Raw genomic sequence first — 57,671 nt, forward strand, 5'->3', positions numbered from 1 at the left:
GCTATCACCGTCAGATACGCAAGGTTACGAAGAACAAGGGCGTATTCCCGTCTGATACAGCCTTGGAGAAACTCGTCTACCTGGCTTACCGTAACATTAGCGAGAAGTGGACTATGCCCCTGGCGAACTGGGCACTTATTTCACAACAAATAGCGATAAAATTTGGAGATAGGTATGAAATTATGTAACTTTGCAGCTAGAAAGGCTCCTCATCTGGAAAACACGATTAAAAATCGTGTCCCCCATCTGAGGTTAATATAATAAGGGAAATGGCCTTGACACAGTTCAACTTACACTACCTCAATAAAGCTGTTACTCCCAAAACAAATTGAACCAAAATCCACAGGACATTCTTAATATTCTCCAACATATAATATACTTTTATTTAGGACTCCACTCATGCACCAGATCTTTTAGGTTCTTTACTTTTTCTTCTTTAAGTCCAGGCGAATAGAATAATCCAAGTACGTAGATATAATCTTTATCTACGACGTATTGCTCGTAGAACTTATAATAGTAATCCACACCTTCCAAGTAAAAATAACCTGTGTGCTTATCTACCAAAGTTATCGAACCCTCATTGAGTTTCCTGAAGCCCACAAAAAACTCTACAGCTGCACTATCATCCATTTGAACATCATTCGGTAGAGAAAAACATTTCAGAAACACATCATTACCATCAATCGAATAATCAAATCTCATATTTCGATTATCCAAAAGCGAACTATCAGGTATAAAATTATTAGGATACTCCACCTTGAAAGTCGGATTGGTAAACACGAATGTATCCAACTTCTGCCAGGTTATCACCTCTTTCTTATAAGGCTTCCACGTACTTACCTTCCTCTCCCCTTTTGAGCAAAACATCACCAACAATATAATGCCCGCCCCAGCTATAGCACCAAATATAAACTTCTTCATCCGAACCATGCTTTTTTATGTTTGCAAAGACACAAAAAAACTTCATAATTTGCTCATTTCCACAACAACACACTATCTTTACTTAGGTAATATGTAAAAGGTCTATATTTACCCCATTTATAACCACAATCAGAACATAGAAATCGTTTAGCATTTTCGCCAGGAATATTTGTACCAATTCTCTCTTCAGGCAGCCTGTATATCCTAATATGATTTCTATACAATTTCCAAACACAAGAATCCAAATAAGGATTTTTAGGAGGGAAACACCCCCAACAAGTCATTATTGCAATACTACTATCATTACCACATGCGGGACAAACATCACCACTACGATTATCGTTTCTCAAACCTTTCAACTGAAGTATCAAAGCTTCCTTATAATCTTTGTTTTCATCCCTTTCACGCTTCAATTTATCGATATAGAAAATTTGATGCCTTATTGTGTCTTTAAGATAACCAACACTCTCATATTCCCTATGCTCATAATACCAAACGCTGCCAATATTGCTGATACATAGTACAATAATCAAACCAAAAAGAAATTTCTTCATATTCATTTCTCCACTTTACATTTTTCCAATTCCGTCAAAACCAGCCTCTGAGCTTTAAAGAAATCATTCAGTACACTGATTAGATACTTATCTAACTCAGGAATCTCTTTCCTGAACAATATCGTTCGTCTGCTGTGCACACCTATTTCCTCGATCTCGTTGTTGGTGGTATAGAGCAAAGTACAATTGACGTGCTGATTAGCCAAATTGATAGTTCTATGAAGGTTGGCGATATCATCAACATCGCTATAAATGGATATACTATGCCACCATGTATCATAGATAGTAATGAAATAACATTGATCATTACTTTCTATGGTAAACTTTTCACCCTGAAAAGTAAAGTAAGCATAATTCAAACCGCCTTTCTCCTCCGTCTCAGGCTCACATCCTATAGAGCGCAATGTAGTCAGCACCAAACCTGTAATAGTCCTTTCATCCAAACATTTCCCCACGTTTTCATCCTCCTCTTTATCTTTATCGTTATCACTATTCATCAGCCTCTCGAAATAGGCATCCTCCTCCCTTTCTTTCTCTTCAGCACTTGCCTTATAGACATGATAGAAGTACCATATGGCGAAAATAAGCACCCAAATTATAACGTGTATCATATCCTATTAAAGTTTTTACCTATTTGATTCCAGAATATCCTCGAGAACGAATGTCCATCAATCTTCATGATCCTACTCACTTTAAAAGTGCGCTCCTCATTAATGTTCAAGCGTATTGCCTGAATATAGTCACCACCATAGTATCGTGAGTATTCGATATGCGATATCATGCAAGAAAACACACGGCCAGCTCTGGTGCAATACTCTATCTCAATGGTTTGCCCCAACAACACAGCTCTATTTATAACTTCCTCGATACTCATTATTCCGAATGTCGCTCTTGCGATTTAACCCACTGCTGATCCTTTTCGTTAGAGGCATTAAAGGCCTCAGCTATTATCTCACAGTCCCGTCCCTCCTTATATCTACTTTGCATTTCGTTACGAATCAGAGACACGTTACCACTCTTCTTGTCTTTGAATTCTTCGATAAGAGCTGCAGTTTCTAGATTCTTTATGCGCTCCTCTCGCAATCCTATTTTTTCCGCAAACAAAATGTTAAAGATAGCCTCCCTAAAGACGCGATAATCCTTAGTCCATTTACTTAAGGAGAGTGCAGCTAACTCCTGGCGGGATAAGTTTGGTAATCTGTCAACACAATCCCTTAACACCTCGTCATTCCATCCTGTAAAATGACACTTTCTTAACTGTTGAATAATGTAATCGTAATCTGTCATAACTATTATAATCGATTCAGTGGCAAAGATACGAACTTGTACCTTTGCCACCAAACAATTTTGCCCCACAAGGCTTGTGAAAATGTGATTTTATTCCCAGACTACCAGATTTCGAGGAAGGGAAATTTTCTTTGCCTCGCCACGTCTGCCATCTATATAATAATGTCTTGCCATATGATCATCGAACTGACCAACAAAAGCCCCGCGGATTCTGGCACACTTCTCATTGATAGAGTTCAAAAGCGGATTCGTTACATCCTCGATACTTTGTAGTGCCCTATCAGACAACCCAAGAGGTCTAAGTTTTACATAAATCTCTGCCAATTCCTTTCTATAGTCAGGTAAGCATTTGAATACAATACCTTCTGAATGCTTCAAGAATAGCAGATAAACAGCCTTTGCCAGCGGTTCCATCTTTATTTCCATATTATTGTAATCTGGCAATAATATACGGAAATCCTTGGTAATAACAAGTCTACTTAATCTATCATCCGGATGTATTAGCTGTTCCAGAATAAACTGCGAAACGCCCCTTTGTCTTAATTTGATAATACGTTCTTTAATCTCATCAAGAAGATCGTCTATACTTTCACTGCCAAGTTGAGAGTTGAATCGATTATCTGCATCCTTTGGAGGAATCTCAAAGTTTCGTTGCTCATCATCTAATTTTTGCTTATTAACGAGCCATTTTCCACTTTTGCTCGTTTCATTATGAATTAGCTTGCTGATGTTGTGTAACTGATCTGCAATTGGCTCATTGCTTCTTGAAGAGATAGGGTAAAAGCGATTTATGGCTTTATCGGTACCATCACTACCTCTATGAATATCCTCAGTTCGTATAAAGCCTTGCTTAATCTTGTTTCTATCATCAGGATTATCCAAGAACCTAAGCATGAAATCATTACCAATATTTATCTTATTGATTTCAGCCTCGCTCATGTATGGCGCACGATATTGCAGCACTTCAGCCTTCTGGAGTTGCTTTAAGAGTAATGGCAGATAGATTACATGATATCCTATCATCTTACCCCACCCTTCCAGCATCTCAGGATTGTTTTCAAACAGGTCTGTCAGTTCCTTATCTTCTTCGCTTGCAATATAGATTAATTCCTTCGGAGCAAGTTTCCCATCGAGCTTAAACTCAATTCTGTTGTCTGATTTAGGAGAGACAGGTTCTACTGGCAAATTGGGGATGTTGCTTGCATGCACTTTTGTTCCACCCTTCCTTTCCATAATGAATAGGATAACCAGGCCAATAGCCACCACCACATCTACAACATTCCACACCATGCGACCTAGGCCCACTTTAGCAAATGGCTGGAACAACAACGCCAAAGTCACGAAAGTCCATGTCAAAACCTCTTTCTTTTGCTTGAAATACTGAAAGGCCATATAACCAAACCCAACCATAGCAAGGAACCTTACCAAGGTAAAATAGCCATACGGCATTGGTGCTAGACAGAGTAGCAATATGACTGCGAGAATTATAGGCACATTTTTCATCTTTCTTGTATTAAAAGTTATTTCCAATCATTTATATCAGAATATGCTTCTACCACATTTTCTATATCATCAGGTAACGCAGGAAAAAAATCTATTCCTGTAATTCTTTCCACATCATCAACGGTATTAATAAACTGATCTCGTTTCTTATATCCTTCATTATTTCTAACAACAAATCCGATGGCCGCGGGCTGTGGTTTCATACGTAGGATTACCTTAAAGAATGCCTCTGGTACAACGATCCTATTTTCACCGATTGTTTCATGTTCTCTTTTCAGCAAGACAGGGCCGCATACGATATATACACAACCATACTTCTTTGCCCATTTTCTGCAATCCTGTTCTATTTTATTCCAAAGGCCACTATTTAAGCTTCTATCTTGCGGACAAATGTTTGTTAACAAATTAGACTCTCGCATAGCAATTTCATCCCATTTATTATCTCCTGCTGGACACATATGCCCATGTGACCATTTGGTATTCTTATAATCCTCCTTTTTTGCCCTTGGTATTGGTACGTCTTTATCTTCTTGATAGCCACCAATTCTTTTCAAATTACCATCCACATGTTCTGCTGTTAGACACCATGCTACCCAATTTGGTATTTTCGTTTCTGAATTATACGATACAATGTAACTTATTCTCTTTAATACTATTTCATTACATTCTCTTAGTGGTGCAGGTTTTTCAATATGTTTTTCTTGATCACACGAATACTGGGCACACAAAATGAGTGTAATAAACAAATACTTTGAAAAAGAGGACAACCATTCCATATACTACAATTATAAAACCAATTATGGCGCGAGTTCCTCTTCACATTCTTTACATTCCTCGCACAACTTAAAACTCTTATTTATTTGAAAGCCATTCATTTCCTCCAAACTCTCTGCAGTTTCAGCGGTTTCGCAGTCAGAATTCCAATCATAATGATAAATCCCAGCACTTTTATCGACCAAAAATGTATCACATTCAAATGAATATTGCCTTCTGTATTTATTACTATAGTATATAGCCACTATCCCCAAAAGCAATAATAAAACGCTCCATACTACTGTTAATTTATATTTAAATGGTTTAGCTATCTCTTTTTTCTCTTCCCAATACTTTCGTTCAGGCGCTTCAACTTTCACCTCAAAATCAAGCAGAACCATCAGTACAACAATATATCCAATAAACAATAATGAATAACCATTCGTTATGTTTAACAAAAAACTAATTATACTAGAATGAAAGTAATATGACAAAAGATATAATAGAGCTAAAATGGCAGCACCTATCCAAGCCACTGTTTTAGCAAATTCCTTTGCATCGTCATATGTTTGACGACCAATAAGGTTCGAAATAAAAGACTGTTTCTCAACCATTGCTTATCCCTCATGCATTTAAAAAACCTCACTAGCATTGCTTCCCTTTGTTTGGAAGTTGCCATTTCTTTGCAACTGAAGCACATATGTTAGTATACCACTTATAATTTCTTGAGGATTATCTTTCGAAAATAGCTCTTCTTTAACAAAACCGCCCTTTACGCCCCCTTTCATTATTTTATTCGGATTCCATCCTTCTCCATAATAGAAGAACGTTTGGTAGATTCCATCTGGAATATCAAACTGATAAGTAGCTCCAGCCTTAATATAGCCATGAGCTATTACAGTACCATTCTGGTTATTGCGTTTAATAATTACAACTATATCACTTTCCCCAGGAGCAGTTACTCTTATCCCAGAACATTGGTCGTAAGGACATCGATAGTTACTTCCATACACATCACTATACGGAGTTGCCCCCGTATACAATGAATTATTAAGGTATTGCTTATCCTCCTCAGATAAGACTTCCTGTGCAGGAACTGCCTGTTGTTGAGAATATGATTGGTACGTTTCTGTTTTATATTCTGTTTCATGTGTACCTTTATTGGAATCAGAACTATTGCACTGATTAACTATAAAAGCAATCACAACAATTAGGACGAAGAAACATCCACAACCATTATTGTCTGAGGTTCCTTTCATCATATATAGTTTCTTCTAGTTTATACTTCTGAAATTGAACATATGTGATCTTTTGAGTAGATGTATCATTTGTGAGTTTAGGTACTGCCGTATAATTTGACTGAATCAATTTATCCCATAAATTAGAATCTTCAGCTACAACATTACAAAACAGTATCTTATCAGTTCTTGGAGGAATACCATTCGCTTGCGTAAATGGAATACTCATATTCAATATTGTTCTTAAAATCTCGTCCGCTTTATAATTTGGAAGATACTCACATTCTATCAAATTAAGAAGATAACGTGACATTGTAAAGTCATTGCAAACCATCTCAAGCCTATGTTCGATTTCGTGAATAAGCAGAGTTTTAAAATCAACAATGGCTTTATCAGTAACCTCGAAACCATCAAACAATTTATAAAGCCATATATCTGATATGAAGAAATTATAGTTTTCACTAATATAATGATCTGCCTGAACGTCAGAAAACAAAGAATAGAATGGTTTACGCATGTGTTCGTCCATACCATCAAGTACTATCTTCTCTTCATTTAGCCATGTCTCTAAATTACTGATATATGATTGCAAATATTTTCGCTTGTTGGATAAAACATTCCTCAATTCATTAAACCTGTCAATAATCCTTCCTGCATACAGATATTGTATCTCCTGATTATGCAAATCTGGAGACTCCATGGTCTTTGCTACTTCCTTCTTAATCACAATTATCTTGGTTGACGGGTATTTCCACCATATAAGAGCAGTAGCAACTATTGTAACAGCAACTCCAATCAATCTATCGTTCGATGGCAACAAGAAGAAGCATAATAACGTTAAGACCAATCCTAATGCAATATAATGTGATTTATAGGTGGGGGCCTCCTTTTCTTCTTCAATCAGCTCAGTTTGTGTTGAAGGTTTTATTTGGCGTAAGGCATAGTTCATAATTGAATCACGCTTACCTTTATTAGACAATTCGCCTAAGAGTCTCATATAACCCTTATATGTTTCATTATATCCATCTACATAACTCTGTTGTTGGACCTTTTCTTCTTCTATGAGAATCCTAAGAACTGCATATTCTATATCTTTATCTTCAATATCAAACGCTAATGATTTCTTTGTGGTTTCACCAATCTCCTTGCAACTAACTCCTGTTATTATGCAGGCTTGACGACAAAGCTGTTTATCCTCGATGTATGAGAAAGGAACATAACAATATCCTTTGTCACCAAAACCTTCGCCCCATGAATTCCTTACTATATATACTTTGTCTATCTCAGAATAGCCACAAATCACCATTGCATGATATCCAAAGTCAGAGCTCTTCAATTCTTTATCTGTTGGGCGAAAAATAAAGCCCTTGTGCCCTTTGGCGAATGAATCAAACACTTTTAATGATATCCCTATTGGATATCCCTCAGACAAAGCTGAGGTCAATGCGTCATGTGTAACATCAACATTAAGTGCCTTTGTTACCAGCCTTGTTATGGCATCCCTTGTCGCCTCCTCTGTTGGAGATGTTTTGAAATCATCATCGTAAGGACACAAATTCTCCTCACATATACCTCTTTCACCTAAAGAATGAATGTTGTCATAAAAAGAACTACCTTTATCAATAGGAGTATTATCACTATTTTTATCACAGACATTATAATACAGGAAACGTGGACTCAAGCATGATTTCTTTCCTACACTCCCCTCATTTAATATGTATTCAAAAATCGATGCGACAGAAAAGGATGTGCAGGAACCAAGTTTTCCTTGATTACGAATAACAGAAAAACTCTGTCTCAGATCAACAGATGGTAAATGATCACGTTGAGGATTATATGTTTCTTCTAAAGGTTTCTCAACAATATTGTGTATAAGTTTATATGTAACATCGCCATAAACGAACCCCTCTTCTGTTAATCTCTTTTTGCTCTCTTCCGCTATTTTGATTCCTTTTTCTATTTCTATTAGTCTTTCTTCGCCCTTCCTAATAAAACTCTGCGATTGACGAATCCTCGTTCTCTGTTTTCTCAGTTCTTCTAAAGGAAGATAAATCTTGCCACCCCTAATAGGGCCAGCAAGTACACCATCAACTCCCTCTTCAACCATTGTATTATTCTCATTAATAAACAGGTTGAAAGCTTCAGTCATACAATCATCAATTGTAGGAAGATCTTTCAGTAAGACACTATCGTCAAAAAGTTCGTCATCCTCCCCCATTAAAAGCGCTAACATGGCGCGTTTTTCCGGCAAAGACAAATCTGTTCTTTCTATAACTCCATGAAAATCGTTAGTTGCTTCATTAAGAAGTTTGTCGAATTCTTCTAATGCAACAATTTTATCAGAAGAGTCAATTTCTCCTCTATTATTACTTAATAATGAATAATAACGATTTATATATTCCTGCGCTTTTGCTAATAGTTCATTAGGTGAGAGCATAGCATGCTGATTCACACGTTCTCTTTCGAGTACACGAATAAAGCAACAACTAAAGATATAACGATGAAAGAATTTGTGGCTAAACCAATAGGCTGATATGCCTAATGCCAAAACATCAGGCTTGTCAATGTCCGCAACAGGATATAAATCCGAGTAATTTGTTGTTACAAGTCTTGCATACTCTCCGAATATCCTTATTAATGTGGTTTTATCTAAATCCAATCCCAAACCATTCAGATTGCATCCTTGAATCAGGAGAAAATGACGTATTGAATCATCCTTCTCTTTCTCTATTATGTGTTTACATGCTTCTGCTGCTTTTTGTTTCATCTCTGAAGCCTTATACACTAAATCGTGTTTTTCGGCTTCAGAAACACAAAACAAATACGCTAAATCTTCAGAGATGCCATATACGTCAACAAGGTAGTGCTTGCCTGAAATTTTAATCCATTCCAGTATTTTACATAGTTCTTTTAATGCTGTCTCTTCGTACAATAATAAATATACACATACATACAAATTGGAACTGACTTCACCCGTTCCTTCTGCCACGACTATATGAGGATGCTTATTTTCAAAATAGGCAACACCCTCAATTCTATTTGAAATAATAGTTTTTGATTCTCGTACATCTATTTGCCTAACTATACTATTTTCACCTTCGAACACCCATGTTGCAACGTGAGAGAATTGTCTTCCCTCACAGTCGCAATGTTGTGTCAGATGATTATCAATAGCCTCTGCTATAGGAGCCAAGTCTTCTCCAATAAAAATATGAAGTGAATGCTGCATTATTAGTGTATATCAAGCTGCTTTTTTACAAATTCTATCTCTTCTCTTATAAGGTCTACAGTCCCTTTATATTCTTTTATATGTTCACGCAGATACTCTTTCGAGAACCCCAATTGTGAAATATTCTCAATATAATCTTCTTTCGCACGAGTATAGATATCTTGGACATACGGCAGTCCATTAACAGAAATAATATTATATATTTTTTTCTTAAATTGGTCTTCGATAGAAGATTTACGTTCTATAAACATTTTATATGCCTCATCTCTGTACTTGCCCAAATCAATCCAATAATCCCAAAGACTGTCACCATTTTCTTCATCAATATACTTATATGTCCCATCATCATTTTTGATAAGGCCAAAGATAAACCCTTTTACCCAAAGTTCTAAGGCGTTATCACCATTCCCTGGTTCAAGTCTATAGCCAGTCTTCTTCATTTCATTTAGTATCGTTGTGGAAATGTGGAAACATATATCGTTTTCAGGGTCTTCATACTCCCTCTTGCATTTGTTGCTAACTGAGTCAATAGCAAATGGTGGTATCGGATTCATTTGGCTAAAAACAATAATACGGTCTTTCATACCAATATTTGAGAAATTCACATCGCCAACTTCTTCGATATTATTCTTAAAGTAATCATCCTTCTTTAATAACGAATCTTCAAATCTGTTTACGCCGATATAATAATTAATTGCAGGTTTCTTGTCAATGTATCCAAGGAAATTGTGCAATAATAGTGGAGAGGCTTTTGCTGCCATGTTGCGCACGAGTTCTTCAAACAATCCATTTTTCTTAAGTAGAACAAGGACATCATTAATGTCCATATTACCAATTTCTTTTGCTCTGTCAAGATTATAGGTATGCTGAAGAAGTCGGACACCAATAGTTGACGTTTCTAATTCACTAAAATCAAAGATCTTGTTTCCTTCTTTCAGGGAAGTAATAAAATCAGAGATGAGAATATTATGGCTATCTAATGAAATAGTCGGCTCAACCCGTGAAGTGATATTAATTTGGAAGGTCTCTGTGTTTCGTGCAATATTTTGACGGAGTTTGGAGATTTCTGAACGACTATTAGTGGCTACAATCTCTAATCGCTGTCTTATTTCGCGTACTCTATTTTGGTATGCGCCAATTTTAGTCAGTAAGTCATTATAGAAAGTAATGGCTTTAACTCTTCTTGCAATCTCCCTTTTTGTTTTAGCTAAATATGTGGCAAAATTACAGACTTCCTCTTTTGCATCATCAACGCCAATCTTAAATATGCCTTTCGCTTTTTCTTTTAAATCTTTACATGCTGTCCGAACAGTTTCATCGTACTGTGCCTCTAAAGTCTTTTGTTCTTCAAGTTCATTAGTCATTTCCTTCAAATAGACACGAACTTCGCTTTCTATGCCTTGCAGTAAATCTTCTGTAGCTCCAACACCCATTCCTTCTGAGCGTTTCAGACTATTAATAACCAATGTACGTAATTCGTCAGAAACACGCGAAATAAGGTTTTGCAATCTCGTCTCAACCTCTTCATCATCAATTTGTCTTGCATTAACAAAAGATGTTACAACATTCATTGCATCCGAATAGTCACTCTTATCTATACCCGATAGGGGCGTGAATTTAGTATCAATTAAATAATCTATTACATCATCTGCATCGTGTTCTCTTATCTTGACAGTATCAATCCACTGCATGACTTCTGTATTAACATCAGCAGGTTTATTCAGTAATTGGTTGACTAAATGAATTGCAGCCATGTGTGCGTATATTTTGCGAAGTTCGTCGCTTCTAATAATAACTTCACATACACCCATACCACTAACCCAAGCTTTTTTCCCTTTAACATTAAAACTACCACTAGTTGTATCAACGGCAAGATTATCTAACACGGAAACATTGGCTGTTGAGAGTTCTCCGACTGATGTAATTAACGTTAATGCTAACATCTCTTCTATTTGCCTTGTTTCATCATAGACATCAAGATTTCTGTTTTTATTATCAACTAAAATGCAAGCATCAAAAGGAGTATAACTTGTGCTCCACGTTCTGCCACCTTCCAAAGGTAATTTAACAGGATTGTCATCTAAATTACGCCCCATTAGCCAATCCAGATCCATTAATGCTCCATATGCATTTGGACGCACTCTGTCAACACCATTTGTAAGATTGGCCCTAAACACTTCTGGCAACATTCCAAATCCTGCTAATTTGCAATTATCACCAGCTATTCTTCTAACTAAATAGCCCATGTCAATAAAAACGCCGCAACCGGTACCTCCACATAAAGAAAAAATAATATAGACGTCTGTCTTGTTATCAATAAGTTCGTACTTCTCTCCAACTGCGCTTGCCCTTGCTACTTTGGTTAAAGCCATGCTTACTCTTTCTTCTACAGACTCACTATTTGCTATAAAAGCAAATCTTCCATTAGTCCTTACCTGACCAGCGCCATGGGTTAAACTACGTAAGGCATTATTATTATTTGATGGCATCCATGCATAGTTGTCTTGGTTCCTTTTAAATAGAGACTGAGGATGCTCCACTGTGATTTGTACCTGTTCATTTCTTTCAAGCCTCACTTTGTTCCCTTTATTTTGTCCTTCAACATATATTTCACTGTCATCAATGAAACCCATTGAAGCTATATTCTTTAATTCCTCATCTTTGGAATATTCACCTCTATCTGTATCTACTCCTAAGAAACCTATCATTCCGGGAACCTCACCATAAGTTTCAATAAAGAGTTTCTTCAATTTAAGAATTGTTCTCATACCTGTGCCGCCAAGACCAATGAAGAGACTTCGGCGAATTTTCGTTTTTGTAGCCATAATTATAAGATTTTTATTGTTATTGTTTCTTTTGTTGTCATATTATCGAGTTGATAAACACCATAATTAGATAATTCTGATGTTACTGGTGTTATCATATAATTACCATGCAAACTAATCTTTGCCGCTTTCTTTCGGCCTTTTGGTGTGATCTCCCAAGGAGAAGTCCAAATATCATCCTTAATAAACAAGACCTTTCCACAGAATAATTTGTTTAGCCAATTTTGAGGCTTGTATTTATTTGTTACAACGACTTTTACCGCACCATTTATCTTTTTGTTTGTATAATAACCTTTCCTTGAAGATAATTCAATTCGAGATAATCGAATCCTAGGATACAATAATGGTTTAAGGAAGACAAACCATACAAATAAGATAGTCACTATAATAATACTTAACCACATAAAAAGCACTTTCATGGGGTGCCAGCAAACATCGTGTTCAAAATAAATGCTGCTGACATAAGAAAGGTTCTCTTCAGCATTTATCGTTTCCAACCCACTTGCTTTCCCCTCCATACCTATAACATATTCCTTTTGAGCAATTGAATGTGGGACTTCTAAAGTTATTATGCTATTAGTATCGGATGACTTGATTTCAAAAGTTGTTCCAATGCTTTCGCCATTGTAGTACAACTTACACTTGTTTTTTAATTCAGTTGGGATATCAAGAGAAACGTTTAAACAACTTTTCACCTTTTTTGCTTGGTCGTTAAAGATTGTGCCTAAATCAACTTGTATGTTTTCAACTTCCTTACCTTCCCAAAATAAGAATTTTGAATAAGTTTCTGCCTTACCAGCACAGTACTGCCCTTCAGTTTCACCAGAGGGCTGTCCTAAATCAAGATTTGCCAAATCACGTGTGTCAATATTAATAAAAAGGTCTGGATTACAGATATGAAGTTCTTTATTATTTGCCTTAACCACAAAATGAACTTGATGATTGCTTGTTGGATGCTTCTTTTGCTCAATTAGGAAGATCGCTTTTCCCTCCTTGATCTTATTATCCCTCAGAGAAACCTTGTAATATTCATCATTACATACCACAGAAGCATTGAAAGTTCCATAATCAGAAAAAACAGATTGGATATTTTTAATAGAATGACTATTCAAATTAAATATTGTTTTATCAAAAGCGCCAAAAGGACCAAGATGGTCTTCTATGTAGAACGCTCTATCACAAGCCTCTGTAGCTGCAATAAGTTTTTTAACATCTGGTTTATCTTTAATTTCTTTACCAAGGGCAACAAAGAATGCATAGTTGTTGGGAGCCTGCAGACACCACTTCTTGATGCGTTCACATACAGCATCTGTACGCCTTTTGTCAACATTTTCAGTCCCATCTGTAAAAAGATACAAATAGTTGTTCCTGTTCTTGTCAATATACTTTAATCCCAAATCCCATGCATTGCATATACCAGTTCGCTGTGAGGCATTAATCATGTTCTCACACTGAGTCTCTATATTTTCCCATACAAAATCTTTTGCTTTAAAACGAATTGGTTCTGCTGTATTTTGATGAAATAGGACGATGGTAACATTTACATTATTATCCAACTGTTGTATGTCATCTTTCATAAATAGCTTTGCTTTTTCCCAAATATCATTTGGCTTTTTCATACTCCACGTGCAATCAAAAAGATACACGTAGTTGCGCTGACGTTGAGCTAACGACGATAATGAAGGAATAAGCGCTATAAGGAAAACAATAATTCCAAATTGTTTCATAACTAATATAATTTACATATTATTTGTATAGTTATTGGCACGTTTACTTGTTAGAGCTAATTATGTCAAATGCAAAAGTAAGAATTATATCTGAACTTTGCAAGTTTTTAAGAAGTTATTTTCAAAAAAGTGTGTTTCACAAGGCTTGTGGAACTTGTGAAGAGTGGCAGAGCCGAGCGGTGGAAGTTGGAATATACAATTGATCAGACCACCCCTAGCCCCTCCCGCTCGGCTATGCCGCTTGGCTTGCCCAAGAACTCAGGTGGGGAATACTGTGGGGTATGAGTTCCTACTCAGGAAGGGGAAATAAAAAAACGCCATTACTCGGGTTGGGGAGTAATGGCGAATAAGGGGATGGGGAGTTCTATTTGGCTTTTTTCCAAGTCTGTGTCTCGTAGAACATACCGAGATAGCCACGCACTTTCAGTTTGTCGCCATCAAGCCAGATAGAGCATTTGTAGGTCTTGCCGTTCTTGGGGTTGTAGATACGACCACCTTCCCACTTTTCTGACTTCTTGGTAAGACCTGAGAGGATATTCACGCCCATCAGTTTGCGACTGCGCATCTTCTCGTCGGTGTTGTGCGTATCTTTGGTGTCGGGGCCTTTCTCCAGCCACACAATTTTACCATTCACCTTTCCGTTAGCCTCGTAGATTTCCACTTTGGCATCACCAGCTTCTGTTAGCCATTTTCCCAAAATGGTCTGTGAATAGCCTGCCAACGAAAAGAGGGCAAGGGCCATTGCAAGAATCATCTTTTTCATATACATTATCTTTAAAAATAGATTTTTACGGTGCAAAGATACAACTTTTTCTGGACATTTGTAAAGTACCTAAGAAATTATTGCATTCTAACTGGTTTGCAATTGAAAAGTACCTAGAAAAAAAATAGATAATAAAAAGGCCCGCCAACTAAAACTGTTGGCGGGTATTTTCTATTGTATCTATGACTTTGTCGCACCAGATATCGAACTCAGGGTCTTCGATCTGGAACTCGGGGTGAGACTTGATATAGGCTACGGCGTGGCGGACGCCTTGGTCGAAGCGCGTTGTAGCGCAGAAACCGGGAACGGCTCGCTTGAGTTTGCTACAATCGAAGACAACAGTACAGGCTTTATCGCCCAGCAGGTTTCCTTCGAAATCCCATTCTCGAGGTGACACTTGAGCCAGATAGCTCGATGACACATAATAGGGTTTGAACTCAACGCCAAGTGCATCGGCAACAGTCTGATAGATCTGATTCCACGTCAACGACTCATCGCTCATAATCTGGAATGCCTCGCCAATGGCCGTGGGATTGCCAAGAAGACCGATGAAGCCACGGGCAAAATCCTCGTTCCACGTCAGCGTCCACAGTGAACTGCCATCGCCATGAACAATCACCTGCTTACCTTCAATCATACGTTTCAGCACCGACCAACTACCCTTAGGGCCATGAACGCTTACAGGCACAGCACGTTCGCAATAGGTGTGGCTGGGGCGCACAATGGTAGCAGGGAAGCCATTTTCGCGATAGGCTTTCATTAGCAGCTCTTCGCAGGCTATCTTGTTACGCGAGTATTCCCAATATGGATTGGCCAACGAAGTGCCTTCGGTTATGACATGATTGCGCACTGGTTTGTTATAAGCCGATGCGGAACTGACAAAGACATACTGCTTGGTGCGACCTGTAAAGAGACGGATGTCGCGCTCAACCTGCGAGGGCAAGAAACCAATAAATTCGCAAACGGCATCAAACTGCTCATTACCCAGTTTAGCTACCACCTCGTCTTCGCGATTGTTGATATCACCCGTAATCAGCTTGATGCCATCTGGCAATTCAGCAGTACGGTTACCGCGATTAATCAACCATAGCTCGTGACCAGCAGCCACCAACTGACGTGTGATAGCACTACTGATAGTACCTGTTCCTCCAATAATTAATATCTTCATAATTTAATCTTTTTAGTCCATCGGATAGCAAACGCCCCACTTCTGGCGCAGGGTATCCATCAGTTGCATGATATATAAGGTTTCCACGTGAGGCATTTCATTGGGTTCTGTCAAACCTTCAATCAAGGCTTTTCGGCAGGCCAGAAACTCGTACTCGTAACCTGTTATCTGTTGCGGAACATGAATGGTTTCAACATAAGTTCGATCGGGCCCATTAACAGTTATCTTCTGCGGATTGTTAATGTTGTCAATAATCAAATTACCTTCAGTGCCCGCAATCACACCAATATTGTCGCCCACACAGGCAGCACTCGACTGCAAATTACAAAGCATACCATCTTCAAGCACTAGAGTGATGGCATTAGTGATATCCATGCCCGATTGACTTTTTACGCACTGGCTCTCCATGCTGACAATGTCGGCAGGGAAGAACATACGGGCAAAGTTAAGTGCATAGACACCCAGATCTAATAAGGCGCCACCACACAGGTCGGCACGCATAATGCGCGGCTTGTCGCCCATGCTGTAGCCCAGTGTAGCAGTAAGCAGTCGCGGGGTGCCAACACGACCACTACTGATAAGACCACGAATGATGTCAACAGCAGGTTGATAACGCGTCCAGATCGCTTCAGCTACAAACACCTTGCGTTCGTGAGCAAGCTGTAGTACCTCAGCAGCCTCGCGATGATTGGCCATGAAGGCCTTTTCTACCAAACAAGGTTTACCGGCCAAGATTGCCTGACAAGTTACATCGTAATGGTGAGAATGGGGCGTGCCCACATACACTAGGTCTACATCAGCATCGGCTATCAGCTCAGCATAAGAGCCGTAGGCTTTAGAAATGTCCCACTTAGTGGCAAAAGCCTCAGCCTTCTCGATAGAACGTGAGCCAACAGCATAAGCCTTGCACTCACTAAGTCCGTTAAGGGTAATTGCCGCTTTCTCAGCAATCCATCCGGTACCAATAATGCCTACTCGTAAGATTCCGTCCTCCGTCATAGTCTTATCCTCTTGCCAATTTGTAGATAGCTTCCATATCCTCGGCCTTAAGCACTTTCAAGCATCCACACGTATGCTGATAATCACGGCTGCACTTACGAGTCATCTCACGAATCTCATCATCGGTAATATCTCGTCCTATAAGTTCCTTGATATTGATAGGCATGCCGATAGCATGATAGAAACGCTCCATGGCCTCGATGCCTTTAATGGCTGTGGCCTCAGGATTGGCAAAGTCGTTGGGCACATTCATCACATTAACTGCAAAACGCACAAAACGACTCAGATTCTGATGCATCACATAGCGCGCCCAACTAGGCCAGATAGCTGCCAGACCTGCACCATGAGTAACATCGAACATGCCGCTGAGTTCGTGCTCCAACTGGTGAGTAGCCCAGTCGTCGCTCACACCACAACCAGTAAGTCCGTTGTGAGCCAGACTGCCACCCCACATAATCTGGGCACGCTGGCGATAATCCTCAGGATTCTTCAGCACATCGAACACGGCGGTCATCATACGACGCATCACGGCTTCAGCCAAATCAGTAGTCAGATCCATATCGTCATCTATAGTAAAGTAACGCTCCATGGTGTGCATAATCATATCGGTAACACCAGCCGCAGTCTGATAAGGAGGAAGCGTAAAAGTGCGACAAGGATTCATGATGGCGAATTTAGGGCGAGACATGTTGTTACTGTATCCCAACTTAACATCGCCATCTTCGTTGGTTATTACACTTGCCTCGCTCATCTCACTACCAGCAGCAGGGATAGTGAGAACTGAAGCCACTGGCAACATGCACTTTGGTTCGGCCTTGCCTAAGTAAATATCCCAAACATCACCCTTGAAGCAAACGCCGTAGGCGATGCACTTTGACGAGTCGATAACACTACCGCCACCAACAGCAAGAATAAAGTCGACGCCCTCTTTACGACAAAGATCAATGCCCTCTTTGGCCAGTGAGAGACGCGGATTTGGCACCACACCACCAAGTGTCACAAACTCGATTCCACCATCACGTAACAAGCCACATATCTTATCAAGCAGGCCAGAACGTACGGCACTCTTTCCGCCATAGTGTACCAGCACCTTTGTACCACCATACTTCTTAACTAATTGAGCAACCTGCTCTTCCGACTCCTTGCCAAATACGACTTCAGTCGGTGCATAATAATTGAAATCTTTCATACCGTAAAAGTTAGAATTTGTTTATTCTTTGTTTTGTGTTAAAAATCTGTGCAAATATAAACAAATAATTTGATAAACACATAACATATAACAAAAAAATTAATCCCCAGCCATACGACGGGGGATTAACTTTTGAAAAATCAACTATCTATGTGCTATTCTATGGTAATTTTCTTCAATGTATAGCCATATCCAACAATCAACATACCTCCGCGCTCATCAACGATGGCTTTGTTGGCTTCGGTATAAGTAAAATCATATGGATTGGGAGTATCACTAGTCAGGTCAAACTGAGCTACGACCTGATCTTCGGGATTATCGCCCCACCAAGGAGTGGTGATACGCATAGAATGGTAGCCCTCTGGCATGTCAACCAGCTCATAATAGACATGTATTGTAGCACCTACTGGAACTGCAGCCAAATCGTCGGCAGAAACAGACACATTGCTAGCGCCCCAGTTGATATCTACGCCACCTTCCCAAATAACATTCTCAGCTGGAGCGACTTCCTCGACAGCAACAACCTTAGTTAACTTATAACCATAGCCTACAATCAACATACCTCCACGCTCATCTACAAGAGCTTTGATAGCTTCGGTATAAATAAACTCATAGGGTTTAGGAGTATCGTCGGTAAGATCGAACTGAGCAACTACCTGATCTTCGGGATTATCGCCCCACCATGGAGTGGTAATACGCATAGCATGGTATCCCTCTGGCATGTCAGCCATTTCGTAGACCAAACGGATAGTTGCACCAACAGGAACATCAGCCAGATCATCGGCAGTAACAGTTGCATTGCTAGCGCCCCAATTGATATCGACATCACCTTCCCAAAGCACCGTTTCTTTCACACCAGGATCAACGTAGGTATCGTTGCTGACAGTGAACAAGCCACATCCATAGCGCATGCCATCAGCCTCGATACTAACCATATACTGTCCCTCGGCCATTGCTGGAACATCGAAGGTTACCTTACCATCTGCAAAAGACACGTTAGAAGCCTCCTGCTTACCAATAAACACTTTAGATACAGAAGTTACATTGGCTATATCCACAGTCTTAGTGGTACCAATAGTCAACCAACGCGACTTGGCATCGCTGGCAAATGCGGGATCGCCCTCGGCAGGACGTACAACCAGCATACATGTGCGAGAAGTTGAAAGTCCCTGAGTGGTGGTAGCAACAATCTTCAGGACATGATCGCCTGCTATTACAGGTACATCAATTTTCAAACCTTCGGCAACCTGCTCATCGTCGATGAACCACGTTACTGTGGTGTAGTCGGCAGGTGTAACAATAGCCTCATAAGTGAAATTGGTGGTACGTTCAATGTTCGCGAGGGTAGCAGGCTCTCCATTTTTACCTTCGGGGATATCAGTGTTCAAGATGCGGGGAGCATCAAATTCGCTAGCTGTGAAGAACGGATTCTCATCAGACGAGCAAGCCGTTGTTGCAGCCAAACTGCAACCCACAAAGAACAGAGCGATATACTTTGATATATTCTTGTTAATCATAATTCTTAATACTTTAGTTTATTCATAACTATTACTTCACGTTAATGTCGGCTACATCCCACCAGAGACGTTTGTGCCAGTCGTCAGAACCACCTAAGCGGTCGATAGCTGCCTTATAGTTGGCACTATTATACTGGTTCTCCAGGATAGGATAGCGCAGACGTGTGGGAGTCTGAAGATTGTTGTCGTCATAAGTAAAGTCTGACTCATACTTGGGCAACTTTGTACGATCCAGCAATACAGGATAGTCTGAACGACGCAGGTTAGCCCATGCCTCAGAGGGGTTCATCATGTGCAGAATCCAAGCCTGTGTATTGATAGCTTCCTTGGCATTGGCAGTCAATACGCCAGTATCAATAAGGCCATTAATATAGGTATCGATCTCGGTAGCCGAAATTCTATCTGCAACCTGCAGATAGTGGGTATTCATCCACTGTATAGAGGCCTTGACACCCGCCTTGAAGTGATCTTCAACAGAACCATCGACATTCCATCCCTTCAGTTTTGCCTCAGCCAGCAAGAACTCAACTTCACCAGAATTAATAAGCGCACCTGGACGGTCGGGCATCTCAAAATCAATGCTGAGGAACGGGCGCATCATACGGGCCGGGAAGTTACTACCATCGAAACCTGCTTCAGGATAGAGATTAATAATGCGCTGTAGAGTTGGAATCTCTTCGATAGCAGGTGCATTAACCCAATCATTCCACCATGCAGCACCAGGGTTGCAGGGCTTCTCTACTTCGCCAGCACGGTTCAGATAGTCTACAACCTCATCGGTTACGTCAACATTCCACTCACGATCGGGTTTAGTTTCACTACGCTTAGTGTTAATGTAATGACGACATATGCGATAAAGACGCGGGTCGTTGTTATCCTTTAAAATATTGAAGAATGTGGAGCATACAAATGTTGGTGATGTGGGGTCCTGACCATAAAGGATCTCACCAAGGGCATTAACACGGAAGTCGAGATCGCGTGAGCCATCATACAAGGTGAAAGGACCGTCTGTATAAATAATATAGGCATCATCGGCTGCACTGGTAATATAGCCACCAGCTGCATTAAGAGCTTTCTCGAACTCTTCCTGAGCCTTAGTAGGATTAACCTCACTAATACGCATGGCATAGCGCATACGCAAGGTATTGGCATACTTACGCCAAGCATTAGCATCACCCTTCATGCTAGTCACGTCGCCACCAATGCGGTCGGAACCAGTACCCAACTGGTCGACACAAGCAGCCAGCTCAGTGAAGATAAAGTTATAGATATCTTCCTGAGAGTCGTACTTTGGAGTAGAAATACCAGAGATAAAACCAAGTCCAGCCTCAGTACAAGGCAGGTCGCCATAGATGTCAGTAAGCATGGCCATCAGGTACACACGATGAATGCGAAGGGCTGCGTTCGTATTAGGCTTATCCTCAGAATTAGCAATCGCATCAACGATGTTCTTGATAGATACTGCATACAACTTGTCCCAAACAAGGCTCATTTGGTCATCCTGGGCGTGAACACTACCTGCATAGTTCGATACGTTCCAACCACCGGCAAAGTGCTGAGTAAATCCTGAAATATAGCTGCGGTAGGTGTCCATCATTCCGAAGTCACCATAGGTCTGCAGCAGGGCTGTAGTCAGCTGGGCACTGGATTCTATCGACTCTGCTTTCGAATCGTCGGTATTCAGCTTCTCCATATAACTGTCGCTACAAGCGGTAGTTGACATCAATCCGCAACCAACGATACATGCAGCGAAGGTTTTCTTTATCATATTTGAAATCATATTATATCCCTCCTAATTAGAATTTGACGTTAACATTGAAACCATAGCTGCGACGTGAAGGCAGCGAACCATACTCAAGACCAAGACCAGAAGTATTGTAACCTGAGTCTGGATCAATATTCGGAATATTCTTCCATACGATGAATGGGTTACGTGCAACAAACGATACACTGAGGCTCTTCACAGCCTTGCCCAACCACTTCTCTGGGAAGGTATAACCAAATGTTATCTCACGACACTTTACATACGAGTTGTCGTAAATAAACATTGAAGGTGCATTATCGGCAGCACTCTTCCAGTATGACTCTGGATTAACTGCGATATTATTTTCACGATAAGTACCATCAGCGTTCTGAATGACACCAGGCACAACGAGTCCCTCGCACTTGCCTGCAGCTCGCCACTCTTCGATTGTCATATTGGCAGCCTTACGGTTCTCTTCAGAACGATACCATTCCTCACGACCAGCAAGAGTCTCGCTTGCTTTTCCTGTAGAATAGGCAGAACGCATTGACATTGAGAACAGGTCAGCGCCAACTTTTACGTCGAAACCGGCAGAGAGTCGGAAATTCTTGTAAGTGAACGTAGAGTAGAAACCACCTGTCCAATCCCACGATGCATTGCCGAGGGTATGTGTCTTATCGTCAACATATGGCAGACCACTCTCAGGATTAATGATGAGCTGTCCATCATCGGTACGCTTGAAGTCTTTTCCGATAATACTACCATAGTTCTTACCAACCTCGGCACCTACACTAACACCACACCAGGTTGCCTTCTCCAGTTCAAAGTAGTCCATACCATCAATAAGAGATTTAACCTTATTAGTGTTCTTTGAGAAGTTTACACCTGCATCCCATGCAAAGTCGCCTAACTGAAGTACACGACCATTGAGAGCAAGTTCAATACCCTTATTCTCAATTTCTCCAGCATTGACAAGCTGATAATTATAACCTGAGGTCGACGACGAAGCCAGAGCGATGATCTGGTCTTTAGACAACTGATTGTAGTATGTAAAGTCAAGTCCTAAACGTCCCTTAAAGAACTTCATCTCCAAACCGAGTTCAAAAGAGTTGGTACGTGTAGGCTTCAAGTCCTTGTTGGGCTGTGTATTGTTATTGATCATACCGATAACAAAACCGCCATACGAATATTTAGCCGTAGAGTAGTTAAGTGCAAGCTGATAAGGATCGGTATCGCTACCTACCTGTGCCCACGAAGCACGAATCTTACCATAGTTAATCAGATTCTTGTTCTTAATAAACTCTGAGAACACAATGCTACCAGAGAATGAGGGATATACATATACATTATTAGTAACAGGCAGGGTTGACGACTTATCACCGCGAACAGTTGCCTCCAGATAATAAGTATGCTGGTATCCTACACTGGCAGATCCAAATATTGAATTGATTTGTTTCTTATATGTATTCTGCTGTATGCTCTGCTCTGCGTAGTTCATGATAGCAACAACATCCTTCATCTGCTGGTCCATTCCAGTAAAGATGTCAGTCTTATTGTTTACTTTAAAGATATTACCACCCAACGTAGCGTTTACATCAAAATTACCAAATGTATTATTATAGAGAGCAAGGAGTTCTGCATTCAATGTACGGTTGGTGTACTTCTGGTTTTGCAGCTGTCCGGCCATCTTTCCCGGAGTAGTCATACAGATGAAGTCTTCGAAATCCATATAGTTCATATCTGTACCAATGGTTCCCTGCAACTTCAAGTGATCGGTGATATTCCATATTGCTTTACCTGTCAGACGGAACACATCCTTAGCTGTGGTATTCTCATTCTTATAAAGATCCCAATATGGATTCTTGTTATACTGGTCATTACCATTCCAGTTAGCATATTCACCTTCAGACGTCTGATAATTCTTCAGCCACTCTTGATTATAGGTATTGGCCAATGTCATCAGATTCTTACCTACGTTGCTCTGCGAGTCGCCGAGGGCTGGGCGGTTCTTAACGTCCTCACGAGTGTAGTTGGCAGTAAAGTCAAGATCAACAGGACCTGCAGAGGTTGTTACACGCAGGTTAAAGTTGTCACGACTCATGTGCGTATTAGGCAAGATATCTTTATTACGCATATCAGTAACAGAGAAACGAACACCGGTTTTGCCAGAGTTAACAGACAATATGGCTGTATTCTGAGCAGTAAGACCAGTACGGAAGAATTCGCTTGTGTTGTTTGGATACATCATAAACGGACGTTTCTCGTGGTCAAAGTACTCCACAAGGAAATTGTCGGCTTTTGCTCCCCAACTTGAATTGGTTCCTGTGGTGGCAGTACGACTATATGCGCCACCATAACCCATACCATACACCTGCTGAATATTATCCCACTTTGCCAACTGCTTGTCGATAGTAAGCGAGCCATTGTACTCTACACTTACTTTATCCTTTTCTGCCTTCTTAGTAGTAATCAGAATCACACCATGAGAAGCACGGCTACCATACAGAGCTGAAGCTGCAGGACCCTTCAACACAGTCATATTCTCGATATCGTCAGGGTTGATTGCCGAAATACCATCACCCAGATCGTAACCACCCTCGGTGCCTGCACTACCAAAGTTTGTGTTATCCAAGGGCACACCATCGATAACGTATAATGGCTGGTTATTACCACTAATCTCAGTATTACCACGCAGGAGTACACGCGTAGAACCAGAAGCGCCACCGGCAGTATTCTGAACTACAAGACCAGCCACCTTACCCGAAAGTGAGTTAATGACATTTGTCTCCTTGGCTTTGGTAAGTTCTTCACCTTTTACCTCGGCAACACCATAACCAAGTGCCTTACGTTCACGCTTAATACCAAGAGCAGTTACAACTACCTCGCTAAGAACGGTTTTGTCCTCCTCCATTACAATTTTCATACCCTGATGAGCCTTGACTTTCTTGGTTGAAAAACCCACGTAACTAACTTCAAGAAGATCACCAGGTTGGCATTTCAAAGAAAAGCGACCATCCAAATCGGTCACTGTTGCATTGTTTGTTCCAGCCACTTTGACGGTTGCACCAATCATTGGACCATCTGCATCCACAACAGTACCAGATATAACCTGGTCGTTTGGAGCTGCTGCGAGTTCTGCACGACTTGCCGCCTCAGCCATAGCCGAGAGTGGAGCCATCATCATGCATGCACCAAGCAGACATAGAAACATTCTCTTTTTGTTCATTTTGATTTTTGTTTTGAGTTAATATGAAATAATCGTTGATTTATTTGGGTGCAAAGATATCTGTATTCAGATAAAGACGGGTTTGAACACACTCAAAATAAGGTTTGAATACAGAAATGTGATAGTAATCAAACCTATTATTGATAGTTTTTATACCCCTTTACCTTCCATAATACCCTGCAATGTCCAGACAGCCTTTACTTTCATACCTTTATTACGATCGAATATACCGAAATGTTCAGAGCCACTACCAAAGCTATTGTTATCCCAAACAAAAGTTGAGAAGCCACGCTTACGGGTTTCGCTTACTAAGAATCGGCAATAATAGGTCATATTCTCATGAATCAGATCGGTCTGTCCACTCTTCTGCCGATCAGTAACTCCCCACTCGCCTACTACGATACCAAGACCTTTGTTACTCCAAGTATCAACTACGCGATCAAAAAAATCGGTCATGCTATTCTCGTCATTAGGCGAAATCTCCCCCTTATCTTTATTAGATACTCCCCAATAGTTATACTTACATTCGCCTGCATAGTCCCAAGGAGTATAATAATGAAACTCTACACTCATATAATCAAGTCCATTACCTTCAACATCGGTTGGGATAATGAAATCGCCGTTATTAATTCCGAAGTCAGGATTGCACACATATGTCTGCACAATAAGATGACGTTTGGTATTATTACCACCTGTAGCACGTACCACATCAATAAAAGTCTGATTATAAGAGTTTTGTACGGCCAGGTTCTCAGCTTCTGGTTTACCCCAGTTGTCCTTAATATGCACTTCATTAGTCCCAGCAAAGGCCACACGATAGTCGTACTTTGCAAATTCACTAGCTATATTCAACCACAATAAAGCCAATTTCTGATTATTCTCTTCCTTATACTGGTTGGTGGGACGACCCTCTAACCACTTTTCATGATGAGTGTTGATAATCACCTTCAGATTGTTAGCCAGACACCAGTCTACAACCTCCTTGACACGCGTCAACCATGCTTTATCTATACTCATAGCCGCAGCATTCGTAATGTGACACTGCCAACGGATAGGAATACGCACAGCATTAAAACCAGCATCCTTTACTGCCTTGATAGTTTTTTTCGTCACTACAGGATTTCCCCATGACGTTTCAGCTTTGATACTATTGTCGGGCATACCAATAAACATTGACTCACCATCTTGTCCTGGAGCCGAGCACTCAAACTGGTTGCCTAGATTCCAACCCACCACATCTTTGTTCCATTCCTTTGCTGTGGGCTGGGCTGTAACAGCTACAGGAATGATGGCAGCCATCAGTAGGCCATACCACAAACTAATCCATTTCCTTTTCATAACTATTGATCATTCTTTTTATTGGTTTTAAGCGGGTGCAAAGATACAACCAATATATATAGGAATGGTTTGAGTGCATTCAAAAAAAGGTTTGAAAACTCTCAAACGTCGAGATTCAAACCTTTTGTAACAATGTAAAGGTAGATTTCTACTGATATTTTGAAGGCGACACCCCAAAATACTTCTTAAATACAGTGCTGAAATACTTAGGATTATCAAATCCAGAAAGAGCAGACACTTCGGTAACACTACGTCCACTACGCAATAAAGCAGCAGCATGCTCTAATCGAATAATTCGTATAAAGTCTTGGGGTGATTTTCCTGTATACGACTTAAGTTTGACGTAGAATAGCGTCCGACTCATAGCCATCTCACGGCAAAGACGATCGATAGAGAACTCTGAGTCACTCAAATTCTCTACAATCAAACGCGTAGCTCTGTCAACAAAGTCTCTACCGCTGTCATTATCCTCTATAGCAACATCCGTTTCTGCAAGCAATTCTTTAGGCGAAGATGCGGAAGATGATGATGGAACCTGTTGCATCAGTTGCAGATAGTCAATAGACAGTCGCATATACTTCTCTTGAAGTCGGTACACACGCCAAGCTCCCCAAAATGTTAACAGCAATAACGCGATATAAACACACCACATCCACCAACTATTCCACCAAGGGCGACCAATGGTTATAATAAGTTGCTGTGTGTCAACCACCTCACCACAAGTACGACTAGTACACTGAATTGTAAGCAGATGCCGTCCTGGCTCCATACTGACAAAACGGATAGACTGCTGATCAGTAGGCTGACTCCACTCACCGTCATCGATTTTATAGCGATAGGAAATATCATAGTGATGACGCATATTAACGCTCTCAAACAACACATCGAAGGTGCGCTGACTATAAGACAGATAGATGCGTTGCTCCTGAACCATGGCTAAATCGATATGACCTAAATCATTATCAGATTTTATATAATTCACACCTAAAATCACAAGTTTTGTCTTGTAATTAAGAGGCTGAACGCCCTCAGGATGCACAACTACAGCTCCAGTAGTAGAGCCAAAGACAATATCGCCATTTGGCAGATTCTGAACTGCACCACGCGAATATTCACGATCTAAGCCATAGCAATAGTTCACGTTTACGATGGTATATGACTCATCTGTCTTTACATACGCCAAGCCTTCATCGGTTGCTATCCAGATACGTCCGTCTTTCCCCTTAACCAGACTTCTGACATAATTAGATGGGAGACCATTATCAACGGTAAGTTGACGACTTTGGCGTTTGGTCATGTGATAGACATAAACACCTCCACCATCAGTAGCAATCCACAACTCCGGCCCCAAAGCCAACAGATGGGTTACAAACGGATTAACATCAGTAACTCCAGCGGGCGCATAATTCAAATCCTTTATCTCATCATTGTCGGGCGTAACAAGTTTCAAGCCGAATGCGGTTCCTATAGCAATCTGTCCTGAAGCCAACTGTGTAATAGCCTGCACATCGTGTATAGGATAACAGCGAATTACGCCACTACTGGATTTCTGAATTAAATCGCCATTAAGACTACCCACCCACCAGTTTCCATTTTTATCATGATAAGTTGCATAAACATGATTATCCTTTAGCGTGCTATTATTAACGGTATAAATGTGACGAACTTGAGCCTGAGAATCTATCACATAAATGCCCTTACCATAAGTTGACACGAGAACAGTTCCATCGGGGTGTTTAGTGGCACTCAAGACTACAATTCCTTGACAACTGTGACGCCATTGACCAGTGGTTTGATTATAAATACTGATACCATTATCAGTACCCATCAGAACTAAATCATCAGAAAGAGGCATCACGGTATTCACATGGTCGTTCGAAAGAGTTTCGCGATCGTTTGCAGTATGCCGAAAGATAGCTATTGTACTACCTATTGGACGTGCAATGTCAATACCTCCTGAATAGGTACCTATCACAATGTTTTTCCAGGAGTCAACGACCATACTGTAAACTCCATTTCCATGCAGCACTCCATGATTTGTTTCGTTGGCATCGAACAATAAGGAGCACTCACCACGACCATCACGCGACATCTGCCAAACGCCTTCACCATCAGATCCTACAAGCATCGTATCATCGTCGTACGGACAGATACTGCGAATAGGATTTCCATGAATCAATCCTCCTGTTAGGCTGACAAACTGATCGGTGGAAACACGGCCATCACGTCCAAACGTAACAACATGTAGACCGTTTTCATAGCCACCCAACCACAATTTGCCCGATAGTTCATCATAATAAGCACTCTCCGTATTATAAGTAAGCAACTTTCGACCTTTTTCATTGAAAACACCTTCGCGGGCACAAAAAAGCAGTCTATCTTTTGTGGCAACAATATTGTTTACATAGATACCCTTTACAATCTGCCTAAAAGAATTGTCTGTCAGAATATAAACACCATCGTGCAAAGCCAGATATATCCCACGATCAGTTAGCTGTATATCATTAAGGGCTACCTCATAACCAAGTTTCTTTGATATTTGAGCAATCAGTTCAAACCTGTCAAGACTGACATTGAATTTAAACAAGGAACCGCGATTGTCGAAAGCATATACCTCTTTTGACTCTGCAGTTACATGTATCACTCTGCCGCCCAAGTGATTAAAAGGTACTTTGTCATCAAGTCGATAAGTTCTAACCTTGGAACCATTGAAACGGCCGACACCCTTTAGAGACGACCACCAAATGGCCCCTGATGAAGACTGACAAACAGAGAAAATACGCTGATTATCAAGTCCTTCTGCTTTTCCTAAATGCGAAATTGTAAAATCGGCAGTACGCAATGCCATACTGGCAGTACTATTTACTACCATCACGCATACCAATAAACCTACCCTCAGCAGGAATATCGGCCAGTTGCGACAATCTATCAGTTTACTCAACTTCATTTAGCCAGGTATATACCATCATCAGCTATAGTTATCAATCTACGTTTATACAAATCTCCTACGGCTTTCTTGTAGGCCTTCTTAGAAACCTGGAAACGGTCGTAGATGAGTTCAGCAGGCGATTTATCACCAAGATTGCAATAGCCGTCGTTCTCGTAGAGATAACGCAGCAAGGTCTCGGCAAAGTCGAGCGTCTGCTGACGACCAGTTTGCTGTAGCACAATATCAATCTTACCGTCTTGGCGAACATGATCTATGTATGCTTTCAACCTCATACCACTATGCAAAGGTTGGAATATCTGATTCTCGAACACCAAACCTTGGAACTTATTATTAACGATAACCTTAAAACCTAGGTCGGTCTTTTGCCACACAAGAATATCAACCTCGACGCCATGCTGGAGCTGTGGCAGGTCATTAATAGTTGGTGTAGTAAGATACTTCTCGACCTTGGCAGTAGCCATTAATCGATAGCTGTCCTCATCAACCTTAATATAAACAATGTGACGCTGCCCTTGCTCCATGCGCTTTTTCTGCTCACGGAAAGGACAGAAGATGTCCTTCATCAAGCCCCAATTGAGAAAGGCACCAAACTGATTGACCCAAGCCACCTCAAGACTCACAAATTCACCTACCTTAGCATAAGGTTTCTCTGTAGTAGCCACAGGCCGTTCTTCCTGGTCAAGATAAATAAACACTGTTATCTCGTCACCAATCTTCATATCGTTGGTAACATAACGCTGCGGAAGCAGAATTTCACCTTCATCGCCTCCGTCCAAGTAAAGTCCGAAATCTACGGACTTAACTATCTTTAGATTATTAAAATCGCCAAGTTTGATCATAGTTTTTCCTGCGGCAAAATAAGTCCATCCTTTAAATGGATTGTTCTATCAGTAATGGTAGCCAACTGTTCATCGTGGGTAACGATGACGAAAGTCTGACCGAACTGATTACGAAGGTCGAAGAACAACTGGTGGAGTTCTTCCTTGTTCTTAGTGTCGAGAGAGCCCGATGGTTCATCAGCCAGGATGACTGCAGGATTGTTAACCAGCGCACGAGCCACAGCCACTCGCTGTTTCTCACCACCAGAGAGTTCGTTAGGCTTATGGGCCGCACGATCAGCCAAGCCCATAAACTGCAACAATTCTTGTGCACGCTGTTTGGCCTTTTTGGGCGAAGTGCCGGCGATATAAGCCGGAATCATGATATTCTCTATAGCAGTAAACTCGGGCAACAGCTGATGAAACTGGAATACAAAACCCAAATGCTGGTTACGGAAATCAGACAGTTTCCTGGTAGAGAGATTACTGGTATCGATGCCATCTACGATGACTTGTCCGCTGTCAGGGCGATCAAGTGTGCCGATAATCTGCAGCAGAGTTGTCTTTCCGGCACCACTTGGGCCTACAATACTTACAACCTCGCCCTTATCTATATGAAGGTCGATGCCTTTAAGTACTTGTAATGAGCCAAAGCTCTTAGTAATATTCTTTATATCAATCATAATTTCTCAATTTTTCACCTTCTTCTGATGTATCCAGCGCAAGATGGTATCGTAGATACTATTCTCCTCATGGTGCTGTGCTTCGGTAAAGCTCATGCGCTCATCCTTGGTATCACCATGCTGATCGGGGAAGATGATCATCAGATTCTTGCCAGAGAAATGCTTCTGCAACTCATCTGGCAATCGCTCAAGCGCTGTCTTATATGAAATGGTACCCTTACGGGCAGTAACTACTACAAACAGATGGTCTTCATCGATATCGGCCGCCAACTGGGGTAACTCGTTCCAATGAGCCATATAGGTATAATCAGCCCGAACATTGGGATGACGGTTGTTGATGTATTGCTTGATAAGCTCCAGACTCTCGTGACGGCCATGGAACTGTATGCGACAATCCAGCTGACCAGCTAAACGGCTCAATCGTTCCAACCAGCGATTGAACCCTGGTTCAAACTCGGCTCGCGAAGGAACAGCTACACGGATACGACGCAACGTGGGCATGGGCTGAACAAAACGCATCAGAATAATCTGACGGTTCAAACCATTATACAAACTCTGTATGAACTCACCCCAGAACCTTGGGTTGATATCAGTATGCACGTGCATACCCATGATAATCTCAGAACAGGCAAACTCACGGAAAGCATGTTTAATGCCGTTGGCAATATTAGTAGCCAAACGGACCTGAGTCTGCACATTCACATCGCTGGCGCTGGCAGTTTGTTGCAATTGTTCCAGCAGTCGCAATCCCTCTTCGCGAGCAGCATTGCTGTTCTGATCGTCGTAAACCACATTAAGCGCCACCAAATCGCGATTCAATCGCTGATTGCGCATAAACATCGACAGATAAAGCAGATGCGGTGCAATCTCAGGATATTTTACGCAGAGCAGAATCTTCTCGTCGTCGTCCTTAGGCGCATCGGTCTGCAGATGAGTCTTCTCCTGAATGATAATCTGCTTTGAGGCATGCTCGGTCATCATGGTACTGATGATACAGGTAAACAGAATCATCATGATGATACCGTTCAACATATCATCGCCTACAAGATACTCGCCAGGAGCCACCTCTAGTCGAATACCTACCATCACCATAGCAATGGCACCTGCAGCATGGGCCGAAGTCAAGCCGAACATCATGTGACCATCGGCTTTTGACAAACGGAAAAGCAGACTACACATATACGCAGCTATGGCTTTGCCGAAGGTGCCGAAGAACACAATGAGCGCCACAACCCACACCACCTGAACGCTGGTAAACAACGTGCGCAGATTGATGAGCATGCCCACACCAATCAGGAAATAAGGGATAAACAGGGCGTTGCCGATGAACTCAATGCGGTTCATAAGGGGCGACACACGTGGTATATACCTATTTAATATAAGACCAGAGAAGAAAGCACCAAACACACCCTCGATGCCAATGAGCGATGAGAGGGCTGCACTCAGGAACATAACCGCCATGACAAAGATATACTGCATGACGGCATCACTATATCGACGCAGGAAGTAGCGGGTGAGCTTAGGTATCAAAATGACACTACCCACACAGAAGGTGGCAAACTTTACCACAAACATCACCCAAAATAGCCAGTTACTATCCTTGCTAAACGACCCGGAAAGAGCGGCCAACATGACCAGTGCCATAAAGAGTGATATCATAGATGAGCCCACACTCAAGGCCACGCTCTGATGACGCTGCAAGCCATATCGACCGATGATTGGATAGGCAATCAGAGTGTTAGATGCCATAATACATCCCAACAGGAACGATGCCGATGCCGAATAATCTAGAATTGTCATCGACATGATATAGGTAAGTATCAGCGGAATGAAGCAGGTAAGCAGACCAAATAGCAGGAATCTACGCGAGTGTTTCTTCACGCCCTCCATATCCATCTCGAGACCGGCCAGAAACATAATGTAGTACAGACCTACACGCCCGAAGAGCTCAAACGAGTTATCACGCTCTAGTATATTAAATCCATATTGACCGATAGCGATACCAGCAAGCACCATACCGATGATATGCGGAATTCTAAGTTTACTCATCACAATAGGAGCAAACAGAATGATCATCAGCACCACAAAAAAGATAAAAGTTGGGTCTGTAATCGGCAAATATGATAATAATAATGTCATTTTGGCTACAAAGGTAGGCATTTTTTTGGTAAAATGAAAAAAAAAACATAATTTTGCGGCCAAATTGTAACCAATTAAAGGATTTAGCAAGATGAAAGTAGCAATTGTAGGTGCGAGTGGAGCCGTAGGACAGGAATTCCTGCGCATTCTCGCCGAGAGAAATTTCCCAATGGATGAACTGGTGTTGTTTGGATCAGAGCGTAGTGCTGGTACTAAGTACAACTTCAAGGGTAAGGAGATTGAGGTGAAACTTCTGCAGCACAACGACGACTTTAAGGATGTGGATATCGCGTTCACATCAGCAGGTGCTGGTACATCAAAGGAATTTGCTGAGACCATCACTAAGTACGGTGCTGTAATGATTGACAACTCGAGTGCTTTCCGTATGGACGACGATGTACCCTTGGTTGTTCCCGAGTGCAATGCCGAGGATGCTTTGAACCGCCCACGTGGTATCATTGCCAACCCTAACTGCACCACCATCATGATGGTAGTAGTACTGCAGCCTCTGGAGAAGATTTCTCACATCAAGCGCATTCATGTTGCATCATATCAAAGTGCTTCAGGTGCAGGTGCCGCCGCCATGGCCGAACTGCAGCAGCAGTACAAGGAAATGGTAGAGGATGGCGAGGTAAAGACCGTTAAGAAGTTTGCCCATCAGTTGGCTTACAATGTGATTCCACAGATTGACGTATTCCAACCCAACGGATATACCAAGGAGGAGATGAAGATGTTCAACGAGACCCGCAAGATTATGCATACCGACGCCAAGTGCTCGGCCATGTGCGTGCGTGTAAGCTCGCTGCGCTCTCACTCTGAGAGTGTTTGGATTGAGACCGAGAAGCCCATTAGCGTTGAGGAGGCACAGAAGGCTATCGCCGCTGCTCCTGGCTGTACACTGAAAGATGATCCTGCAACACTCACCTACCCCATGCCACTCGAAACAGCTGGCAAGGACGATGTTTACGTAGGACGTGTTCGTAAGGATATCAGCGACGAAAATGGTCTTACCTTCTGGCTGTCGGGCGACCAGATCCGTAAGGGTGCCGCCCTGAACGCCGTTCAGATTGCAGAATATCTGGTAAAGGTAGGAAACGTAAAATAGTGAATAACGAATAGTGAATAGTAAGATTATAGCAAAACACCTTGTGAATAGTTTAATGATACTATTCACTATTCACTGTTCACTATTCACTTTATCCTCTTGCGGTGGAGGCGACGACGACGGGCGCCGATTGGGCGAAATGATTGTTGGCACTTGGCAACGCGGCTGGGGCGAAGGCGATGTGGTGATAGAAGGCAACACTGAGTTAGAACCAGACAACTTCACCTACGATCAGTTTGTGTTTCGTGGCGATGGAGCTTATAATGGTATGGTACGCAAGGGGTCTTTCTCTGCATACGACGACTATGGCCGAATCATCTATGAGGGCGACTATCAGTGCGACAATAATAATCTCAAATTGCAATACATAGACACCGATGGTATCAAGCGTACCATTCTAGCTCAAGTCGTTGAGTTTAGCGACACCTCTATCCGTTTTCGTTACGAAGAGGAACAGCATAACATAACCGTCACTTTCATTATCCGCAAGTTGAGTAATGAAAGTGGCGGTTATTATTCTTCATCCTCTACTACATCGCTGTAGTAGAAACTCTGATGATATTCTATCTCGTTGTAGGCTGAAAAGTAGCCTAGACATCCCCCTGTAAAGTTATCTATAGGATTAGTACCCGTACTCGACATTTGCTGCATGGAGTACAGATAATCGTAGGCTCGCTGGTCGATGGCGCGAATCACAATCTTCAGCACATCGCCATCCTGCAACACATCGCTACCTTTTTCGCCATCACGGAAGAAGGTGAACAATTGCTGCAACTCCTTATTAGGATTCTTATCATCTTTCATCACAGCCCAACGATATCCGATACCATTACGATAGATGTGCATAAAGTACCAGTTAGTTTCATTGGGGATATCCTGCAATCGCAGGTCGCCAAACAGATAACGTTCTGTTAGCATCTTCTTCCGCACCAGTCTGAACTCGTTCATCTTTGGTGTACGCTGCATGGTTGATGTAGAAGAGAAATGATGCCCGTCTACATCAACTTCCAATAGGTACTCAGTGCCAGCAACGGCCTTAAACTTTGAGCGATAATACCCATTCCTTACAAATGGAATGGTGGCGCGAGTACCGTCATCGCCTGTTATCACCACCGTGGCATTATCAACATCGCTACCCGTTGAGTTATTGTCCATCGCGTTGGTCTTGCTAACACGTATTTCAGAGCCCGTAGCAGATATGTTTCCTTCAACCACGTAACGCGAATCAGCTTCGTGGTAGTCTATAACAATTTCCTTTTTGCAGGAAATCATACTTATCAAGCAGAAGAACATAAGCACATATCTCTTAACCATAGGGCATCAGAATTTAATGTTAAACGATACACTAGGCACGATGCCAAACAGAGAATACTGGGTAGCTTTGGTGCCAGCGCCATACTCGCCATCCTCGAAGTTAATGAGGAAGGGATTATAACGATTATACAGATTATAGATACCCAACACCAGTTGGTGAGTACGCTTTCTGTATTGCTTGCTCCACACGGCACTCACATCCAGGTGGTGTGAGGCAGGTGCACGATAGCCGTTACGCTCAGTATAGTAGTATATCCAATTGTCCTCTATCATATACTTTCCACTTGGAGCAGTAAAGGCTTGACCACTATTGTATACCCACGACGCGTTAAAAGTCCAACGCTTATTCAGGCGATACATAGCCACGATGTTGATGTCATGACGGCGATCGTTATTAGCATCATACCATTTGCCATTATTGATGCCGTCAATCTTGGTTTTCGACCACGACAGCGTGTAGCCTATCCAACCCGTTAACTTACCGTTGTTCTTACGGGCACTAAACTCCAGTCCGTACCCCTTACCCTTGCCGGCCAACAGCAATCGTTCTATCTCAATTTCACTGGCAAACGATTTTCCATCACGATAATCAAGCACATTGTTTATTTGTCTATAATATGCCTCTACCGAGAAATCATAGTCTTGATTAGGCGTCATCACAAACACGCCACCACTTATTTGGTCGGCCACCTCCGGCTCTACGATGTTGCTACTCATAGTATAGCGGTCGAATGGTGTAGATGTACTCTGATTACGCAAGGCATGCACATTCTGCGACGTACGGGTATAGCCTACTTTGATAGAGGTGACGGGTGATAGATGATAGTTGATAGAGAGGCGTGGCTCAAGCGTGGTGTGGGTTTTAACTATCTGGTTCTTACCATAGTTATAATACCAGCCGATGGTGCCATCCTGTTCTATGTCGTAATACAACGAACCGCCAAGTGGCGAGAACAAGCTGAGCCGCAAACCTGCCGACACGTCAAGCTTCTCTGTCAGTGGTGCCACAACGTTCACCCAAGCAGCATTATCCCATGCCCGGCGTTGTTCCTTTTCGTGTAGCGTTACCTGTTTCCACTCTGCCGATTTCACATTCAGCAGAGCCGTCTGGAATCCCGTTTCCATCACATAACGACCTAGATTCAAGTGTAAATCCTGACGGAATCCTACCTGACGGATATGACCCGAGAACCAGATATTCATCCCCATAAAGTCGATACCATTATCAGTCTGATAGCCACTATAGTAGGCTGTAGACTGGGCGTAGGAGTTGCCACTGAAATGATGCAGCCACTTCAAACTAGCCGACAGATTATTCCAACGGATATCCACCATCTCATCGATAGCCGTACGATCTTTACCAGTAAAGAAACTCAGAAACAGTTGGTTATTCTGATTGATGGTCCAATCGGCCTTGGCATTGATATCGTAGAAATACAGGGTATTGTGCCTAAAATCAGGCGACAGCTTCAGAAACATGTCCATATACGAGCGGCGAGCCGTAACAAGGAACGACGCTTTATCCTTGACGATTGGCCCTTCGAGTGTACCTTTTGCTGCCAGCAATCCGATACTGGCTCCACCATGTAGTTCGCTCTTGTTACCAGTTCTTCCGATAATATCCAGTACAGCCGACGATGCCCCACCATATTGAGCTGGTAGCAATCCCTTATAGAGCGTGGCCGAAACCAGTGCATCACTATTGAAGGCCGAGAAAAGTCCGGCCAAATGCCCCACATTATATACAGGGGCAATATCCACCAGGATCTGATTCTGTGCCGAAGTACCGCCACGCACTTGGAAACTGCTCGATGCATCGCTCTCTGACTTCACGCCCGTCAGTAGCTGCATCGATCGCATAATATCCTGTTCGCCAAACAGTTGCGGCGAAGCTGTCAGGTCTTTAATCTGTACTTGTTCCGCTCCCGTTTGTATCTGGTTTAATCGCTGGCGAGCCGAATTCGACTTCACTACAACCTCATCCAACTGTTCCTGACGTAGGGTATCTGTAGGGACAGTTGACAACGATAATAGGGTTGATAGTAGCAATGTTGATACAAACATGATGCAAAGTTAAGTGTTTTTTTTGGAAACTCCAAAAAAAATATCTATCTTTGCCCCCGATAATGACAAAAAACTAATGATTATGAAGAAATTATTTGTTGCCGTTGTGGCAATTGCAGCACTTTGTGCTTGTGGAAACAGTGAAAAGAAGTACCTTAACTATCGCGGATTGTCAATGGGCATGCCGTTCAAGACGTTCTGCGACTCTCTGTCTGCTCGCGGCTTTGCAGTAGATTCGGCCAAGAGTGATTCTGATTTCACAAAGGTTTCTATGTTCAACCCCGCCCTTAACTATCGCCTCATGCTGGCTCAGAAGAACGACACGCTTGTTGCCCTTCAAGAGAACTACCACATTTCTACTAACGACAGTACCCGCAAAATGTGGCAAGAGATGCACGACCAGTTCGAGAAGCAGATTGGTGCTTGGCCTAACATGTTGAAGGACGGCAAAGACCACCGTATTGCAAAATTCGAGGATGACGGCGGTTTCATCACCCTCACCCTCGAAAATACTTATAAGCCAACACTTTCGGTGCTATATCAATCAAAGTAACATGATGGTATAAAGATAGACTACTGCAGCGGGGATGGCGAGTAGCGATGAATCGAAACGATCCAGCATGCCACCATGTCCGGGCAGTATGTTACCACTATCTTTAATACCAAGGGTGCGCTTAAACAGACTCTCTACCAAGTCGCCCCAAGTACCAAATACAACAACTGTCAAACCCAATCCAGCCCACTCTATGGCTGTGAGTCCAAGCTGATTCATCTGGTTCTGATCTGTTAGATACCATACAAGTACGGCTACGGCTATCACCAGGATACCACCGCCGATACTACCTTCCCAACTCTTTCCCGGAGAGATTCTGGGGAAGAGTTTATGTTTGCCCAGCAACGAACCACAAAGGTATGCGCCAGTATCGTTCATCCACAGAAACACGAATACCGAAAGGGGCAACACGGCATCATATGTCACCAAGCCCTGAGGCGTTGAGTGGAATGCCAACGTGTTGAGCAGCGAAAATGGCAAGGCGATATAAAGCTGCGCCATCATCGTATAAGCCCAATCGTGTATAGGATCTTCGTTCTTCAGATACAGCTCGGCCACCATCAGATAGATGATCGACACCAAGTAGGGAATGAACACCGCCGATGGCGTTAAGTCACTACTGAAACCTGCTACGGCAAAGAAGAAGTAAACGCCTGCCACCGTAGAGATCATGCGGTTAACAGTCACCTTCTCACGACCATTCACCAAACCGGTAAACTCCCAGATGGTTAAACCTGTGATGAGTGCAAACAGCAACACCATAGCCTGTGGACGAAGAAAACTGCATACCAGAACGGCCACAAACAGTACGCCAGTAATGGTTCTAACAATAAAATTATTCATCCTTATCCTCCTTTTCTTCTTGATTCACTTCATCACCCTTAGCCTCAAGAGCCTTCTGAGCAGCCTCGGCCTCAAGTTCCTTGGCGCGCTCCTCTGCCATACGCTCTGCATCGGCCTTCATCTGAGCTTCGAGCAACTCCTCGGCACGGCTAGTCCAAGGACGCTTACCGAATATCTTCTCTACATCCTCGGCAAAAATCACCTCACGATCAATCAGCAACTGAGCCAACTGGGCGTGACCTTCCTTGTGCTCTGTCAGAATCTGCTTAGCACGCTCGTACTGCTCGTTAATCATACGCAGCACCTCATCGTCCATAATCTTAGCAGTGGTCTCAGAGTATGGCTTCTGGAACTGATACTCAGCATTGTTATAATAGCACACGTTAGGCAGCTTGTCGCTCATACCGGCATAGGCTATCATACCGTAAGCCTGCTTGGTGGTACGCTCCAGGTCGTTCATAGCACCTGTAGAGATATGTCCCACAAACAGTTCTTCGGCGGCACGACCACCCAGCAGCGAACACATCTCGTCGAGCATAGCCTCCTTAGTCTGTAGCACACGCTCTTCGGGCAGATACCATGCGGCACCAAGCGCCTGACCACGTGGCACGATAGATACCTTCACCAATGGGTTGGCAAACTCGGTAAACCATGAGATGGTGGCGTGTCCAGCCTCATGGATGGCAATCGAGCGCTTCTCGGCCTGTGTCATCACCTTGGTTTTCTTCTCCAATCCACCAATAATACGGTCAACAGCATCCAGGAAGTCCTGCTTGGTCACCGTCTGACTATTATGACGAGCTGCAATCAAGGCAGCCTCATTACATACGTTGGCAATATCTGCACCCGAGAATCCAGGAGTCTGACGGGCCAGGAAATCAATATCTACACTTTCATCAATCTTCACGGGCTTCAGATGTACCTTGAATACCTCCTTACGCTCGTTCAAGTCGGGCAAATCTACATGTATCTGACGGTCGAAACGTCCTGCACGCAGCAATGCCGAGTCAAGCATATCAGCACGGTTGGTAGCAGCAAGTATAATCACACCGCTGTTTGTACCAAATCCGTCCATCTCGGTGAGCAATGCATTCAGCGTGTTCTCACGCTCATCGTTACCACCCATAGCAGGATTCTTCGAACGGGCACGACCCACAGCATCAATCTCGTCGATAAATATGATACAAGGACTCTTCTGCTTGGCTTGCTGGAACAAGTCGCGAACGCGCGATGCACCAACACCCACAAACATCTCTACAAAGTCCGATCCACTCATCGAGAAGAAGGGCACACCCGCCTCACCGGCCACAGCCTTGGCTAGCAGAGTTTTACCTGTTCCCGGAGGACCTACCAACAGGGCTCCCTTGGGGATTTTTCCTCCTAGATCGGTGTACTTCTGTGGATTCTTCAGGAAGTCTACAATTTCCTGAATCTCCTGCTTGGCGCCAGCTTGTCCGGCTACGTCCTTAAACGTGATACCAAGTTCGCCGCCCTTTTCATACATTTTGGCTTTGCTCTTGCCCACGCTGAAGACGCCACCTCCCATGCCGCCTCCACCGCCGCCCATGCGACGCATCAGGAATATCCACAATCCTACTATAAATAAGATAGGAATGAGGTTAGAAAGAATCAGCGACAAGAACTCATTCTCCCTACGATTGTCGAACGACAGATCGCCGGTAAACACCTTATCTTCCTTAGCTTTGGCCACAAACTGTTCTACCTGATCCACACTTCCGAACTCTACCTCCAGATAAGGCTCCACCCCAGTCTGTTGGGTTCCCTGATGGAACACGTCGCGAATGTGTTCAGACTTCACATACATGCGGAGTGTGCTCTGCGGTTTGTTTACCACAATCTTCTTGGCATAGCCACGCTCCACCATTGTCTTAAACTCACTATACGAGGCTGTCTTGGCCACACTGCTATTAGCAGTACCGCCACTTGTAAAGTACAACAGTCCTAATGCGAGTATCGCGATGAAGTATATCCAGTTCATATTGAACTTAGGCATATTCATCTTCGGACCGTTTCCGCCCATATTTTTGTTTGGTTTCTGATTATTCTCCATATTTTTCGTTATTTGTCATTTCGAGCATTGTCGAGAAATCTCAATTAATCCAGGTCTGGAATTCTGGTCAAAGGTGCATCTTCCCAAAGATGTTCCAAATCATAATAATCGCGCACATCTGGCAGGAATATATGTACCAACACATCGGTATAGTCCATAGCCACCCATTGTGCATTCTCCAGTCCAACCACGTGTGCCGGTTTTTCACCTAACTTCTCGCGCACCATATCGCCTACCGACTCGGTGATTGCTTCTACCTGTGTTGGCGAATTACCAGTACATATCATAAAATACTGGCATATTGTTCCCTCTATTTTTGTCAGGTCGGCCACAACTATGTTACTGCCTTTTTTCTCCTGAATGGCTTCTTTAATTGTTTCTACTAGTTCTTTCATTAATTATTATATATTATTTGTGCACAAAGGTACAGCAAATCGAGCGAAATGCCAAATAAATTTGGATTTATTTGCATTTCCGAGATGCAGCGTACTTTCAAAGTTATACTTTAAAGGTACAGCAAATCGAGCGAAAAACAAAGAAAAAGCGAAAAAATTGCGGTTTTTTATAAATTTTCCTCGAAAAATTTTGGTAGTTCAAGAAAAAGTAGTACCTTTGCACCCGCAAAACAGAAACAACGAGTTCTTGAGCAAGACATTTTGGGGTATGGTGTAATGGTAACACTGCAGATTCTGGTCCTGCCTTTCCTGGTTCGAGTCCGGGTACCCCAACCAAAAGAATCGCTAAGTCGCTGAAAACAAAGCACTTAGCGATTTTTAGTTTTCGAAATTCCCGTGATATTCCCGTGATAATTCCCGTATATTAAAAATCCGTCCCCTACCAAGGGGGTTCCAAATGCCTTAAACAATGTGGTAAAACCGCTCAAAAATGCCCTTATATATATAATAATGTGTATTTTACACACACCATTCATTCTATAATTTGCTATATATAGTAATAGCTCCACCCAAGAATTTAGTCAATCTATCTTCTCTTATTACTTTTGGTGTAGCCTTACCCGCCAGCACCAAAATCTTCTTGCCATTGCGGTAAACATGTAGCTGGCGAGAACGCACTATTGCAGTAATCTCAGAATCATCCTGCATCGCCACCCATAGCAGATGATACACACCATCCCCTTCAAATAGCTTCTTTTTCAAGTGCGAACACATGTTTGTAGTATCGATATTCATTGTATCTCTAATTTAGGCTTTACAGGATCAGTTAGTCGGATAATGTGGTCGTATTCTACAGTAACTACGCCCTTTACCGTCTTGAAGTACTGCATCGTTTCCTCAAGAGTTTTGTCGTCAGGTTTCTTAAGAGCCATTCCGTTTATGGTGCCATAGTCATAGCGTATCTCTATTCCGTATTCTTTGATGGCTTCCAAAAGGGGCTTTTTTCCGATCTCTGGATCATACATCACAAGAAACACATTGGGAGAGTGTTCTTGAATCGGCTTATGCTTGATTGGCTCAGTCTTAATTGGCTCACTTATTGTAACTTCCTTTTTCGTACGACATGAAGTTAAAGATAATAATGCAATCTGAGCCATCAAAATCAGCGGCAAGCCATACTTAAACTTCTTGTGCATAGTCTTGTGATGCCATATTCGCATGCCTAATAACGCCCCGATGCTGCCTCCTATAATAGCCAACATCAGGAGCGTGGCTTCAGATATGCGCCATTTTCCCTGCTTGGCGTTCCATTTATCAACGCCGTAGGCAAAGAAGGTCAGGACATTAATGCCGGTAAGGATATATACAATCGTCTCAGTCATTCTCATCAGCGGCAAAGTTAGCAAAATTTGTTCAGAAGATAATCTGAGTACAAACCATTAAAAATACTCTCTTACTGCGAACTCAAACTGGTCGATAAAAATCTGTTTGAATGCATAGAGATTATTTTGCTCGTAGAAAATGAGCATCGCCTTCTTGTAGTCTATAGAATCGACAGAGCGGAAACTCAGAGGGCAATAGCCGTTGGCAATCAAAATGGCATTGCTGGTGATGCGAGCCGTGCGTTTGTTGCCATCAGAGAATGCCTGGATATACGACAGGAGCACCAGCGTCAGAAGCGCTTTCTCAAATATACTTTCCTTGCTGTTTATCAAGTCGCATGTATCGCGCATGGCCTCACGAATCTGAAATTCATTATCCAACGGGTGGTAATTGGTACCAGTAATACCCACACGACGATGACGGATACCTCTGTCAACGGATAGTTCCTTGGTCAGCAATTGATGGATATCCTCAATATGGCTGACCGTTAAGGTTTGCAGATAGTCTGGGTTGTCAAGAATGAAGCGCAAGGCATCCTTGTGGTTAAGTAGCATAACAGCTTCTTCCTTAGTCTTGCCGTCTGCTGTCTTACTCTCGCGAAGCAGACGTTCGGTTTCCAGCAAAGAATAAGTGTTGCCTTCTATCTGCGACGACTTCCAGCTGAGGTCGATACCCAGTCGTTCCATCTCCTTGCGGTATTCGTTGTCAGTCATCTCTTTAACATGCTGACGGAACTCTGCCTGTAACTCCTGCAGACGTACTTTCTCCTCGTCTGTGAATAGACTGACGGCTGGGAGTTGCTCACGAATCAGCTCAAAGTTGAAAGAAGTCTGTACTTGTCGCTGGTCAACATCAAGTGAGAAATAGGTATCCAGATTAAGCGGCATCAACAGATGTGCCTGGTCAGAAAGGCGATATCGAGTGGCACGAGCCTTACCTTCTACTACGATATCCCCATCCTGGACACCGGCCGCAATGAGACGCTTCAAGGTGGCATCGCTACTCTCGAAGGCTGTACCCTTTGCTATTTCATCACGCGAAGACAGCGGATGATAGTGCAGAAACTGTAGAATCTCTCTTGATATATCCATCACCTTAAGTATTTAATCGGTGCAAATATAGCGCTTATTTTTCAATTATCGGCTCACGATGAGCTAAAAAATGCATAAATTTTATGATTTTTGAGCCGATTCTGCTTAAAAATAGCCATTTTTAATGGATTTTTTTTACCTTTGCATCCCCTAAAGTTTATTTCATAATGATACGAGATCTGTTATTAGTAGCACTTGGAGGAGCAGTAGGCTCCGTATTGCGCTATCTGCTTTCCGGCATAAACACCACATTCCCTTGGGGTACTTTTGCCGTTAATATTCTTGGTTCTCTGCTCATCGGGCTTTTGGTTGGGTTGGTTAGCAAGGGTATATTATCACCAGAAATGAAACTATTGATGGTAACAGGCTTCTGCGGCGGTTTTACCACATTCAGCACGTTTGCCAACGAATCTTTCGGCATGATGAAAGCTGGCGATGTTCTGCAGATGGCACTTTACGTTGGCGCAAGTGTTATAATTGGTATATTAGCCGCATGGTGCGGGATGGCACTATCTGAAAAATAAAATAAAGCCATGTTGCATCAAGAGCCTCGAAGAGATCATCGAAATAATTCAAGCGCTTGCGCGTGCAGAATGTCAAAATGCCGCATTAGGGGTAGCATACTACCCCCCTCGCAACATAAATGCCGCCAAGAGGGAGACCACACTTAAAACAAGCAAGCTTGGTGGTTACGTATGCTCAGGGTTTCCCCCTAAGAACCCTAATATAAATCTGACCTATACTATAGAACAGATAGCACAACAAGGAAGTCTCCCATCATTAATAATCATACTTTTAGAGATCCGCTATTTTGCGCTAATAGGCGACAACAACAAAACACCGAAAAGGGCATAAAAACAACTCAACACACAATCATTATCACCTGTCCGCCACAAGGGTATCCAATCAAAGAAAACTATTCAAACACACACCACATACATCAACAAAGAATCTCGTTTATGCACAAAACAAAAAGTAAAACGTCTTAACATATCAGCAAACAAGAACAGCGCCAGATAATACACAACATAAGACGGCATTAGATGTAACAAACGCAACCACACGAGACTATCAAAACTGGCTTCAAACGATTCCCTTTTACAGTTGTACAATCATGCAACAACTGTAAATAATTAAGATTAAAAAAAAAGGATAATGCAATAGTATGCCAAACAACAGAACGTGCCCAACATTAATTCCTCCTAGGCACATATTTTCCATTCATTAGTCAACAACTTCAAGAACACAAAGAAATAATAAAAACAAGTGATTGTGATCGTATAAATGCTCCAAATTAAGTGCAAAATTAACTAAAACGTCATTTTTTTGATGAAAAAGACGTTATTTTTCCATTTTTCTAATGTTTTTCAACAAAAAACACTATCTTTGCAACTATATTTATAAATAAGAACGTGTATGCAAAACAAGGATTTAAACCGTTTGAAAGTCGTGTTAGCCGACAAGAAGCGCACGAACAAATGGCTTGCCGAGCAATTAGGCAAAGACCCTGCCACCATCTCCAAGTGGTGTACTAATAGCGCACAACCCAATTTAGAGAACTTGGTAGAAATCTCTAAATGTCTCGAAGTAGACATTAATGAACTTATCCGCAAGTAAACAAGTAAGAAACAACAAATGTCAATAACAAAAGAAAGTCCATATACAGCAGCTATCACAGGAGGAGGATTCCTCTTTTCTGAAACAAATGCACTACTGCCTTTGCTTCAGTCTGCAGACAGAGTCGCTCTTCTCAAAGATGAGAAGTTGAACAACCGTCTGCTGAAGATTAATGCAGAAACATCCCGTTACAGGGCTATCATGGAGATTGCTCGTCGTTTTGATGCAATGCCAGCCTCTTTTTGGGCAGATTATCAGGCAATGAACGAGGAAGATCAGCATGTAGCTCTTTTCTTCGTCATCTTGAAGACCTATAAGATATGTTTTGATTTCCACATCAACGTAACCATGCGCAAATGGAATAGCATTAGCAAGACATTGGTCAGCGATGACATTGATATGGAATTCAATGAAGTTTCTGCCCGTGATGAGTTTGTTGATTCATGGAGCGATAAGACTAAACGCAAGGTGGCTGGAGCCTATCTTACCATCCTGCGTAAAGTGGGCATCCTCGACAAGGAGGATAACCTTCATCCTCTCTCTGCAAGTAATTTCGACTACTATATCATCAATGGTGAGCAGTGGTTTCTTGAAGCCTGTCTTTTGCAGCCATATCAGATTGAAAACATTAAAAAGCAACTCGCATGACAATTAAGGAACTCGACGATAAGCTGAACAGCCCAGGTTTCCAAGACCCAGAAAACGGCGACCTGTTCTATAACTTCTTCATCTACCAGTATCCGGCAGATAAGGAGTACGACATTCGTCGTCAGATACAGGAATTCAAGGCAAACCTTATTCGCCCCATAAACTATGTGGACGTGCTTTGCCTGAATCTCTTTGAGGAATTCTGCAATTTCCTCGACCAGAAGAAATTCCTGAAGCACCCCAGTATGTTGAAATACCAGCTGGAGAAAGAACAGGCAGATCCATCTAAGGCTCAGAATACGCAAGATACGCTGACACGTAACGCACATAGCCCAGAGTTTGTACAATTCCTACATCAGCGCATTCTTGACCATGTGAATATTGAAGATAAGTATCGTCGCCCATACGTCTTTTTCTATGGCGTTGGCAGCATGTTTCCATATCTTCGTGTCAACGAGTTGCTGGCTCTCTATGAGGACTACAACGACACGAGCCGCTATAAGATTATCGTGTTTTATCCTGGTCATCGCGAGAACAATTCATTCCGTTTATTTGGAACTCTCCCCGATAACCATACATATCGTGCAACCCTTCTAATCAATGAATAATATGAAACTGAGTGAGTTATATAAGAAACCGATTGGCCGTGCTGTAAATCCAGCTGTAAGTGCAACTAAGTTTGATCCAGAGACAGAAAAGATCGAAATAGAAGAGTATGTGTTCACTGATGAAATCATCAATGGACTTTATCGAATCCTTGATGCCATCAAGAATAACAAGCCATACGATCACGTAGGCATTTGGATTGATGGTTACTATGGTTCCGGTAAATCTCACTTCCTGAAGTATCTTGATTACTGTATCACACCACGCACTCAGGAGAAGGCGTTGGAACGTTTATTGGAGGCAATTAAGAGTATTGACCCATTGGACGAGAACCACAATATCAGCTGCGATTACGAAGCTATGCTTAGTATTGCCAATTGGCTGAAGCGTGCCACTATTGATAATTGCATCTTCAATCTCGAAACAAGTTACGACAACTCAACCGATAAGAAGATGGCATTCCTGCATGTATTCTGGAATGAGTTCAATGGCAAGCGTGGTTTCAACAAGTTTAACCTCACTTTGGCTCAGAACCTCGAAAAGCCTTTGCAGGAAAAGGGTGTGTTCGAGCAGTTCAAGGAGCGTATCGCTGAAGAAGGTGGCGATTGGAATGATCCAGGAGAGGCTGCCGATATGATTGACAACGAGTTAGGCATGGTGCTTGACATTGCATGTGACCTCGCCCCTACTCTGGATAAGGAAAGTATTCGCGAACGCATCTTGAAGCGTGACACCAATATCAGTATCGACCGTTTTAGCTCAGAATTAGCATCATACCTGAAAGATAAAGGCGATGACTATCGCTTGATTATGCTGGCCGATGAGGTAAGCCAGTTCATCAACAAGGAGCGCGACCGTTACTTGAACCTTCAGGAAATCATCACCAAACTCTCTGAGGCCTGCGAGAACAAGGTTTGGATTGCTTGTACCGCTCAGCAGGATCTTTCTGAGGTTCTTGACGACTGCAATATCGCAGAGGAGAAAGATAAGGAAGGTAAGATTAAAGGTCGTTTCGAGGTAAAGGTTTCGCTTAAAGGCACCCAGCCCGAAGTGATTACCCAGAAACGTATTCTTGATAAGAAGAAGGGCGTGATGCCAACGCTCGAAAAGTTTTATGATCAGCAAAAGGCTGCTTTTGGACTCCAGTTTAAGTTGCCAAATAGCTATGTTGCCTATGAGTCGAAGGACGATTTCGTTGCATACTATCCTTTTGTGCCATATCAGTTCAAGCTTATCATGCAGGTGTTCAACTCGTTCCTAAACTTGGGTTACGTGGCCAAGGAGGTAAAGGGTAACGAGCGAAGCATTATTAAGGTTATCCATTCTACCGCCAAGAATAATGCCAACGAAGAGGTAGGCAAGTTTGTTTCCTTCGATGAACTGTATAACAACATGTTCGAAGAAGGCTTACAGGCTCGTGGTCAGAAGGCTGTTGATAATGCCATCGGTATGGCTCGCAAATATGAGCATGATCCAAAGATGGCTGTCCGAGTGGCCAACGTACTGTTTATGATTTGTAATATCTCACAGACAGACCAGTTGTTGTTCCCTGCCAATATCGACAATGTGACAACTTTGTTGGTAAATGACTGTGAGACACCTCGATTGGCAATCAAGAACGAGGTTGAGAAGATTCTCGATTATTTCTGCGAGAACAACATAATCCGTCGCGAACCAGGCAAGAATGGTACTCTCGAAACTTATTCTTTCTACAGCGAAGAGGAAATGAAGGTAGCTCAGCTCATTCAGAGCCAGAGTGTTGATAATAATACCCAGGCAGAGATGCTGCGTGAGATATTCTTCAAGTATCTCACCTCACTTCGCAATAAGGAGCAGTATCTTACTCGCACCTTTGCTGTGGGAGCTTCTATCAAACAACGCCAGTTCCTGTCAAACTCACCTGATGTCGTAGTTGAGTTTGCAATGGATATCGACTACGAAAGTGCAGAAGTGTTGGCACAGAATACGCCAAACACAAAACTTGTGTATTATGTTGGCCCACAGTTCCGCGAGAATAAGAAACTCTACAATGCCTTCTATTGGTATTGCCAGGTTAACCGTTATATGTCAACACCTGCCACCAGCGATGAAAATGCCAACACTCGTAAGGAGTTTGAGAAGCGTGCCAAAGAACAGTTCGACTCAATCATAGCCCCAGAGTTCCACAAGATACTCGACACCTGTCCTGTTATCAGTGGTATGCGTGTGGTTGATGATGTGGAGCTTGGCAACAAGCGAGGTAACGAACGTTTCCAGAATGCCATTCAGAAGCATCTCGCGAGTATCTACACCAAAGGCAACTTGGTTGATCGTTCTGATATGCCTCGTAACACAGAGGCACTGAAGAAGGCTATTCTACGCCCTATACAGCCAGGTGATTACGACGGTATGAATGCCGAACTGACAGATGCAGAACACGAGGTAGAAATCTATCTGAACAAGCAGTTTGCCGAAGTAAATGTGGCCGATGTGACCAGTAAGTTTAGCAAGGCGCCTTATGGATGGGATGCTATCTGCACGCTTTACGTTGTTAATGAGTTGGTACGTCGCCATGCCCGCGACTATTCATATGCCAACAACCCTAATGTTGACACCAATCTCGTGGCCAGCCGTCTGATTCAGGAAACTAACAAGTTTACACTACGTCAGGCAAAGGCTGTTTCACAGGAACTCATTAACCAATTCACTGCTGCATGGAAAAACATCTTTGGTGTGAAAGAGGCCTTCTCTACAAATGACAGCACTCAGTTGTTCCGTCAGGCTCGCGAAAAGGAAAGTCCAAACAGTCTCTATAATAAACGTGAGGGCTATCGTAAGATTGAGTCAGAGATAGGAAGTTATGCTTTCTCTACTCCTATCCATAAGGCTATCGACTTGTTTGATACATGGATAGCAGAGCGCAATCCCGAAACATTGTTCCAAGCAGTTATTGATAAGCAGCAGGAGGCATGCGAACTGATTGACAAGTGTAAGGAGGTGGCCCAGTTCTGTCACGATCAATTGCCCACATACCAACGTTTACTCCAGTTCGCACAGGACAATCAGTACAACTTTCCGTTTGTCCCAACTGACCTTCAGGAGCATGTCACCACTATGCTTGGGATCGAGAAGGACACCTGGCCAATAGCAAATATGCGTAATTACATCAAGAGTGAACGTGAACTGAAGTATGCACTTGATGAGGTGCGTGAGGCACTACGAGAGAAAATCCGTGTGAACTACAACGATATTTATGAGTACTTAGAGAAGGTTGCTACAAAACAGAATGTTCCATTGACGGTTTTAGCAAACCGCGAAAACGTAATTCTGTCAAAGACTACTCCTGACAATATTCTTGTACTGAAGAATAACGTTAGTACCGATGCATTCTATCAGGAGCAGATTGGCAAGATTCTTGATTACGCAAACGCGCATAAGCCAACAGAACCACAACCCACAGATTCTGGTACTCCAACAGATCAAGAACCACCAAAGCCGACAAAGAAGATACGTCAGGCTTCACTTCAGACCAAGACCAGCATTCCCCTTTCAACAGAGGAAGATATTGATCGCTATCTAAATGGATTGAGAGAGCAGCTCTTAAAGTTGTTGGTAGATAACGATGGAGTAATGATTGTAAAGTAGTTAATAGGACGCATTAGATAATGGATACAAATAGAATAAAGAAATTTGCCACAGAAGCGAGAAACAAATTAAAGGCCGGTATTGCCGCTAAGATAATTACGTTAGGATTCGATAAGAATGGTAACGTGCCAGAGCACATGCACCCACAATTGATGCAGGGAGGATCGCTGTGGAATGGTCAACTTCAAACAGAGGGCTTCTACTACCAGTGGATGGCTCTGTACGACCGAGTACAGAAAAAAGGTATCAAGGAAGTGTATGAAGAAGCTGCTTATACCTGGTTCAACCGCCTTGTAGCTATTCGTATCCTGATGAAGAATCAGCTTATTGAGCCTGTTTTGGCTTACGTTGATGCTGCCCGCACACCAAGGATCGTTGATGAAGCCCGCATGGGACGCGTTCCTCAAATGCAAGAGCGCCAACGCCAATTACTGATGGAACTTTTGGATGATGACTCAAAGATTACAGAGCAGTTTGCCATCCTTGTAACGGCTTTCTGTCATGATAATCCAATCCTCTTCAAGTGTTTTGGTGCCATGTCCGATTATACGGAATTACTGTTGCCCAACGATATTCTGACAGAGGGAGGGTTTATTGACCTACTGAATCACACGGAGTTCATCACAGACGATGATTTCCATTCACCAGAATTGATTGGCTGGCTTTACCAGTTCTATATCTCTGAGCGTAAAGATGAAGTGTTTGCTAAAAAGGGAAAGTTCGAAGCCGACGAGATTCCTGCTGCCACACAGATATTCACGCCCAACTGGATTGTGAAGTACATGGTGCAGAACACCATTGGGCGTATCTATCTTGATAACAATCCAAGCGCAGCCTCTGAGTTCAAACCAAAATGGCAGTATCTCGTGGAGCCATCTACACCAACTCCCAAGGAAGCCATCTATAAGTACAAGGAATTAACAGACCTCCTCGTTGGTGACTTAGCTTGTGGCTCAGGCCATATTCTCAATGAGTGCTTCGACCTGCTTTACGACCTCTATATTTATGAAGGTTATAGCCGTAGGGAGGCTGTGGAATACATCTTCACTTACAACCTTCGAGGAATCGATCTCGATACTCGCGCCAAACAGTTGGCAACCTTTGCCTTGATGCTGAAGGCTTGTCAGAAGGATAGCGCCTTTGCTGATGCCCACATTCTGCCAAAGGTTCTGAATATGCCTACACCTATTCCACAAGAGCAGGTATCAGATAGGCTGATAGAATTCTTCCGCGAGACACCATCAAGTCAGATTCACAAAGACCTAACAGCTGCTTTTGAACTGATGCAGGATGCAGATTCACTTGGTTCTATTATGAAGTTCGAGTTAGCTGAGTCAACACAGTTGGCAATCCGTCAGATAATGGTTTATTGGCAAAAACAAGGTTTTATACCAGAACCGGTAAAGGCCATTATGCCTGCAATGGATTTAATACTTACGTTGACAGAGAAATATGCTGCTCTCGTAATGAATCCGCCATATATGGGTAATAGTAACATGAACGAGGTATTATCTAACTATGTAAAGAAGAACTACGAGAAGGGAAAAGCAGATTTATGTACTGCATTTATGATAATGCAAGCAGAAAAGACGTCAGGAGGAGGTTATTATGCAAATATTATTCCTCCCTCATGGATGTTTCTATCCACATTTGAAGGATTACGACGTTCAATTATTGATAATCAGACGATACAGTCGCTCCTACATCTAAGTCGTGGCATATTTGGTGCAGATTTTGGAAGTGTTTCCACCGTTATTCATAATCGAAAGACTAACAACCCTCATGGTACTTATTTTCGATTAATTGAACGAACATTTCAGGAGTTTGATCAAAAACATTTGAGAATGCTTTTTGAAAAGACCCTTGAAAACCATGATTTTCGTTATTTCTTCGCTGATTATTCAAAAGATGTTGATGATATTCATTATAATAAAAATGGTGCGAGAATATTTTATCCAAACATAAGTCAGAATAATTTCGAGGGAATCCCAGGATGTCCTATTGGGTATTGGATTAGTGATAGAATGAGAGCGGCTTTTGACAACTCTCAAATTAAAGATATTGCAGACTCTCGCCAAGGTATGGCAACAACAAATAATGACCGTTTTTTGAAGTTATGGTTTGAAGTCGATATTTCTAAAATCGGTTTCGGTATGTCTTCAGAAGATGATACTTGTGGAATATATAAATGGTTTCCATATAATAAGGGAGGAGCATATAGAAAATGGTATGGCAATAATGACTATGTGGTTAATTTTTACAATCGAGGCAAAGAAGTATGTGATTATATTGATTCTCACTCTAAAGTTAATCACAAAGGAAGAGTTATCAATAGAGACAAATATTTTCAACCTAATATTACGTGGTCTGCATTAAGTAGTGATGCTATTTCATTACGTTATACTCCAAAAGGATCCATTTTTGACACAAAAGGACAGTGTATATTTACTGACACAAATGGACTGAAAGAAAAACTTATGGCATATCTTAATTCACGTGTATCGAAAGAGTTGTTGAAAGTTATTGCGCCTACATTGGACTATAATTGCGGTGTAATTGCTCAGATGCCATACAAAGATCATGAAGTGGACATGAACGAAATACAATCTTGCATTGATATTAGCAAGCAGGATTGGGACTCACATGAAACTTCTTGGGACTTTGATTCAAATCCAATTGTGGCCCTTCGAAATGCGAAGGTTGCAGAGGGCAATCTGGAATCTTCATTTAAGATTTCAACTTTCATGGAGCAGTTCAAGTCCTCTTGGAAGGGATTGTTCAATAAACTCCGTGACGATGAGACTGATTTGAACCGTCAGTTCTTAAATATTTATGGTCTCGAAGATGAGCTATCACCAGAGGTAAAGCTATCAGAAATAACTATTTTGCAACAAGGCGAGATCAACATCGATAATGAACAGGTGACGTGGAACGAGGATGTGCTGATGAAGCAACTTATCTCATACGCAGTTGGTGTATGGATGGGTCGCTATAAGCTTGGCACAAAGGGCTTGCACATTGCCTATCCAAATCCAACAGACAAAGAACTGCAGGAATATTGGTATGGTGGTGTTCAGGTGTATATCGACGATGACGGCCTAATCCCCGTGCTGCCACAAAGTTCACCTTTCGATGATAACCTGTCAAGCCGTATTTCCGATTTCGTCCGCATCACCTTCGGCGAGGATAAGCTGACGGAGAACCTGAACTACATCGAACAGAAGTTAGGAACCTCGATAGACCAGTATGTGCAGAAGGACTTCTGGAAGGATCATAAGAAGATGTACCAGAACCGCCCTATCTACTGGCTGTTCTCATCGAGCAAGGGTGCCTTCAAATGCCTGGCCTACATGCACCGCATGAATGCCTACACCGCAGAGCGTGTCCGCTCCAACTACCTGCTCCCCTACATCGAGTTCCTTCAGAATCAGATAGGAGAAATGGAGAACCGTCGTGCAGCCCTCTCCACCACAGAGAACCGCAAGCTCCAGAACTTCCAGAAAGCTCTCGATGAGTGCCGCGAGTATCACGAACGCCTCCAAGTAGTGGCAGAACAAGCCATCGCTTTCGACCTCGACGATGGCGTTGTAGTCAACTACGCCAAGTTTGGTGATGTATTAGCTAAGATAAAGTAAGAAAAAGAATAAAAAACGAAATATTATGGTTACAATTAAGAAAATTGAGATTAAGGACTACTTCGGAAAAGGAAATTTCGAATGGAATCTTGACCCAGTTGTAAACATCCTGGGAGGTAAGAATGGTAGTGGCAAATCATCACTCTTTAAGTTGTGCTATACCTTGTTAACAACTGAGAGAATAAACGAAGAAATGGATAAACATTTCTCAACTCTCTTTGAAAAAGTTGTTATAACATTATCTAACGATTGGACTGTAACATGGACGCGTGCTAAAGAGAATGAGCATTATTCTGTAGATATTGGCGGAAAAAAGCCTTTGGTTTTCAGAGAGTCTGTAGAGATATATGATAATAAAAGGGATAAACGTGTGTTCTCAGAATTATCATCACAGTTCAACGTTTTTATGATTAACTCTTTTGAGCAGCATACGGCAACTGCAGCGCAATATGAACGTCAACCCAAGTCATTGCCACTGGATGATCCTACAATGCTTGATTTAATGATAAAAGATCAAATAGACCTGCGAAACAAGGATTTTTCCAAAGTGATGGAAGATTTTGTTGATTCTCCTGAAGAAGATGAACAGAAGCGAGCAGAGTATGTAAAATCATACAAGAAGATATATTCCATATTAGCTCATTTCCTTCAAGAATATGATGAACCTTTCAAAAGTTCTTTCGAGTTTACTAAGGATGGTAGTGCAATAGGCTTTGAGCGTCTGTCGATGGGTGAAAAGCAGATATTGCTCCTCTTGCTGATGGTGAGCAATACGAATCAGAAACCTTGCATTTTCTTCATGGACGAGCCCGATCTAAGTATGCACATTGATTGGAAGGAAATTCTGGTTAAGGAATTACATGACCTTAACCCTTATATGCAGATAATTCTTTCAACCCATGCCCCCAGCGTTATTACAGGTTGGCACGACAAAGTAAAGGAAGTTAGTCATCTTATAAAGAAGTAAGGAGGGATTATGGCAACACTTGAAAGTGGATTTAATCCTATCTATTCTGAAAATGCCTCAATATTGACAGGAAACCCTAACAGGGTGACTGTTGAGGTGGAAGATACGATTGACAAGGATTTCTGGAGCGACCTGCTTGGGGAGTTATGTCCTGAAAAGGAATTCCATTTTGACCCTTATCATACAATCCTCAATGAAGATGGCACTTGTGAACGGACAGGAAAAGGTAAATCACAAATCATCAATGCATCGGCAGGCTTTAACGACTGGCATATCGGCTGTGTTGATAGCGATTACGATTGGATTCTTTCTAACTATACAGAAGCAGGCAAGACTATAAGTGGCAATAAGTACCTGCTTCAGACTTATGCTTATTCTATTGAGAATCTGATGTGCCTATCAAGCACATTATCTGATTTCTGTCGCGAAAATACGGAAGAAGATGTGGATTTTGATTTCGTAGATTATCTAACCAGGCTCTCAAAAGCCATTTATCCTTTATTGGTATGGTCAACGTATTTATACAGTAAAGGTATTTTGGATTTCACACCTAATGATTGGCGTGAGGTATTGATAAATACCGAGAAAGATCCCGAGGTCTCCCTGGCTAAGATTGTGACAAAAGCAAAAGCTAAGGTAGAAGAGTTTGATAAGAAATACGCTGGTGAAATAACAGAAAAAACGGATTTTGAGTTAGAGAATATCATCAAGAGAGACGTCACTGATGACGAAACTTATCTCTATGTACGTGGGCATGAACTATTTGATCATATTCTATATTCTGTCCTAAATTCCGTTATTAAAAAGTTGCGCAATCAACACTATGCGGTTCTCAGAACATCTGGTACAGATGAAGAATTCCGCAAAACAGCATTGCGTGAATACCAGAACAAAGATACAAATGTAGGGAAAGAACTTTCTAAAAACTATAGATACAAGAACAATACCCTGATATATAAAAAGATTTGGGCAGATGTAATGCAGATTTGGATGTAATAATATAGCTATGGATAAGTTGCAGTTTTCAAATATACTTCATATACAGGAAGCAAGTAAACAGGGACGCTTAGTAGTCTTTGTTGGTGCCGGCGTTTCGAATAATTCTGGTGTGCCCACATGGTCTGAGTTGATTCGCGAAATGAAGAATGACTGTGGGATAGATCAAGAAACGGATGATTTAAAAATTGCTCAACTCTATAAAGATGCAAGAGGGGAAAAGGAGTATATGGATAAAGTCAAGGAAGTACTAAAATATAACAGAGTAATTCCTAACGATATTCATAAGGCCATACTCGACTTAAATCCATGCCATATTATAACTACGAACTATGACAATTTGCTGGAGCAGGAAATTGAGAACGAATTTAAGCAATTTGACATCATTAGAGAGGACAAGGATATGCCAAATATGGCTTATCCTAACTCGCTGATAAAAATGCATGGTGACTACGATACAAACAATATCGTACTTACCGAATCTGATTACTATAACTACGGAAAGAGTTTTCCGTTAATCCGCTCATTTGTATTATCACTATTCGCAAGTAAACTTGTTGTTTTTATTGGCTTTTCTTTTGCTGATCTGAATCTCAAAATGATACTAAACGATCTTCGTTCTGTTCTGCATGATCGTATGCAGAGAATTTATCTTGTTTCAGATACGAAGCCTTCACAAATCATGAATAGCTACTATGAGAATAAAGGTATCAATGTTGTATATCTTGAAGAAGAAGATTTAGATGAGTTTAATTCCGAAACGAGTGAATATACATTGGAGATGCCCAAAGGTATTTACCTCTATAGGGTACTTAGATGTATCAGCAATGTTAGGAAAGACTACAGACAAGATTTGGCGAGTAGGTTATATAGTCAAATAAAAGAATACAAAGATGAGTTGCCGGTTATTGGTGATGGATTGAGATATTTCATTCCCCCCCAAGAAATGGTTATGTATAATCCTTATTCTGATGGACTTCAGCTTTGCTCCCCTTATTTCAAATCGTTACATAAACAACTAAAGTCGTTTGAAGGGAGAAGAAGATTCATACTTGATCATCCTAACATAAACAGGAAAGAGTTAAAGCAATTGGCTTATAACAACTACCTATATAGTATTGATGATGTGTGCATTGTAGATCCTAACAAACAATATGAGTTGAATGTATCGCTTGGAGATTTTTCTTCTCTATGGTACTTGTATGATTTTGATTATAACAATCTTCACAAGCGTTTGTTATATCTTAGTTCGAGGGAATTGTCATGTGACTCTAAAGATTTGGAATATCCTTTTATCCTATATAAATTAGGAAATTATTATGAAGCATATCATATATATAATATGATACTTCCTATCGCATGGAAGAGAGGAAAGTATATAATATATTTTATTTGCTTATATAATTTATGGTCTATTAGAAACGGAGTGTATGCTACACTTCTTTTAGAAGATAAGAAATTAGCTTGTAGGTTATACGATAAGTTATCAGGAATTAATTTAGATGAGGTCTTAGGGCGACTTCCGATTTCAGAAGAAATCAGGAAGACATTCCAAGACTTGTTGTCATACCGTTATTTAGGGAATAGCGCGGTAGAAACAGAAGACAAGAAAGAACTCATTTATCAACAGAGGAAGTCTGGAGAAAAGGGGGGATCATCTATCAATAGTAATATTGTATCACTTCTTTCAAGATTTGAGCGCAATTTCCAATTTTGCAATAATAACTATATTATATGCGATAACAATGGATTCTTTAAGTCTATTGGCTATAATACCGTATGCGGAATACTAAATAGTTATGCAACTCCTGACACAAAATTTGAGGGATTAGACGTTAATACAACAAAAATAGACAAGCTTTTTTCTTTTTGTATATTTACCCTTGTATTTTGTATCGATTCCAAAAAGTTAATAGAAATATTTCGTCGATACGAAATTGACCATATAGAATTAACAGAAGATGCCATTGATACTGTAAATGAGTATTGGAAAAATCTCATTGATGCTAAACATATTCCTTTTACAGAAACAAGTATCTTTGGCTCTTATATTGAGAATCTGATATATGTTACCGCTAAAATTAGCAATGATGGAATTAATTCCGATAATGTCTACAACTCAATTCTTAAATTCTGGGATTATATTGTTAGTTTTAAGATAAATGGGAATTTACTTGCGTTTCTCCTT

The 57,671-nt window shown here is 41.8% G+C and carries 44 protein-coding genes, 1 tRNA gene and 1 pseudogene (1 of these 46 running past the window's edge); 14 read left to right on the top strand and 32 right to left on the bottom strand.

Features of this window, described 5'->3' with window-relative positions:
* A pseudogene (locus tag BUB86_RS06845) lies at positions 1–188 on the top strand (IS256 family transposase); the annotation flags it as partial.
* 193 nt (positions 189–381) lie between these two features.
* Here BUB86_RS06845 and BUB86_RS06850 read toward each other — a convergent pair.
* From BUB86_RS06850 to BUB86_RS06965, 24 genes are all read right to left on the bottom strand, one after another.
* Entirely contained in the window at positions 382–921 is a 540-nt protein-coding gene (locus BUB86_RS06850; protein WP_073207386.1) for a hypothetical protein, read from the bottom strand.
* A gap of 53 nt (positions 922–974) precedes the next feature.
* Positions 975–1,475 (bottom strand): hypothetical protein, encoded by a 501-nt coding sequence (locus BUB86_RS06855; RefSeq protein ID WP_139261481.1) that lies wholly within the window; start codon positions 1,473–1,475, stop codon positions 975–977.
* Between the two features lie 2 nt (positions 1,476–1,477).
* Positions 1,478–2,086, bottom strand: coding sequence for a hypothetical protein (locus BUB86_RS06860; protein ID WP_073207392.1), 609 nt, complete (start codon positions 2,084–2,086; stop codon positions 1,478–1,480).
* Positions 2,083–2,349 carry a hypothetical protein gene (locus tag BUB86_RS06865; protein ID WP_073207395.1) on the bottom strand — a complete coding sequence of 89 codons (267 nt, stop codon included), beginning with the start codon at positions 2,347–2,349 and terminating at the stop codon, positions 2,083–2,085. Before BUB86_RS06865 ends, BUB86_RS06860 begins: the two co-directional genes overlap by 4 nt.
* A complete protein-coding gene (locus BUB86_RS06870; protein ID WP_139261483.1) occupies positions 2,349–2,762 on the bottom strand; it encodes a hypothetical protein in 414 nt (137 codons plus the stop codon). Before BUB86_RS06870 ends, BUB86_RS06865 begins: the two co-directional genes overlap by 1 nt.
* Before the next feature lie 90 nt (positions 2,763–2,852).
* A complete protein-coding gene (locus BUB86_RS17845; protein WP_073207403.1) occupies positions 2,853–4,265 on the bottom strand; it encodes a DUF6804 family protein in 1,413 nt (470 codons plus the stop codon).
* A 17-nt stretch (positions 4,266–4,282) separates the two neighbouring features.
* The gene (locus BUB86_RS06880) at positions 4,283–5,041 is read right to left on the bottom strand and encodes a DNA/RNA non-specific endonuclease (protein WP_081373138.1); all 759 of its coding nucleotides are present in this window, start codon (positions 5,039–5,041) and stop codon (positions 4,283–4,285) included.
* A gap of 21 nt (positions 5,042–5,062) precedes the next feature.
* Complete coding sequence (locus BUB86_RS06885; RefSeq protein WP_073207411.1) at positions 5,063–5,632, bottom strand: hypothetical protein; 570 nt, start codon at positions 5,630–5,632, stop codon at positions 5,063–5,065.
* An 18-nt stretch (positions 5,633–5,650) separates the two neighbouring features.
* Positions 5,651–6,280, bottom strand: coding sequence for a hypothetical protein (locus BUB86_RS06890; RefSeq protein WP_073207415.1), 630 nt, complete (start codon positions 6,278–6,280; stop codon positions 5,651–5,653).
* Entirely contained in the window at positions 6,255–9,485 is a 3,231-nt protein-coding gene (locus tag BUB86_RS06895; RefSeq protein WP_073207418.1) for a C1 family peptidase, read from the bottom strand. Before BUB86_RS06895 ends, BUB86_RS06890 begins: the two co-directional genes overlap by 26 nt.
* Positions 9,486–9,487: 2 nt before the next feature.
* A complete protein-coding gene (locus BUB86_RS06900) occupies positions 9,488–12,310 on the bottom strand; it encodes a tubulin-like doman-containing protein (RefSeq protein WP_073207423.1) in 2,823 nt (940 codons plus the stop codon).
* A 2-nt stretch (positions 12,311–12,312) separates the two neighbouring features.
* Positions 12,313–14,037, bottom strand: a complete 1,725-nt coding sequence (locus tag BUB86_RS06905) for a vWA domain-containing protein (RefSeq protein WP_139261485.1) — start codon at positions 14,035–14,037, stop codon at positions 12,313–12,315.
* Between the two features lie 364 nt (positions 14,038–14,401).
* Complete coding sequence (locus BUB86_RS06910) at positions 14,402–14,800, bottom strand: DUF2147 domain-containing protein (protein ID WP_073207702.1); 399 nt, start codon at positions 14,798–14,800, stop codon at positions 14,402–14,404.
* 148 nt (positions 14,801–14,948) lie between these two features.
* Positions 14,949–15,968: an SDR family oxidoreductase gene (locus BUB86_RS06915; RefSeq protein WP_073207430.1), complete on the bottom strand. Its 1,020-nt coding sequence runs from the start codon at positions 15,966–15,968 to the stop codon at positions 14,949–14,951.
* Positions 15,969–15,980: 12 nt separating this feature from the next.
* Positions 15,981–16,967, bottom strand: coding sequence for a Gfo/Idh/MocA family protein (locus BUB86_RS06920; protein WP_073207434.1), 987 nt, complete (start codon positions 16,965–16,967; stop codon positions 15,981–15,983).
* A 4-nt stretch (positions 16,968–16,971) separates the two neighbouring features.
* Complete coding sequence (locus BUB86_RS06925) at positions 16,972–18,156, bottom strand: iron-containing alcohol dehydrogenase (protein WP_073207438.1); 1,185 nt, start codon at positions 18,154–18,156, stop codon at positions 16,972–16,974.
* 155 nt (positions 18,157–18,311) lie between these two features.
* Complete coding sequence (locus BUB86_RS06930; RefSeq protein WP_073207441.1) at positions 18,312–19,673, bottom strand: hypothetical protein; 1,362 nt, start codon at positions 19,671–19,673, stop codon at positions 18,312–18,314.
* Positions 19,674–19,704: 31 nt separating this feature from the next.
* Positions 19,705–21,441 carry a SusD/RagB family nutrient-binding outer membrane lipoprotein gene (locus BUB86_RS06935; protein ID WP_254795116.1) on the bottom strand — a complete coding sequence of 579 codons (1,737 nt, stop codon included), beginning with the start codon at positions 21,439–21,441 and terminating at the stop codon, positions 19,705–19,707.
* Between the two features lie 28 nt (positions 21,442–21,469).
* Complete coding sequence (locus tag BUB86_RS06940; RefSeq protein ID WP_073207444.1) at positions 21,470–24,643, bottom strand: SusC/RagA family TonB-linked outer membrane protein; 3,174 nt, start codon at positions 24,641–24,643, stop codon at positions 21,470–21,472.
* 150 nt (positions 24,644–24,793) lie between these two features.
* On the bottom strand, positions 24,794–25,942 hold the full coding sequence (locus BUB86_RS06945; RefSeq protein WP_254795122.1) for a glycoside hydrolase family 5 protein: 1,149 nt from the start codon (positions 25,940–25,942) through the stop codon (positions 24,794–24,796).
* A gap of 187 nt (positions 25,943–26,129) precedes the next feature.
* A complete protein-coding gene (locus tag BUB86_RS06950) occupies positions 26,130–28,922 on the bottom strand; it encodes a helix-turn-helix domain-containing protein (RefSeq protein ID WP_175549430.1) in 2,793 nt (930 codons plus the stop codon).
* Positions 28,923–28,924: 2 nt separating this feature from the next.
* The gene (locus BUB86_RS06955; RefSeq protein ID WP_073207457.1) at positions 28,925–29,770 is read right to left on the bottom strand and encodes a S1 RNA-binding domain-containing protein; all 846 of its coding nucleotides are present in this window, start codon (positions 29,768–29,770) and stop codon (positions 28,925–28,927) included.
* On the bottom strand, positions 29,767–30,432 hold the full coding sequence (locus BUB86_RS06960) for an ABC transporter ATP-binding protein (RefSeq protein WP_073207461.1): 666 nt from the start codon (positions 30,430–30,432) through the stop codon (positions 29,767–29,769). Before BUB86_RS06960 ends, BUB86_RS06955 begins: the two co-directional genes overlap by 4 nt.
* Positions 30,433–30,438: 6 nt before the next feature.
* Positions 30,439–32,571 carry a cation:proton antiporter gene (locus BUB86_RS06965; RefSeq protein ID WP_073207708.1) on the bottom strand — a complete coding sequence of 711 codons (2,133 nt, stop codon included), beginning with the start codon at positions 32,569–32,571 and terminating at the stop codon, positions 30,439–30,441.
* Between the two features lie 91 nt (positions 32,572–32,662).
* Between BUB86_RS06965 and BUB86_RS06970 the strand changes: the two genes are divergently transcribed.
* Together BUB86_RS06970 and BUB86_RS06975 are read left to right on the top strand one after the other, a co-directional pair.
* Positions 32,663–33,676, top strand: a complete 1,014-nt coding sequence (locus tag BUB86_RS06970; RefSeq protein WP_073207464.1) for an aspartate-semialdehyde dehydrogenase — start codon at positions 32,663–32,665, stop codon at positions 33,674–33,676.
* Positions 33,677–33,731: 55 nt separating this feature from the next.
* Positions 33,732–34,220: a lipocalin family protein gene (locus BUB86_RS06975; protein ID WP_139261487.1), complete on the top strand. Its 489-nt coding sequence runs from the start codon at positions 33,732–33,734 to the stop codon at positions 34,218–34,220.
* Here the strand turns inward: BUB86_RS06975 and BUB86_RS06980 are convergent.
* Both BUB86_RS06980 and BUB86_RS06985 read right to left on the bottom strand, forming a co-directional pair.
* Complete coding sequence (locus BUB86_RS06980; RefSeq protein WP_175549431.1) at positions 34,190–34,948, bottom strand: DUF4249 domain-containing protein; 759 nt, start codon at positions 34,946–34,948, stop codon at positions 34,190–34,192. The two genes, BUB86_RS06975 and BUB86_RS06980, sit on opposite strands and share 31 nt — an antisense overlap.
* 48 nt (positions 34,949–34,996) lie before the next feature.
* A complete protein-coding gene (locus BUB86_RS06985) occupies positions 34,997–37,054 on the bottom strand; it encodes a TonB-dependent receptor plug domain-containing protein (protein WP_073207474.1) in 2,058 nt (685 codons plus the stop codon).
* An 82-nt stretch (positions 37,055–37,136) separates the two neighbouring features.
* Here BUB86_RS06985 and BUB86_RS06990 point away from each other — a divergent pair, with 82 nt between their 5' ends.
* The gene (locus BUB86_RS06990; RefSeq protein ID WP_139261489.1) at positions 37,137–37,607 is read left to right on the top strand and encodes a hypothetical protein; all 471 of its coding nucleotides are present in this window, start codon (positions 37,137–37,139) and stop codon (positions 37,605–37,607) included.
* Here BUB86_RS06990 and BUB86_RS06995 read toward each other — a convergent pair.
* Genes BUB86_RS06995 through rsfS form a run of 3 tightly spaced genes read right to left on the bottom strand, consistent with a single transcriptional unit; the run spans position 37,599 to position 40,916 of the window.
* Positions 37,599–38,450 carry a phosphatidate cytidylyltransferase gene (locus BUB86_RS06995; protein ID WP_073207480.1) on the bottom strand — a complete coding sequence of 284 codons (852 nt, stop codon included), beginning with the start codon at positions 38,448–38,450 and terminating at the stop codon, positions 37,599–37,601. The two genes, BUB86_RS06990 and BUB86_RS06995, sit on opposite strands and share 9 nt — an antisense overlap.
* Positions 38,443–40,521, bottom strand: coding sequence for an ATP-dependent zinc metalloprotease FtsH (gene ftsH, locus BUB86_RS07000; protein WP_073207483.1), 2,079 nt, complete (start codon positions 40,519–40,521; stop codon positions 38,443–38,445). Before ftsH ends, BUB86_RS06995 begins: the two co-directional genes overlap by 8 nt.
* 44 nt (positions 40,522–40,565) lie before the next feature.
* Entirely contained in the window at positions 40,566–40,916 is a 351-nt protein-coding gene (gene rsfS, locus BUB86_RS07005) for a ribosome silencing factor (RefSeq protein ID WP_073207487.1), read from the bottom strand.
* A gap of 262 nt (positions 40,917–41,178) precedes the next feature.
* On the opposite strand from rsfS, the gene BUB86_RS07010 reads away from it, so the two are divergent.
* Positions 41,179–41,252 (top strand) — tRNA-Gln (locus tag BUB86_RS07010).
* Between the two features lie 201 nt (positions 41,253–41,453).
* On the opposite strand, the gene BUB86_RS07015 is transcribed toward BUB86_RS07010, so the two are convergent.
* The 3 genes from BUB86_RS07015 to BUB86_RS07025 are packed head-to-tail and all read right to left on the bottom strand — an operon-like array spanning position 41,454 to position 43,390.
* Positions 41,454–41,711, bottom strand: a complete 258-nt coding sequence (locus BUB86_RS07015; RefSeq protein WP_073207490.1) for a hypothetical protein — start codon at positions 41,709–41,711, stop codon at positions 41,454–41,456.
* Complete coding sequence (locus BUB86_RS07020; protein ID WP_254795117.1) at positions 41,708–42,298, bottom strand: DUF1294 domain-containing protein; 591 nt, start codon at positions 42,296–42,298, stop codon at positions 41,708–41,710. Before BUB86_RS07020 ends, BUB86_RS07015 begins: the two co-directional genes overlap by 4 nt.
* 57 nt (positions 42,299–42,355) lie before the next feature.
* Positions 42,356–43,390, bottom strand: coding sequence for a Fic family protein (locus tag BUB86_RS07025; protein WP_027454869.1), 1,035 nt, complete (start codon positions 43,388–43,390; stop codon positions 42,356–42,358).
* Positions 43,391–43,560: 170 nt separating this feature from the next.
* Here BUB86_RS07025 and crcB point away from each other — a divergent pair, with 170 nt between their 5' ends.
* From crcB to BUB86_RS07070, 9 genes are all read left to right on the top strand, one after another.
* Positions 43,561–43,914, top strand: coding sequence for a fluoride efflux transporter CrcB (crcB, locus tag BUB86_RS07030; protein WP_027454870.1), 354 nt, complete (start codon positions 43,561–43,563; stop codon positions 43,912–43,914).
* Positions 43,915–44,806: 892 nt separating this feature from the next.
* Positions 44,807–45,007: a helix-turn-helix transcriptional regulator gene (locus tag BUB86_RS07035; protein ID WP_073207496.1), complete on the top strand. Its 201-nt coding sequence runs from the start codon at positions 44,807–44,809 to the stop codon at positions 45,005–45,007.
* An 18-nt stretch (positions 45,008–45,025) separates the two neighbouring features.
* Positions 45,026–45,655: a BrxA family protein gene (locus BUB86_RS07040; RefSeq protein ID WP_073207499.1), complete on the top strand. Its 630-nt coding sequence runs from the start codon at positions 45,026–45,028 to the stop codon at positions 45,653–45,655.
* Positions 45,652–46,263, top strand: a complete 612-nt coding sequence (locus tag BUB86_RS07045; protein ID WP_073207502.1) for a BREX protein BrxB domain-containing protein — start codon at positions 45,652–45,654, stop codon at positions 46,261–46,263. The genes BUB86_RS07040 and BUB86_RS07045 overlap by 4 nt, the downstream gene beginning before the upstream one ends.
* Positions 46,256–49,885 carry a BREX system P-loop protein BrxC gene (brxC, locus tag BUB86_RS07050; protein ID WP_254795118.1) on the top strand — a complete coding sequence of 1,210 codons (3,630 nt, stop codon included), beginning with the start codon at positions 46,256–46,258 and terminating at the stop codon, positions 49,883–49,885. Before BUB86_RS07045 ends, brxC begins: the two co-directional genes overlap by 8 nt.
* A 20-nt stretch (positions 49,886–49,905) precedes the next feature.
* Positions 49,906–53,520: a BREX-1 system adenine-specific DNA-methyltransferase PglX gene (pglX, locus tag BUB86_RS07055; protein WP_073207504.1), complete on the top strand. Its 3,615-nt coding sequence runs from the start codon at positions 49,906–49,908 to the stop codon at positions 53,518–53,520.
* 25 nt (positions 53,521–53,545) lie between these two features.
* Positions 53,546–54,487: an AAA family ATPase gene (locus BUB86_RS07060; protein ID WP_073207506.1), complete on the top strand. Its 942-nt coding sequence runs from the start codon at positions 53,546–53,548 to the stop codon at positions 54,485–54,487.
* A gap of 9 nt (positions 54,488–54,496) precedes the next feature.
* Positions 54,497–55,483: a DUF4435 domain-containing protein gene (locus tag BUB86_RS07065; protein WP_073207509.1), complete on the top strand. Its 987-nt coding sequence runs from the start codon at positions 54,497–54,499 to the stop codon at positions 55,481–55,483.
* Between the two features lie 10 nt (positions 55,484–55,493).
* Positions 55,494–57,671, top strand: the 5' portion of a protein-coding gene (locus BUB86_RS07070) for an SIR2 family protein (RefSeq protein WP_073207511.1). The gene runs 657 nt beyond the window's last position; only the first 2,178 of its 2,835 coding nucleotides appear in the window; the start codon lies at positions 55,494–55,496; its stop codon lies off the right edge, out of view.

Origin of the sequence: Xylanibacter ruminicola, from assembly GCF_900142525.1 — a bacterium.
Lineage (GTDB): Bacteria > Bacteroidota > Bacteroidia > Bacteroidales > Bacteroidaceae > Prevotella > Prevotella ruminicola_A.

What these genes read in the sequence shown, in the direction of transcription:
- BUB86_RS07025 (WP_027454869.1), bottom strand. Translation starts at nt 43,390, where the DNA reads ATGGATATATCAAGAGAGATTCTACAGTTTCTGCACTATCATCCGCTG.
- BUB86_RS06915 (WP_073207430.1), bottom strand. Translation starts at nt 15,968, where the DNA reads ATGAAGATATTAATTATTGGAGGAACAGGTACTATCAGTAGTGCTATC.
- BUB86_RS06880 (WP_081373138.1), bottom strand. Translation starts at nt 5,041, where the DNA reads ATGGAATGGTTGTCCTCTTTTTCAAAGTATTTGTTTATTACACTCATT.
- BUB86_RS06920 (WP_073207434.1), bottom strand. Translation starts at nt 16,967, where the DNA reads ATGACGGAGGACGGAATCTTACGAGTAGGCATTATTGGTACCGGATGG.
- BUB86_RS07020 (WP_254795117.1), bottom strand. Translation starts at nt 42,298, where the DNA reads ATGACTGAGACGATTGTATATATCCTTACCGGCATTAATGTCCTGACC.
- pglX (WP_073207504.1), top strand. Translation starts at nt 49,906, where the DNA reads ATGGATACAAATAGAATAAAGAAATTTGCCACAGAAGCGAGAAACAAA.
- BUB86_RS06865 (WP_073207395.1), bottom strand. Translation starts at nt 2,349, where the DNA reads ATGAGTATCGAGGAAGTTATAAATAGAGCTGTGTTGTTGGGGCAAACC.
- BUB86_RS06985 (WP_073207474.1), bottom strand. Translation starts at nt 37,054, where the DNA reads ATGTTTGTATCAACATTGCTACTATCAACCCTATTATCGTTGTCAACT.
- BUB86_RS07015 (WP_073207490.1), bottom strand. Translation starts at nt 41,711, where the DNA reads ATGAATATCGATACTACAAACATGTGTTCGCACTTGAAAAAGAAGCTA.
- BUB86_RS07040 (WP_073207499.1), top strand. Translation starts at nt 45,026, where the DNA reads ATGTCAATAACAAAAGAAAGTCCATATACAGCAGCTATCACAGGAGGA.
- BUB86_RS06945 (WP_254795122.1), bottom strand. Translation starts at nt 25,942, where the DNA reads ATGGCTGCCATCATTCCTGTAGCTGTTACAGCCCAGCCCACAGCAAAG.
- BUB86_RS06890 (WP_073207415.1), bottom strand. Translation starts at nt 6,280, where the DNA reads ATGATGAAAGGAACCTCAGACAATAATGGTTGTGGATGTTTCTTCGTC.
- BUB86_RS06935 (WP_254795116.1), bottom strand. Translation starts at nt 21,441, where the DNA reads ATGATAAAGAAAACCTTCGCTGCATGTATCGTTGGTTGCGGATTGATG.
- BUB86_RS06900 (WP_073207423.1), bottom strand. Translation starts at nt 12,310, where the DNA reads ATGGCTACAAAAACGAAAATTCGCCGAAGTCTCTTCATTGGTCTTGGC.
- BUB86_RS07035 (WP_073207496.1), top strand. Translation starts at nt 44,807, where the DNA reads ATGCAAAACAAGGATTTAAACCGTTTGAAAGTCGTGTTAGCCGACAAG.
- BUB86_RS06990 (WP_139261489.1), top strand. Translation starts at nt 37,137, where the DNA reads ATGAAGAAATTATTTGTTGCCGTTGTGGCAATTGCAGCACTTTGTGCT.
- BUB86_RS06955 (WP_073207457.1), bottom strand. Translation starts at nt 29,770, where the DNA reads ATGATCAAACTTGGCGATTTTAATAATCTAAAGATAGTTAAGTCCGTA.
- BUB86_RS06970 (WP_073207464.1), top strand. Translation starts at nt 32,663, where the DNA reads ATGAAAGTAGCAATTGTAGGTGCGAGTGGAGCCGTAGGACAGGAATTC.
- BUB86_RS06980 (WP_175549431.1), bottom strand. Translation starts at nt 34,948, where the DNA reads ATGATTTCCTGCAAAAAGGAAATTGTTATAGACTACCACGAAGCTGAT.
- BUB86_RS06910 (WP_073207702.1), bottom strand. Translation starts at nt 14,800, where the DNA reads ATGAAAAAGATGATTCTTGCAATGGCCCTTGCCCTCTTTTCGTTGGCA.
- BUB86_RS07060 (WP_073207506.1), top strand. Translation starts at nt 53,546, where the DNA reads ATGGTTACAATTAAGAAAATTGAGATTAAGGACTACTTCGGAAAAGGA.
- BUB86_RS17845 (WP_073207403.1), bottom strand. Translation starts at nt 4,265, where the DNA reads ATGAAAAATGTGCCTATAATTCTCGCAGTCATATTGCTACTCTGTCTA.
- BUB86_RS06995 (WP_073207480.1), bottom strand. Translation starts at nt 38,450, where the DNA reads ATGAATAATTTTATTGTTAGAACCATTACTGGCGTACTGTTTGTGGCC.
- ftsH (WP_073207483.1), bottom strand. Translation starts at nt 40,521, where the DNA reads ATGGAGAATAATCAGAAACCAAACAAAAATATGGGCGGAAACGGTCCG.
- BUB86_RS06850 (WP_073207386.1), bottom strand. Translation starts at nt 921, where the DNA reads ATGAAGAAGTTTATATTTGGTGCTATAGCTGGGGCGGGCATTATATTG.
- BUB86_RS06930 (WP_073207441.1), bottom strand. Translation starts at nt 19,673, where the DNA reads ATGATTAACAAGAATATATCAAAGTATATCGCTCTGTTCTTTGTGGGT.
- BUB86_RS06885 (WP_073207411.1), bottom strand. Translation starts at nt 5,632, where the DNA reads ATGGTTGAGAAACAGTCTTTTATTTCGAACCTTATTGGTCGTCAAACA.
- BUB86_RS06975 (WP_139261487.1), top strand. Translation starts at nt 33,732, where the DNA reads ATGATACTATTCACTATTCACTGTTCACTATTCACTTTATCCTCTTGC.
- BUB86_RS07045 (WP_073207502.1), top strand. Translation starts at nt 45,652, where the DNA reads ATGACAATTAAGGAACTCGACGATAAGCTGAACAGCCCAGGTTTCCAA.
- BUB86_RS06940 (WP_073207444.1), bottom strand. Translation starts at nt 24,643, where the DNA reads ATGAACAAAAAGAGAATGTTTCTATGTCTGCTTGGTGCATGCATGATG.
- BUB86_RS06870 (WP_139261483.1), bottom strand. Translation starts at nt 2,762, where the DNA reads ATGACAGATTACGATTACATTATTCAACAGTTAAGAAAGTGTCATTTT.
- rsfS (WP_073207487.1), bottom strand. Translation starts at nt 40,916, where the DNA reads ATGAAAGAACTAGTAGAAACAATTAAAGAAGCCATTCAGGAGAAAAAA.
- BUB86_RS06860 (WP_073207392.1), bottom strand. Translation starts at nt 2,086, where the DNA reads ATGATACACGTTATAATTTGGGTGCTTATTTTCGCCATATGGTACTTC.
- BUB86_RS06905 (WP_139261485.1), bottom strand. Translation starts at nt 14,037, where the DNA reads ATGAAACAATTTGGAATTATTGTTTTCCTTATAGCGCTTATTCCTTCA.
- BUB86_RS06925 (WP_073207438.1), bottom strand. Translation starts at nt 18,156, where the DNA reads ATGAAAGATTTCAATTATTATGCACCGACTGAAGTCGTATTTGGCAAG.
- BUB86_RS06895 (WP_073207418.1), bottom strand. Translation starts at nt 9,485, where the DNA reads ATGCAGCATTCACTTCATATTTTTATTGGAGAAGACTTGGCTCCTATA.
- brxC (WP_254795118.1), top strand. Translation starts at nt 46,256, where the DNA reads ATGAATAATATGAAACTGAGTGAGTTATATAAGAAACCGATTGGCCGT.
- BUB86_RS07065 (WP_073207509.1), top strand. Translation starts at nt 54,497, where the DNA reads ATGGCAACACTTGAAAGTGGATTTAATCCTATCTATTCTGAAAATGCC.
- BUB86_RS06855 (WP_139261481.1), bottom strand. Translation starts at nt 1,475, where the DNA reads ATGAAGAAATTTCTTTTTGGTTTGATTATTGTACTATGTATCAGCAAT.
- BUB86_RS06965 (WP_073207708.1), bottom strand. Translation starts at nt 32,571, where the DNA reads ATGACATTATTATTATCATATTTGCCGATTACAGACCCAACTTTTATC.
- BUB86_RS06960 (WP_073207461.1), bottom strand. Translation starts at nt 30,432, where the DNA reads ATGATTGATATAAAGAATATTACTAAGAGCTTTGGCTCATTACAAGTA.